Genomic DNA, 57671 nt, shown 5'->3' with positions numbered 1-57671 from the left:
GGCAATTTTCAGAGAAACAAAGTAAAGGAGATATCAATTTGGCAAAGAAATCAAAGATTGTAAAGTATCAAAAACAACAGGCGTTGGTCGCAAAGTACGCCGATTTACGGCGGGAATTGAAGTTAAAGGGCGATTACGCGGCATTGGCAAAGCTACCGAAGGATTCCAATCCAATTCGGATGCGTCGCCGCGATCACATTGATGGTCGTCCACGGGGGTATATGCGCAAGTTCGATATGTCCCGGCTGAACTTTAGAAAGTACGCGCATGCAGGTCAGATTCCTGGCGTGCATAAGGCTAGTTGGTAGTCGAAGCGCTTCTCTTGAGAGGTAGCGGAGCATGGTACTATCGACGGTAAGTTATGACGTCGCTATCGTGGATTCAGAGAAAACAGGTGACAAATTATGGAAAAGCAGTATTTGGCAAGTGCTTATCGACGTTTGAAGAGCCCGAGTATCAAGACCCGCAAACGGGCTTTGAAGATTATTAAGGATTTCAAACGAACCCAAATTAAATAGTTTTACAGCTTATAAGATGAGCGATCCTTGTATTCAAGCGTTAGGGTCGCTCATTTTTTATGTCCCGATTGTTTTCGAAGGTTTACAAGGAGCGAAAAATCCGTTATGATAATAAAAAATACCCATGGGGGTATGCAGGAGGAAATCAACTTGCTATTTGCTAAATTTAAATCAATTTCAACGAATGAATTACAAAATGAACTGGCTAAGAAGCCTACAATTGTCGATGTTCGGGAAGATTTCGAATATCGTGCTGGGCATATTCCAACGGCCGTTAACCTACCGCTCTCAACGCTTGGAAATCAAGTCAGCCGAGTTAAGAAATCTCAGCCATGGTACCTCATTTGTCGTTCCGGTGCGCGCAGTAAACGGGCCGCAATGATGTTAAGCAAGGCTGGTTACGATGTTATCAATGTTAAGGGTGGAATGAATGCTTGGAACGGCCCGGTTCAGGGTTAGTGTTAGTAAGGGTTTATTATTATAAAGAACTATGAGCGACCTGAAAATAAGGAGGAGAAGTGGATGCGAATTGTGATTGTTGGTGGGGTTGCCGGCGGAATGTCGGCCGCAACCAGGTTAAGACGACTGTCTGAAGATACCGAAATCATTGTGTTGGATAAAGGGCCCTACGTTTCGTTTGCGAACTGTGCGCTGCCTTACTATTTGTCGGGAACGATTAAGGATCGTGATCAACTGGTTGTCGAATCCCCAGAACACCTCAAACAGCGGTTTCGGATTGACGTGCGGCCAAATACCCAAGTGACCGCAATTGATCCGGATAAGCATCAGCTGACGGCCGTTGCTGGTGGCGAGGAAGCAACAATTGATTATGATCGGCTGATTTTGGCTCCTGGGTCAACCGCGACGATTCCGGATATTAAGGGGCTCGAAACTGCTGACAACGTATTTACCCTCCGAAACATTCCGGATGTCGATCGGATTATGGCATCACTCAATCACGACGCGAAAACCACCGCGGTGGTTGGTGCTGGATCAGTTGGGATTGAAGCGGTTGAAAATCTCACGAAGCGGGGCATTGAGACTACTCTTATTGAAGCCGGCGATCACATTCTTCCCTTTATGGACGAAGAAATGGCCGCCCTCGTTTCACGTGAAACAACCCAACACGGTGTTACCTTGAAATTAAATACCCGCGTTGACGAAATCGCCAATCATCAATTAAAGCTGAGTGATGGGACGACGGTTGATGCGGATTTGGTGATTCTTGCCGTTGGGGTTCATCCAAATACGGATACCGCCCAGCAGGCAGGCATTAAGACCGGCCAACGGGGCGGGATTGTTGTAGATGACCAGTATCGCACTTCGGCACCTGATATTTACGCAGTGGGGGATGCTATTTTGGTGAAACAATTAATCACCGGAAAATTGACATCCATTCCGCTGGCATCACCCGCTAATCGCCAGGGACGCCAAGTCGCCGACGTCATCATGGGACTGAATCGCCGCAATCGAGGCGGTATCGGCACCGCAATTGTTCGGTCGTTTGATATGGCGGCCGCTTCAACGGGGCTGAACCGCCGCCAGCTTGACGAAGCTGGTATTGCCTACCAGACAATCCACATTACTGGCCAAAGCCACGCGGCCTATTATCCTGGGGGAACACCACTATCCTTGAAAGTGATGTTCGACGCCAAAACCGGTCAGCTCTACGGTGCTCAAGCGGTCGGCAAGGCAAGTGCGGATAAGCGAATTGACGTTCTCTCAGTCGCAATTAAGGCAAAGATGAGCATTTCCGATTTACCCGAACTTGAGTTGAGTTACGCGCCACCATTTGGTTCAGCTAAAGATCCCGTCAACATGGCGGGATACGCAGGTGAGAATCTCTTGGAGGGACTTTCGGATAATATCCAATTCGATCAGGTTGATGACGCCGTTAGAAATGGGGCTTATCTGATTGATGTGAGATCGCCAAAAGAACTCCAGCGGGATGGTCGTTTACCAGACGCAGTTAATATCCCTCTGGACTCACTGCGGGATCATCTCGATGGGTTGCCAAAAAACAGACCGTTGATTGTGAGTTGTCGGAGTGGTCAACGGAGCTATATTGCCGAACGGATTTTGAAGAATGACGGTTTTGACGTGAAGAATTTGGACGGGGCATTTTTGACATATAGCGCCGCCTATCCGGAACGGATTCAACATTAGGGGGAATGATCATGGCGTGTGATCCAAAAATTGCGAATCGCTTAAAGCGGGCGGAAGGCCAGATTCGCGGGATTTTAAAGATGATGGATGATGACAAATCGTGTCAGGAAATTATGCCACAGCTGATGGCCGTTCGATCCAGCGTTGATAAGGTGATGGGACTGGTAGTCGCTGAAAACTTGAAGCGCTGTTTGGATGAAAGTGGGACGGCTTCTGATGAGAAAATTGATGAAGCTTTAAAGATGATTACGAAACTTTAGATTACGAATAATGACGATTTTAAAGAGGAAACTCTGTGATGTGCCAGTGCACTGGCGCCTAACAGGGGATCCTCTTTTTATGAATTATCGAATTAACCGTTCATTTAACAGGGCTAGCCCATTCATCCCAACGCCGGCCAACAGCACCCACGGAATGTAAAAACTGATCTGATAACGGGCCTGCACTTCGACGGCCATGAAAATTAAGGTGAATCCAACTAGCATTGAAGCGCACAATAGGATCCCGTTTTGGCGTCGTTGCTGCAGCTGGGATGCTTTTTCAGGGATGAGCTGGATCGAAAGGCCAATTAATACGAGAAAGAGGATGTTCAGCTGAACCGCCGTTGAGATGGTGGTGACTGATGGCACTAAACTCTTTGCGATTAAGGAACGACTGCTGATGGGCTGGTTTGTGTTCATATCCAGTAGAACGATTCCGTAATTAGGATCCATTAGTTCTTCATTTTTAGTGGTGATGACTTGTGAAGTCTGATGATGGGCGATTAAGCTGTGCCGATTGGTTAATAATTTCCGTGATAGAATTTGATCAAACTCGGCAAACCTTTGCTGGTCGGTTAACTTGTGATTGTGGTTGGGCTTTTCCAGCTGGCTGATAAGCTGTGGCGAGTACATCCCGTGGGTTTTAGGATCCGTGCCAACCGCGAGCGTATATTTCAGGCCAATCGATGAATTTGCAATGGGCACCTGGTAAATTGATCGATCAATGGTGGTGCTAACCTGATTCAAACCAAAGAAAAGCCCAAAAATCAATAGAATCGCCAGCCGGGGCTTCCAGAAATATTGGCGAGTGTGGGTTTGACTTGGCGTTAGTCCACCGGTGAATTCCGGGATGATGGGCACTTTGAACATCCCCAGGATAACCACTGCGATGACGATAATTAACGTAAGTGGGCGCAATTCTTTGGCCACAAATAAGCAGATGACGGCCAAAATGAGCACGCCCCAAAACCGCAGACTTGTCCATTGCCAATCGTTGGTGAGAATTCGGATAATAAAGTACAGTCCCAGCAATTGAAACAAAAGCCAGACCGGTTCCACACCAATGAGGGAGCTGTAAAGGTACCAATTTGGCATGAGTAAAAAAATGATTGCTGAAAAGAAGCCAACCGTTCTGGTAAAAAACCGTTGCGCCAGACTGACGATGAGCATCGCACATAAAATGACACAGATAATATTAAAACCTTCCGTTATCAAAGGCGTGGTGGTCGTTAATTTAAAAAGGAAGCCGTCAAAGGTTGCAATATGGAGCACGTGCGGTGAAATACTATCCAAATCAAGAATGCCGACATGATTCATCCACTGCCAGGAATCACCCGATGCCCAGGATGTTGCCAAGACATTGTACGAATACATGTCCGAGACCGGGTGAATCGGTAGTCGGATCGCCAGGATCACTTTTGGAATGGAAATAAGGATGCTAAAAAGAAGGAACCAACCACCATAGTGGCGCGCGAAGAATCGACTCAGGGCCCAAATTACCAGCATGCATCCAGACGCAAGAAAGGTCGTTAGGATGAGCGCGTTTTGATCTGGGAAATCGGTGATGAGGCGATTGTGAAGATAACCAGTTATGGTGCCAGTTAGCTGCCAAATAATGGCTAGAATGGCGATGATGGTAACGACTATGTAACTGACGGTGATGATGGGGGATTGCTTGAAACGCAATTGGGGGACCAGCTTTCTTAGCTTTGGGAGTTATTTGGGCGTTGTTCACTTTGCATTGCGTGGGCCGTCTTTGCCCAAGTCGTTTGATTGGTCATCAAGTGTATGAGGGCGATGTAGGCAACCGGCACCAGCTGCCAAATATATATCAAATTACCGACGGTCATGAGGCCAGCCTGTTTGACGCTAAACAGGCACTTTGTATGATGAAGTGAGTGATCAGTCATGGCAATCATTGCCGCCGTGATGAACGTGCTGATCAAAAAAATCGTGGTGCCGATGAGGATAGATGAGGCCGGCCAAATAAATAGGTGGGCGATCAAAACGCCAAATGAGATGATTGAGCTGATTGAAAAGATGATTGATAGAAATGGGAGCCCCATGAAAATCAGAATCTCAGTTTTGAGTTTAGATGGGATCCGTTTGGAAAAGAAGAGGGTCTTCCCATATTTAAACAAACACTGCATACCGCCCTGGCACCACCGGACGCGCTGCTTTACGAGTGGCCGGTAAGTGAGAACCCCTTCCTGGGGCATGAACGTGTCCGCTAAAAAACCGCCGCGGTAACCCTTGAGAAGGCCGTTAATGCTGAACTCCAAGTCGTCGAGCAAGGCGTTGTGCCATTTGACGTCGGCAGCCATCTGAAGCGTCATAAACTGGCCGTTTCCGGAGGCAATCGCGCTGCCCCATTCCGTTCGAATGACCTGCTGCAGTAAGTTGGGATAGTCAAATTCGAACGCCTGCATGAGGGTGAGAAAGTTGGTGACGTTGTTAATGGCGATGGCGGTTTGGATTAAATCATAGTTTGAGTGAATGAAGGCCTGACAGATTCGCTCCATGACTTGGCGGGTTGGCTTAGCATCGCTATCAATGACGCCGACAATGGTGTTTTTTGGATGATGCGACTGACTTTCAATCCACCGCAGGCCGGCATTGAGAGCCAGCCCCTTTCCTTGACGCGCATTGGGAAGTTCACGGGTAATCACGTGAATGAAGGGGTCGCCGGAAAATTGTTTCAACTTTTCCCCGGTACCATCGTCTGACCCGTCGTTAATGATGACGAGTGAAGTGGTAATTGGGAGATGGTGGACAACGCGGTGCATTAAGTTAATGGTATTAACAATCTGGCCAGCCTCATTTAACGCCGGGATCAAAATATACATATGGTTGAAGTGGCGCTGAATATTTGGTTTGTATGCCGCTTGATAATTTTTTCTTCGGAAAATTGCGAATACGTTCCAAATGCCAAATCCGCTGGTACTGACTAGGGAGATCAGAAGAAATCCCCAGATGACTAGTAAGCTCGCCAAAAATAATCACTCCGATCGATCATTCGTTTAATGTGAAGGGCGCATCGCAAACATGTGCCGATATAAGACTAACATAGAATAACTTAATAGCAAAACAGTTAACTAAACTTGAAAAATAGTTAACTGTATATTACGGATGGGGTCATATTTGAGCTGAACGGCTCCTATAAATTGGTGATGATTGGGTGATCGATTTCATGAACGTTAAAAAAGCGACCAATCCCAAGTTGGGAACGATCGCTTAGCTGCAGGAAATCCATGAGTCAAAAGTTGATGGATTCTCAGGATTAATTCAATTCAAACGTCAAAATTTCTGGATTGTGATCGGAGTTTTGGAACCCGAGTGACTTCACCCGCACGTGTTTAATAGCAATGTTGTCCGACACTAGAAACCCATCGATCAGTGACGTATAAGTTTTTCCGGGATGATAGGGGGTGCCGTTTGCCCGCACTGACGGGATTCGAGCTGTTGCTAAGCCTTCTTTGGCCATCCGGAAGCCGGTAGGTAATTGATTGACTGGAAAGGGATGGGTCCAGTTCATTCGTTTATGTGTCGTGTGAAACACTTCGGGGCTGTTTCCCAAAATGTCGTGGTTATAGTCGCCCGCAACCATGACGTAGTTACCGGCCTGACGTTCCGTGGCCATCTTTGAGAATAACTTTTTCAACTGGGCCTTTCGAACCTTTGCATTCTTGGTGAACGCTGATAAATGCAGGTTGATCACGGTGAGGTTTTTACCCCCCGCCACTGGCAGGTGAGTCACTGAAATGGCGCGATCAAGGTCCATGAATTTGTTAAAATCCGTGTCGATTGGCAATGAATAGCGGGTGCTATTGTTGATTTTGCTCTTGGCAAAGGTCACTAATCCGGACTTGGCTTTGCCGATTGGCCGGTTAAACGGGTAGAACAAGTAGGCCGAATCGTAATTTTGGGCGTAAACGTTGGAATAATCGTTGAACTGCTTACGCAGCCATTGAACTTCGTTGACGTGATATGAGCGGTCCCCATCAGTATCAACCTCTTGGAATAATGCGATGGTCGGGTCCTCTTCTTTAACCGCCTTCGAAATTCCAGCAAGATCATTAACTACGCTGATTTTACTGAAAGCCCGGGAATACTTACCGCCGTCCATGAAAAACGAGTAGTTTTCTGGGTAGGCGGCATAGCCAATGTTAAAGGTCATCGCTTTGTAGGGGGTGTTGGTTTTCAACACCTGTGAGGCGTGGTTTTGAACGGTTAGCTTTAGATTGTCCGGTTGGCGGTGGTAACTGAGATACAGGTAGGCGATGTAGCCGCCAGCAATAATTGCCAACCCAGAGATTAGTGACAGGATGAATTTAAAAAATGTCTTCATGGAAAGATCAGTCCTCGTTATGAGATTTTTGCCAAGCCATTTCAATGGCCATTTCACCGGTGACGTTGTCTAAAACTCGGTCAGTTTCGCGAAACCCCTCGTCAAGATAGAACTGGTGAGCGATTGGATTCTTTTCGTACACTGAAAGGGTGAGTTCGGGATACGTGCGTTTGGCTGCACCTAACAGCTGGCGCCCGATTCCTTGGTGCCGGAAGGGCTTATTGACAAATAAGCCGGCAATATACTGACCATCCAACCCGAGGAATCCCTTAATCTCACCGCAATCTTCAAAAATAAATAGTTCGGCATCGGCAATGGCTTTTTGGACTTCCGGGGAGTAATTACGCCAATACTCCGGATCAATGAACCAGTGGGCGTCAAGATTCGCTTCGAGCCAAATGTTGGTAATGGTGCGCAATTGATTCCCGGAAATGCCGGTGGTGTGAATGATCATGGTGAGGCTCCTTTAAGTACGGTGAACAAAGCATTGATTAACCTAAGTTTAAGTGGTGTGGGCAGCAAAGACAAGCCGGAAAATTAGAGTGGCGATGAAAAAATTCTGCAGTCAGAGTGGGTCCAGGCACTCTTGGTTCATCATAAACAAAAATCGGCCGATTATCCGTCTGGGGAAGGTCGGCCGATGTATTGAAGGGTACCGGCAGTCGGTAGCCATTTAACTAATTGCAAAAGAAAGTTTGCGTTATCCTCAATGGCGAGACACTAAAGATAGCAACTTGGTTTGTGATTTTAATATTCTGGTTTCCACTTTGCAGCCCTAATTGCGTCAACCACCGATTCAATTGGCTGTTGATTTAATTTCTGATCAACCGCGCTCTTTGCCACAGCTTCGGCAACGGTTTCCGAGAAGTCATATAACTTTGTGACTGGCGGTAGAACTGCGGCACCAGGTTTAGCGGCATCAACGATCCCGCCAAGGGAGTGGGCAGCAGCTGAAATCATCTTATCGTTTAACACCTTGGCAGTGCTGGCAATCGCGCCCAAACCGAGACCGGGATAAATTAAGGCGTTGTTGGCCTGGCCAATTTCGTAAGTTGTGCCATTATAGTCAACGTTATTAGATGGCACGCCAGTTGCAATCAGCGCTTTACCGTTCGTCCATTTAATGAGGTCGGCGGCGTGGGCTTCGATCAGTTTGGTTGGATTGGAGATTGGGAAGATAATTGGCCGTTCCGTGTGGGCAGCCATTTCCTTGACGACCGCTTCACTGAACGCCCCGGCTTGCGTCGAGGTTCCCACCATGATGGTTGGGTGAACTGCTTTTACGACGCTGAGCAGGTCAGTCAGGTCTTCAGCGTTCGCAAACTCGGTTCGCGAACGCGCAAATGGTTTCTGTTCTGGGGTGAGATTGGGGGTATCGTCAAATAACAGGCCCTGCTTGTCGACCATGTAGAAGTGTTCGCGAGCTTCTTTTGGTGATAACCCCGCGTTCACCATTTCTTCAAAGATTCGTTGGGTGATTCCGGCACCGGCCGTTCCGGCGCCAAAGCACAGGTAGCGCTGGTCAGTTAATTTCTGCTTGGAAATGTTGAGCGCTCCCAAGATTCCGGCAAGGACGATAATGCCGGTTCCCTGAATGTCATCGTTGAAAACTAAGTTGTTGGATTTATAACGGTTGAGAATTGCCGCGGCGTTGTTTCGACCAAAGTCTTCAAAATGCAGATAAACGTGCGGAAAGAGGTTCTCAACGGCTTTGACAAATTGATTCACAAATTGGTAGTATTGGCTGCCCTGAATTCGGGGATGCTGATTACCAAGGTACATGGGATCGTGTAACAATTCCTGATTATTGGTGCCAACGTCTAAAACGACCGGCAATACTTGGCTGGGATCAATTCCGGCAGCGGCAGTGTAGACCATCAGTTTTCCAACGGCAATGTCGACGCCCTGGGTTCCCCAGTCGCCAATCCCCAAAATTCCTTCACCATCGGTCACAACAACCAAACGGATGTTGCGATCACCGGCAGCATTTTTCAGGCTGGCCTGAATGGCGTCCGGGTCATCGATTGAAAGAAAGGCGGCGTTTTGTGGCTGCACATAAAGCTTACTGTAGTTTTCAACGGTTGTCGCAATCGTCGGGTCATACACGATTGGCATGAATTCAGCCACGTGCTGACTGAATACCTGGTAAAAAAGAACCCGGTTTTCGTTGAAGATTTGCATGAGAAATAAGCGCTTTTCCAGCATTCCGGATTTTGACTGGTACTGGGCATAGACCTGTTCAGCCTGCTCGGACAGTGACTGAACCTTTGGTGGCAGCATGCCCACCAATCCTAGAGACTGACGCTCGGCCGTGGTGAATGCCGTGCCCTTGTTCTTAAACGGATCGTTTAAAATTTCGTTTGGTGACATATTAAGACTCCCTTTGTAATTGTTACCGTTAGTGTATTCCAGAAATTTTAGTATAGTCAAACACTTGGCATTCGATTATGATTAATAATAGTAGATTTACACAATCCATTACTATCGGGAGACTTTTAATGAATATTAAAGACATTCAATATTATATTTTGTTATCGGAAACCAAAAACTTTTCCGACGTTGCCAAATACTACCATGTCAGTCAACCCACTATTTCGGCTGCTTTGAAACGGTTAGAAAATGAATTTGGCACCCAGCTGGTGGTTCGCGGGAATCCCCACCAAGCGATTGCCCTGACCCGAACGGGTGAACAGCTGTTAGCTCACGCGCGCGAAATTGCTGACCATTATCAACTGGCTAAAATCGATATTCAAAACAGCCAGAATCATCAATTGGTGGTGGGGATGCCGCCAATTATCGAAACCAACTATTTTCCGCGAATTGCTGAGGAACTCCCTGCCAACGTGTTGATGGCGATTCACACGGTTGAAGAGGGTTCAATTGCGGCCTTGAAGGATTTGAAAAGTGGCCAACTGGACCTCTCATTTTTAGGCTATATTGAAGAAATTACCGATCCGACCATTGACGTTTACCAGATTGATCAGCAGCCGTTTACGATTCTGGTGCCGACGGCCAGTGAGCTGGCTAAGTGGACCAGCGTGTCATTTCAAGAGTTGAAGAGTTATCCTTTTGTGTTATTCAAAGACAGTTTCGTTCATGATCGGGTCTTTTCTCAACTCGCTTCGGCCAGCCATGTGCGGCCAAAGGTGGTCTTTCGAACCAACGCGGCACAAAGCATTCTGAATATGGTGGCCCATGGCGTCGGACTAGGCTTTCTTACCAGCGCAATTGAGGTTTCCGATCCCCGGGTGACCCGGATTCGATTGGCGGACACCGATTTGCCGGCTTTCAAAATCGGCCTGGCATTCCGGCGCCACACGGTATTTGGTGAGCATCTGGAACCAATTGTGAATCAGCTGCGAGAGATTATTCAACGCGACCATAAGCCGGGGCGGATTGGAAATCAATCGAGTCATGGTAGAACCTAATTCGGTAATTAAAAGAGGGTCCCACGCAGTTGCATGGGCCCCTAAAAGGATGATTATTTTTTATTAATTGAACGGTTTGTAATGTGTCGCCACAGGATCACGGCGACGGACCAGGTAAGGGCGAACAAAACCACCAGTAGAATTCCCAGCACCTGAAAATTAAGGGCGGCGCACCACCGGACCAGGTCGGAATTAAAATTGAGTTGGCGACCAAAGGCTTGGATGAACTCCACGCCACCAACGAAGAACGCGGTGATTACGGATAATCCGGTCAACACGATGTTATAGTAAATCTTTTGAAATGGTGACGAGAAGAGCCAACCGTATGCGGTGCTCATGAACAGCCCGTCACAGGTGTCCATGAAGCACATCCCGGCGGTGAACAGTAACGGAAACGCCAAAACGGCAACCCAAGGCACCCCGTTACTGGTGGCGACCGCTGAAGTTGCCAGGACCGAAATTTGGGTGGCCGTGTCGAACCCAAGGCCGAATAAAAACCCGACGATCAGGGTTTGCCAACTGTGGTCGATGAAGTGAAGGGCCCAGTGGAAAACCCGCAGCGTTCGCGAACTCATTTGGTCTGCCGGGGCGCTTTCTTTGCCATGGCGCAGCTGACGAAATTCCCGCCCGGTCTGAATCAGAATGATGAGGTTGAACGTCCCCAGTAGAATCAGGACCGTTCCGGAAACGATCGGGCCAAACGTGGCGCCAATTTGTTGGAGATGCGGAAGTCGCTGTTTTGACCAGCCCACGAAAAAGATGGTGACCGTTGCCATTAAAATCACCACTAATGAGTGGCCAAGCGAAAAGAAGAAGCCGACACCGTGGGTATTTTTGCCGTCATTAATCAGTTTGCGGGTAATGTTATCAATTGTGGTGATGTGATCAATGTCGAAGGCGTGCTGTAAACCAAACGTGAATGACAGAAAAGCCATCGCGAGCAGAGAAGGATAGCGGTTTAGGTAGAGAATCACCAGTAACCAGCCAATCGCAAACAAAGCGAAAATGTAACTGCCATATTGAAAACCATCACGAAGCAGCGTTCGGTGGTTGGCTGTCAGTTTCTCCATTGGCGGATCCTTCCTTCTGGTTAGTTAATTTGGGACTGTAGTTTGGTTAGTTGATCGATGAATCGTTGCTCGTGGTCATCGGCCAAATAGCCCTTGCGCGTGGCGATTGAAATGTTGAAGCGTTCCGGGAGCGGGTTTTCGAGGGTGGTTTGCGATAATTGATCATTTTGGCTCACAGCATCCTTTACCAGTAAACCAATCCTGGCATTCTTCTCGACCAACCGTTTCATGGTCGCAATACTTTCGGTTTCGAAAACAATGTGTGGTTTGAACTGGGCCTGTTGGGAATAGACCTTCAAGACGTTGGCGTGAATAAATTTGCCGTTAAGGGTAATGAACCGTTCGTTTTGCAGGTCGGAAAAGGCAACTTGTTCCTGATTGGCCAGCCAATGGTCCTTTGAAGAAATTACCACGAATTCGCGACTCGTCAGCATGGTCGTTTGAATGGCGGTGTTTTGAATCGGCATTGGACTGCCCAATAACGCAATGTCGATTTTACCGCCCAGCAGGTCCAAAAGGAGTTGCTGGGAGCCATTTTCGTCGACTTCAAGATCATCCAGGAGATGCTCTTCAATAATTTGGTCAATCACCAATGGGAAATAGAGACTGCCGATGATCGGCGGCAGTCCAAATCGAATCTTCTTACTATTGTATTTACTGATTTCTAGGCCGGCCAATTCCGCGTCCCGTAACATGCTGGTTGCGTGGCGGTACAGAATTTCCCCCGCCGGCGTGATCTGAATCACACCCTTAGAGCGGTTCCGAAAGGCCAGTTTCGCGTTTAGAGAAGCCTCAAGGCGTTTAATTGCAAGGGTTACCGTGGGTTGTTCCACGTGAAAATGATTGGCGACGCCGGTGAACGTGCCGACCTGGTACAGGTAGCAAAAGTATTCCAAGTCTCGTAATTTCAATCGTGCCGCCTCCCTTATTTTGAATTGATTGATACGTTTTATTTTAGCTGATCAGCCGATGGGTGTCCAAACGAATCTGGTTCGTGCCGCCATTTGATCGAAACCGGTAGTGAATTGATATGCGGCAAGTTTTTAAATGCATGGCGATCAATGTAGATCACGGCTGGCTGCTTGACGTTACTGGGCTGCTCGACTTGGACGGCCATGGACACTTTCTGGTTGGCAACCCGTACTTCACAAGCATATTGACCGCTTGGCGGCAGCTGTTGCAATCGACTGGACGGATTAACAATGGAAAGGCCGTTGATTCGCGCGTGGATCAGTTTGCCGGTTGTTTCGTACTGGTGTCCCAACAGGCGATTTGCCTCGGCAATCTTTCCGATACTGATCAGATGCCGAATTCTGGTGGAACTGATCTTGGTCTTTTCACTGTCCAGCTCGTGAACGGTAATTGTCTGAACTTCATTTTCACTCAGAGCGGCCATCGACTCAATCGTTGTGGTACCCCCCTGGCCAAAAGTGTAGTCGAAGCCGGCAACTACAATCTTCGCGTTCAATCCCAGGACATATCGGTTAATAAACGTTTTGGGGGGCAGACTGGCAAAATGCTTGTTGAAATCAACCACATAGAGAATATCTGCCTGCAGTTTGGAAATGAGTTCGATCTTTTGCTTTAACGTGGTTAAATACCGAAAGCCTGATGATTCGGAATGGTTAAACACCCGGGATGCGNGCGTGCCGATTAAAGGTCATGACCTTTAATCGGCAGTTCGTCGGGCGGTTCGAATAACTTCCTGGTGGCCGCGGTGAACCCCATCAAAGAACCCAAGCGCTAACACGATTGGTTGTTTTGATACGATGGCTTGATTCTGATGTGTGTGGTTGTTCAAGTAGATGACTTGCATGTGGTTTATTTTCCCCCAAAAATAACATCAGACTAAGTATAACCAAAATAAGTGGGGGAGACAAAAGTTCATTTTGCCCCACCCACTTACTGGTTTACGAATTTTATTGAATAGAAACCGGAATTGAATATGGTTTCCGATTTCAACTCATCTGCCATTCCGGCAGTGCAAGGAGGGTTATTAACCCCGCTGATTCGCTGATGATTTAATTAGTTGGTTTGAAGTTGATGGTTTTGAGCTTCCTTTAAGAAGTAGCTGAATGGCTTCAAATCTTGAGCATCGTACTTCTTAACGAATTCATCGATCTTGGCTTTGTCCTGCCATGATGAGTCCAAGAACATGTGCTGAGTTGTAAATGGCATCTTGTGCGTTAACTTGACGTCAATGACAACCGGTTTGTCGGTCTTCTTGGCATCAGCTAAGGCCTTTTGCATGTCATCCTTGGTCTTAACGGTGTAGGTAACAGCACCCATGCCTTCGCATACTTTAGCCCAGTCGGTTGCTGGTAAATCAACACCCGACAATGGTTGATGCGAATCATCAGTCTGTTCTGCTTCAATGTAGCCAAGGGTTTCATTACTGAAGATGACGTTGACAACGTGCAGGTTGTACTTAACTTGCGTCATGACTTCTTCCATCAACATTGCAAAGCCACCATCACCGCTCAAGCTGTAAACATCACGATCCGGGTATTCCATCTTGGCAGCGATTGAAGCTGGCAGTGCAAAGCCCATGGTTGCGTAAATACCGGAAGTTGCCCACTTCTGATCGTCATGCATATCGATGAGCCGTTCAAAGTTAATGTTGACGTTTCCAACATCGATTGCCCAAACGGCTTTGTTAGAAGCGGTCTTGTTCAAAACATCAAAGATTGGTTCTGGACGAACCGGCATTTCGGTTGAATCGCTAAAGCTTGCCAACCAGTCATTCCAGTTCTTCTTATCAGCCAATGATGCTTGATAGAATGCGGATGGTTCCTTGGCTTCACCAGCGTCAATAATTGCCCGCAAGGCTTTCTTGGAATCTGCCAACATTGAAACGTCATTGTGACGCCGCTTGCCTAATTTTTCGCTTTCAATATCAATTTGGATAACCTTAGCGTTCTTATTAAACAGGAAGATACTGAATGGCACGTTGTTACCAACCCAAAGAATCAAGTCAGTGCTAAAGCCAATTTCAGAACCTGGTTTAGGCGCAACCCGGCCGGTTGATCCCAGGTATGCCGGGTAATCGTCTGGTAAAATGCCCTTGGCTAAAACGGATGAAACCAGTGGCATCTTGAACTTTTCGGAGGCTTCCTTTAATTCGTCGGCTGCATCTTTGGCACCAATCCCAAAGTAGATCATTGGGGACTTGGCATCCTTGATCATTTGAACAGCTTCGTTGACGTCTTCTTTACGTGGTTCTGGATAGAGCGGGGCAACGTGTGACTTAACGTTTGGTTGATAGTTGTCGTTAATTTCAGCCCAGCCAAAGTCCTTAGGAATTGTCAAAACGGCAACCCCATGCTTCATGTAGGCTTTGCGAATGGCTTCATCGGTCATTTCAGGTAAGGATTGCGCGGTCATAGCCGTCCGGTTCCATACAGCAACGTCGTCGAAGATTGGTTCTTCGTCCATTGCCTGGAAGAAGTCCTTGTTCATGTTGCTTGAAGGAACTTGGGCAACGATTGCCAAAACTGGAACCCCGTCACTCTTAGCGTCGTAGAGTCCGTTTAACAAATGAACGGCACCTGGGCCAGCTGAGCCAAAGCAAACCCCGATTTTGCCGGTTAACTTAGCTGAAGCGGAAGCGGCAATTGCGCCGGCCTCTTCATGACGGACTTGGACGAACTTCAATTGATTTTGTTGGTTATGAATTGCATTCATGGTCGAGTCAAATGAGCCACCTGGCAGGCCATAGATGTGGTCAACGCCCCATTGTTCAATTACTTTTAATACAGCATCGGATCCACTAATCTTTTCAACCATAGTAAATTAAACCTCCTAAAATTTTGATGAATTTATTACCCTTCACTTACCCGAGTATAGTATCGAATTTGTGAAATGTAAACGCTTTAATTTAAATTAATTAATTTTTTTAATGCCAAGTTGCAAAAATATTGAAATAAATGTTGGTTGTAAACCCCACTGTGACGGCATTAAGACAGATAGTTAATTTTTTAGTTTTAATATTCAGAAAAATTTACGGTAAAAAAGTTTGTGAAATTTTGCTCATTTTTTAGACGTTTAATTGAAAATTATTTTTGAAAAATCACTCACTAATTCTTGATCATTTTTGAGGGTCAATATCCTTTGGAAAAAGGGGAAATGCCAGGAGACGTTGCCGAATTATCGGCGTTTTCACCGGCAATGATATATAAAAACTATTTATAACCATCTATATGTTTGACTATAATGGTTCATAAATAGTAACATCATCTTGAAGATGATTGAAAGCGTTTTAACTGCGCTGAAAATTTTTTGCGATTATTTGTGATTTTGGTCACAAAAATTGGCGATGAACGCTTCAACATCAGGGTTTCATTTGGTATTCTGATTAATACGATGGTTGTTATGAACATTTAGTGGAGGTAATTTATATGTCAAACAAAGATGTCCGCGTTGAAGAAGATACATTAGGTCCAGTTGAGATTCCAGCTTCAGCATTGTGGGGACCCCAAACAGAAAGAAGCCGAAATAACTTTCCTACCGGCCAATTCATGCCCCTACCAATTATCAAAGCGTTATTGCAAATTAAGAAGGCTGCCGCTCAGGCCAACGCCGAAGAGGGTGCCTTAAGCAACGACAAGAGTCAGTTAATCGTTAAGGCAATTGATTCATTACTGGCCCTTTCTGATGAGGATTTACGAAAAGACTTCCCATTAAAGGTTTATCAAACCGGGTCAGGAACCCAAACTAACATGAACGTCAATGAAGTCGTTGCCCATAAGGCGGCTCAACTTGATGATAGTATTGAAATTTTGCCAAATGACGATGTGAACCATGGCCAAAGTTCAAACGATATTTTCCCAACGGCTATGAATATTACCGCTAGTGAAGCCGTTCAAAATCTTGAAAAATCCGCTCAACATTTAATTGATGAATTAAAAGTTAAACAGGAAACCTACTGGCGAACGGTTAAAATTGGCCGGACCCACTTGCAGGATGCTACGCCATTGACATTTGGCCAAGAAGTCAGCGGCTGGGTCAGCATGGTTGAACATGACCTGTCATATCTCAAGAGTCTGGACCCAACCCTGCTGGAACTCGCAATGGGCGGGACCGCCGTTGGAACCGGCTTAAACGCTGCGCCACACTTTGCCCAAGATATTGCGGATCGCATGAGCAAGGTTTACGGATTGACATTCACGGCGGACACCAACAAGTTTGACGGATTGGCTGCTCACTCTGGCTTAAACGTTGTCCATGGTGCGATGAAGACACTGGCTGCCGACTTGATGAAGATCGCCAACGATGTCCGTTTCTTGGCCAGTGGTCCCCGTGCCGGCTACGACGAATTGAACATTCCGGCTAACGAACCAGGTTCATCAATTATGCCCGGCAAAGTTAACCCAACTCAGGCCGAAGCCGTTACGATGGCTGCTGTTCGTGTAATGGGTAACGATGTGGTGGTTGATTTGGCCGCATCTCAAGGTAACTTTGAAATGAACGTTTATAAACCAGTTCTCATCGACGCCTTCCTGGAATCAGCCGATTTGTTAGCTGGAACAATGACGGGATTTGCTGACAAGATGATTCATGGCTTAACAGTCAATGCCGATCGGATGACCGAATTAGTCGACAACTCATTGATGACCGTTACCGCGTTGTCACCACACATTGGCTACCATGACAGTGCCAAGATTGCGCAAGCAGCTGATAAAGCTGGCAGCACATTGCGTGAAGCTGCGATTAAATCAGGCAAAGTCACCGCGGAACAGTTTGACGAATGGGTCGACCCATTAAAGATGACAAACATCGACAAGTAAGAGGAGAGACAATATGGCAAAATACGTCTTCAAACCGACAGACATTAAAGAACTCAAGGATCAATATGATCTGGTTGTGATTGGCTCAGGGGCAACCGGGTTGGTTGCTTCGCTGCAAGCTCATGAACTGGGGTTAAAGCCCGTTATTTTTGAAAAAATGGATAAGCTGGGCGGCAACACCAACCGGGCATCTTCCGGCATGAATGCCGCGGAAACCAGCGTTCAGTTAAAGCACCACATCGTGGATAGTTATGAAGAATTTTACGAAGATACCTATCGCGGCGGCGGTGAGATGAATAACAAAGAAATGCTGCAGTACTTTACAACCCATGGCGCATTAGCCATTGATTGGCTGGCAGATCACGGCATTCATTTGGATGACCTGACGATCACCGGCGGCATGAAAATTAAGCGGACCCACCGCCCAGCCAGTCTCGCTCCAATCGGCGGGTTTCTGGTTACCGAATTACTGAAATTAGTTGAAAAGCAACAAATTCCGGTGTTTACTGACGTTCACGTTGACAAACTCAACCAAACTGGGAACGTCGTTGACGGGGTAACGGCAACTCTTGGTGACGGTTCGCAAACCGAAATTAAAGCCGATGCCGTTGTCCTGGCAACCGGTGGATTTGGTGCCAGCAAGGACATCATCAAGAAATACCGTCCCGACCTGGTTGACTACAACACGACCAACCAACCCGGTGCTACCGGTGATGGTATTAAGCTTGCCCAACAAGTGGGGGCTGGATTAGTTGATATGGATCAAATTCAGGTTCACCCAACCGTCCAGCAGGACACCGACCACGCTTTTCTGATTGGTGAAGCCACCCGAGGTGAGGGCGCTATCTTAGTTAATGGTGAAGGTAAACGATTTGTGAACGAACTTGATACCCGAAAGAACGTCACCAACGCCATTAATGGGCTGCCTGAAAAGAGTGCCTATCTGATTCTGGATTCAGGTATCCGTGAACATGTGAAGGCTCTGGACTTCTATGATCATGTTGGCTTGGTCGTTCACGGTGAGTCGATTGCGGACTTGGCAACTAACATTAAGGTGGATTCCGGTAACCTGGAAAAGACGGTTTCCGATTGGAACACGGCGGTTGCCGATCAAAACGATTCCCAATTTGGGCGATCAACCGGGATGGAACGCGATATTTCGCATGGCCCATTCTTCGCCATCCACATCGCCCCAGCGGTTCACTACACAATGGGCGGCGTCAAGATTAACCGTAAAGCCCAAGTGCTCGCTGACGACGGTAACCCAATTAAAGGCTTGTTTGCCGGTGGTGAAGTTGCCGGTGGTCTGCACGGAAATAACCGAATCGGCGGCAATTCAATTGCTGAAACGGTCATCTTTGGTCGTCAAGCTGGCGAACAGTCATTTAAGTACATTCAGGACACAAAGAATTAGTAAAAATTTTTACGACAATCAAATCAATTAATGGTAGGCTGGAAACAAAACAAATCGTTTTGTCCCAGCCTTTTGTCGAACTTAATGGTTTGCCGTTTTTAATTTAAAGTTGAACAGGAAAGGACCCAAAACGTCATGAAAGTACGCGTACCCTATGGTGAAAAGGATGCCTTTAACATTGAAATTGCCGATAATCAGCTTGTCGGCGTTTATAATCCCAACCCAGTGACCAAACCTGACGCTGATCAGGTGATCAGTGAGGCCCTGGCGCATCCGATTGATTCGCCGTCTTTCGACGAATTCATTAATACTGATAAGAAAATTGTCTTTATCGTAAATGACGGAACTCGGCCAACGCCGACCGCCAAGATTTTGAAACTCATTTATCCAAAAATTAAGGATAAAAACATTTCGTTCATCGTGGCAACGGGCGTTCACCGGGCACCAACCGAAGCGGAATACCGCTTTATTTTTGGATCTGATATATACGAAGATCTGAAGGCACGTGGCTTGATTCACAGCCATGACAGTAAGAATGATCCGATGGACTACTTGGGGAAATCGAAAAACGGCACTGAAATGTACATCAATAAGATCGTTGCCGAAGCTGATCGGGTGGTTCCGATCAGTTCCATTGAGCCCCACTACTTTGCGGGATACACCGGCGGCCGGAAATCATTTCTGCCTGGTGTCGCCTCGTACAAGACAATCTCGGAAAATCATCACTTGGCCCTAATGGATTCTGCCCGGGCGATGAATTTAAAGGGCAATCCGGTTCATGAAGACATGATGGACGCCATGAAGGTATTGAAGGACCTGAACATCTTTGCCATCGAAACCGTTCTGGATAGCGACCACGATGTATACGCGGTCACAACCGGCGACTTAAACGGATCCTTTTACGCGGGGATTGATAAGGCTAAGGAAGTCTTTGGCGTCAAAATTCCGCATAAGGCTGATATCGTCATTTCGGCGGCACCCTATCCCATGGACGTTGACCTGTATCAGTCACAGAAGGCCCTGGACAATGGTAAATTGGCGTTAAATAAGGACGGTATTTTGATTTTGGTGGCGACTTGCCGGACCGGAATTGGGCCGAAACCGTTTTATAACCTCCTTAGTTCTGAAAAAACTGCTGCGGGGGTTCTTAAAAAAATCGACGAGAGCTGGCATTTGGGCTACCACAAGGCGGCAAAAATGGCGCAAATCGACACGTGGGCTTCAACTTGGGCAGTCACTGAGTTGACCGACGAAGAGATGCGCAACGTGCATTTCAAGCCGTTTCATGATTTAAAGGTTGCCTATGCCGAAGCACTGGCCCAAAAAGGACCGGATGCTTCCGTGATTGTGCTGCCTGCCGGTTCCTTAACGGTTCCGGAAGCCCCGAATGCAAATTAAAGATTCACTTATTGAGTTCGCAGTTTTAAAATAATAATAACTTACGACCGATAGTTGAATGAGCAAAGGAAGTGTGGCTGTGGCAAGCGAAATTAAGGACATTTTGAACAAGCTGGCGCGCAATCAAATTGATGTGGATCAGGCGGCGGAATTGTTGTCACAAAAAACGGTTTCCGATTTAGATTTTTCCAAAGTTGACCTGGAACGCCAGAAGCGCACCGGTTATCCGGAAGTCATTTATGGCGAGGGCAAAACGGTTGATCAAATTGTTGCCATCATGAGTGCCCTGCACACCAATCACCAAAATATTTTGGCGACCCGGATTTCACCTGAGCAGGCTGCAGGAATTCAAAAGGCGTTGCCCAACGTCACCTATCACGAGACCGCCCGCTGTATGACGGAAGTTGCAACTCGGCAACCGGAAACCAAGTCGTTCATTGCCGTTGTCACAGCTGGGACAACCGATATTCCGGTTGCCGAAGAGGCCGCCGTGACTGCGGAGTTATATGGAAACCGAGTTCAGAAGGTTTATGATGTTGGGGTGGCCGGTTTGCAGCGGTTGCTGATGCATATCGATACGATTCGTCAGGCTAAGGTTGTGATTGTCGTTGCCGGTATGGAGGGCGCGTTAGTCAGTGTTGTCGGCGGATTAGTGGACGTGCCCGTGATTGCCGTTCCCACCAGCGTTGGCTATGGGGCCAGCTTTAAGGGCATGACCGCTTTGATGGCGATGCTGAATAGCTGCGCTTCCGGCGTGACGGTGGTAAATATCGACAATGGTTTTGGTGCCGCGTATTCGGCTAGTATGATCAATCATTTAGGAGGCACGGATGACTAAACTATATTTAGATGCGTTTTCGGGAATTAGTGGCGACATGTTTATCGGCGCGCTCTTGGATCTGGGAATTGATTTTAAGGCGTTTAAGGATCAGTTGGCCCGCTTACACGTTTCCGGCTATGAATTGACCGCTGAACGGGTTGCCCACAGTAGTATTTACGGGACTAACTTTGATACGGTACTGGCTGTTGCCGGCAAGGACGACGCTCCGGTTTCAGCTGAAGAAGCTCATGCCCATCACCATCATGGACCGCATCGTCATCTCAAGGACATTACGGAGTTGATCGATAAGAGCGATTTGTCTGCCGCCGTGAAGCGCCATTCAATTGCGGTGTTTACGGACATTGCCCAAGCCGAAGCCAAAGTCCATCATATGCCCCTCGATGACGTTCACTTTCATGAAGTGGGGGCCCTGGATTCGATCGTCGACATTGTCGGGGCGTTTGTGGCCTTGGAACTTCTCGATGTTGACGAGGTTCATTGCTCGCAAATTGCTGATGGCTCCGGGTTCATCAAGGTTGCCCACGGTGTCATGCCGGTCCCGGTTCCCGCGGTGATGCAAATGCGGGTAGGAACCAGTATTCCCGTTCGGCAGGAAACCAACGTGCGAACCGAGCTGGTAACGCCAACCGGTATGGGGATCGTTAAAGAGATTGTCAGTGAATTTGGCACGGTTCCTGAAGACTGGGAAATCCAGGGTGTCGGTTATGGATTTGGTAACCGCAAGATTCCCCAGTTTAATGCTTTACGGGTGCTGAAATGTAAAAAAAAAATTTAAGTGACCACGTCGTCAAGCACGACAAGGACCAGATTACGCTGATTGACGCCAATATTGATGATCAATCACCGGAAACCCTGGCGCCGGTTATCGATCAACTGATGGATGCCGGGGCGCTGGACGCCTACTTTACGCCGATCCAGATGAAAAAGAATCGGCCGGCAACCCAATTTAGTGTGTTGGTTCAACCAGCTGATCGGGACCGGTTAGCCGAGTTGGTTTTACGACTGACAACCACGATCGGGGTGCGGTATCAAACCTTGAACCGCACGGTGATGAATCGCGATTTTGAAACGGTTCAGACGCAATTCGGTGCGATCCGGGTTAAAGTGGCCACATTTAAAGATATTGCAAAACGCACACCGGAATTTGAAGATTGTCTAGCGGCGGCTAAGCACTACCACGTCGCGCTTCAGGACGTCTATCAAGCGGTGTATCGGAAACTTGATTAATTTGACAAGATGAAGGGATGGATGGCTTATGACAGAATTAGATCAAAAACAACGTAAACTTGAATCAATCATTAAGCAGTATTCACGAGTAGTTGTTGCCTTTTCCGGCGGGATTGACAGTACGCTTGTCCTGGCTGAAGCTTTAAAAGTTCTGGGACGGGATAACGTCCTTGCGGTGGTAGCTAACTCGGAATTGTTCACCAACGAGGAATATGACAAGGCAATCGCGCTTGCAAAGGACTTGAAGGCAACCGTTCGTGGTGTCAATATTGATTATTTATCTAACGCCCACATTGTCGCAAACGAACCGGAAACTTGGTATTTCAGCAAGAAACTTTTCTATAATCGAATGACTGAAATTGCCACGGAAGGCCACTACGACGCCGTTTTTGATGGAATGATTATGGACGACCTGAGTGATTTCCGGCCCGGGTTAATCGCTCGAAATGAGGCTGGAGCAGTCAGCGTGCTTGAAAAGGCTGGGTTCTACAAGAAAGATGTCCGCGAACTTGCTAAGAAACTCGGGCTGAATAATTGGAACAAAGTTGCCAGTTGCTCGATTTCGTCGCGGTTCCCATACTATACCAAGTTAACTACTGAACGAATTAGTCGGGTGATGAAGTCAGAGAAGTTTCTCCGGGATCTTGGCTTCCCGATCGTCCGGGTTCGATTCCACAATGAAATTGCCCGAATTGAAGTTCCCGCTGACCGGCTCAATGATTTGATTAGTCAGCATGATCGGGTTCAAGATGCGTTGACGTCGTACGGATTCAAGTACGTGACCGTTGATATGGCTGGCTTTAAGAGCGGCCGAATGAACGACGATCTGTCACAGGCGACAAAGGCAAAATTAACCGCAACCGAAAAATAATTTTGATAATCATTTTGAACTACGGAGACGCGAACTTGGCGCCTCTTTTTTTGGCGCAGTGAGCGGGTTGGATTGGTTATTTTTTGCGTGAAAGCGGATACAGCACTATAATTAATTTAGTAAGTTCCAAAGCTTATGATATTAAGGAGATGGCAATTATGGATGCAATTAGATATTATTCACGAACGGGGAACACCGAAAAGCTGGCAAATATGCTGGCAGATCAGTTGAACGTTAAGGCTGAAACCATTGATACGCCGATCACGGATACCGTTGATCGATTATTTCTGGGCGGTGGCGTTTATAATATGAGCGCTGATAAGCACCTCAAAGAATATGCTAAGGATTTAGATCCCACGAAGGTTAAGGAAGTTTATTTATTTGGCACTTCTGGAAGCGTATTCACGATTGAAAAGCAAATTTCGAAGATTTTGGATAAAAAGAAGATTCCGATTGCCGATCAACACCTATTTCTTCACGGCGTTATGCCAAAGATGGGGAATATCAGCAGTCATCAGCAAAAAGAAGTTACCGATTTTGTAAAGGGTGCCGTTACCCAGTAAATTGGATTGTTGGAAAGTATGGATTGCCAGTTCAATCAATTACGATTGATTATCATCATTACTAATCTTGTGGATGTGTTGAGATTGGATCTACAACCCAATTTGAAGATTAAGTAAGGGATGATTTTATGATTAAGTGGTTACGAGATACAAAAAGTGGCATGTGGATAATGACCGTTCTGCGGTTATACATTGGTTTTGAGTGGTTAATGGATGGTTTTGAGAAACTCACAAAGGGGTTTGATGCCAAAGGCTTTGTCATGGGGGCAATTAAGAATCCCGTCATGGCACCAACCGGTCAGCCGGCGTATGGTTGGTACGGTTCGTTTCTAAAGAGTTTTGTTCTACCGCATATCTCATTCTTTAATTTCTGTGTTTCATGGGGTGAATTACTGGTTGGTCTTGGCCTATTCTTCGGAACACTGACAACGGCCGCCGCATTCTTTGGGATGCTGATGAACTTTGCCTATGTGCTAGCAGGAACGGTTTCCGTTAACCCAACATTCATTATCATTGAGTTCTTAATTTTGGCCGCTGGATACAATGCCGGTAAGATTGGCTTGGATCGCTGGATTGTTCCGTTCTTACGGGAAAAGATGCCGTTTTTGCAGCGATCAGTCACTCAGTCAACAAAATAGTCGATTTAATAAATGAATTCAGCGTTTAATGATTGAAATAATTCTTTGGGATTATTTTAGTCAGGAGACGCTGTTTTTGTTATGATTAGGGGTGTTTGAATACTGAGTAGGCCACTTGATTAAGCCTAAATATACTAAACGAGGTGATCACGGTGATTGAATTCTCACACGTGACGAAGCAATATCCCGATCTGGTTGCACTTAAAGACCTGAATCTAACCATCAATGACGGGGAACTATTTGTTCTTGTTGGCCCATCTGGCAGTGGGAAAACGACATTGTTAAAAATGATTAACCGGTTGGTTGTTCCAACGGCGGGATCTGTTAAAATTGATCATCAAGACGTATCGCAAACCAATATTCGCCTGCTACGGCGCGGAATTGGCTATGTTTTGCAAACTGGGGCGCTCTTTCCGAACATGACCGTGGCTGAGAATGCTGCGATTCAGTTAGACAACCTCGGGTGGGATCCCCAGAAAAAGCATGACCGAATCGTTGACTTGATGAACCGCGTCAATTTAGATCCAGATGTATTTTTGGTAAAAATGCCAAGTGAACTATCGGGTGGTGAAGCGCAGCGCGTCGGCATTGTCAGGGCCCTGGCTGGTAGGCCTAAGCTGGTCTTGATGGATGAACCATTTAGTGCGTTAGACCCGGTATCACGGCGGCAGCTTCAGAAAATTATGATTGAACTCCACAAGCAAATTGATACGACGATTGTCTTTGTGACCCACGATATTCATGAGGCGACATTACTCGCCGACAGACTGGCGATTATCCATAATGGTGTTCTGCTGCAGGTGGGTGAACCGGATCACATGATGGCCAATCCAGCCGACGATTTTGTGAAGTATTTTTTTGACGCTGAAGATTCTGGCAGTCGGCTGCTTGAGCAAGTGGTGGCGTCGGGATTAGGGCGGCCGAAAACCGCGGCCGATAACGTGATTGAATTACGCAACGATCAAACCGTGTACGAATGGGCGGGATTACTGGAACGCAATCCAAACGAGCGGGTTTCCGTTGATGGCTTGGTTCTGACCGCCAGTGATTTGATTTCCTACATTGCCGACTTTGCGAAGGGAGGTCAGCGATGACCGATTCAGTTGTTAATTACGTGAATAAAAATTGGACCGCGATTCTTCAGGCTCTCTGGCAGCACATTACCATTTCGGTGATTGCGATGCTGATCACCATTGCAATTGCGATTCCCTTAGCGATTGTCTTGGTTAACCGACCCAAAATTGGTGAGGTGATTTCCCAAATTGCCGGGGTGATTCAAACGATTCCCAGTTTAGCCGTCTTAGGGATCCTGATTCCGTTTGTTGGCATTGGAACGGTGCCCGCAATTATCGCGCTGGTTTTGTACGCAATTATGCCAATTTTTCAAAATACCTATGCCGGCCTGACCCATATTGATCCGGTGCTGATTGAAGCGGCGGACGCGCTTGGGGTTACCCGCCGGTTTAAACTGTTTCGAATTGAACTACCACTGGCGATGCCGATGATTCTCTCCGGGATTCGGATCGCAACCGTTTTGGTAATCGGAACCGCGACGTTAGCGGCTCTAATCGGTGGCGGCGGTCTGGGAACCTATATTCTGCTGGGCATTCAGACCAATAACAATGCCGCCCTAATTGTCGGTGCGGTGCTCTCGGCGATTCTGGCGTTGATTGCGAGTTGGCTGATTAAGGTCTTGGCAAAAGTTTCCTTCAAAAAATTGGGGATCGGTCTGGTCACCCTGCTGGTACTTGGCGGCATTGGCTTTGGCTGGACCCAGCTAACCCGCCCATCGCAAACCATCACCATCGCGGGGAAGATGGGGGGCGAGCCTGAAATTTTAATTAATATGTATAAGGATTTAATCGAGGAAAACCAGCCAAATGTCCACGTGCAGTTAAAACCAAACTTTGGTGGCACGAGTTTCCTATTCAAGGCCTTGCAAAGCGGTAAGGTTGACGTTTATCCGGAATTTACCGGAACGGCGCTTCAATCTCTAGTTAAGAAGCCCAACGGCATTAACCGCAATCCTCGAAAAGCTTATCAGGATGCTAAACGCGAACTAAACGCGAAGTTCAAAATGACTTATTTGCAACCAATGGCTTATCAGAATGGCTATGCGATGGCCGTGCGACGATCGACAGCCAAGCGGTACCATTTAAGGACGGTTGCCGATTTAGCAAGGGTGGGCGGTCGCCTTAAAGGGGCGTTTGATCCAGATTTTTATCAGCAGTCTGACGGTTATCCTGGTTTACAAAAAGCTTACCATCTGAGTTTGAAATCGGTGCGCACCATGGAGCCGTCGTTACGTTATGAAGCTTTGGCAGATGGGCGCGTGGACGTGACCGACGCGTACACCACTGATCCGCAGATTCGCCAGTATCATCTGGTGACACTCGTTGATTCAAAGAAATTCTTCCCGCCGTACCAGGGAGCGCCATTGATGACCAATCAGTTCGCAAAGCGGCATCCGGAAGTGGTGCGCGATTTAAATCGGCTTGCTGGGAAAATTTCAACAACGGATATGCAGGAGATGAACTATCAGGTAACTGTGAAACATCTGAAGGCTGCGGATGTTGCCAGGCATTATCTGATACACCATGATTTGATGAAGTAACGTAAATGGGGTGAAAATAATGAAAGCAATTGTTGTTACGCACGCAGGTGGTCCGGAAGTTTTAGAATATAAGGAGGTTCCAACCCCGAAAGTGAAGCCCGGCTGGACGTTGGTTAAGGTGAAGGGGTTTGGGATTAATCACTCCGAAATCTTTACCCGTCAAGGGTACTCGCCAAGTGTGCATTTCCCACGTATTTTGGGGATTGAAGCGGTTGGCGAAGTTGCCGAGACGTCGACGCCTGATCAGTTTAAAGTTGGCCAACGGGTGATTTCCATTATGGGCGAAATGGGTCGGGCCTTCGATGGGGGGTATGCCGAGTACGTCCTGCTTCCGAACAAGCAGGTTTATCCGGTAAAGACCTCGTTAAGCTGGGAGCAGTTAGCAACCATTCCCGAGACCTACTACACCGCGTTTGGCATTCTCAAAAGTTTGCGATTATCGAAAACCGATCGGGTTCTAGTTCGCGCGGCAACCAGCGGGGTTGGCCTTGCCAGCATGAAACTAATCAAGGGCTTTTCACCACAAATAACGGTTGCTGGGACATCACGATCCACCGCTAAATTAGACCAGTTGCGTCAGGCAGGGTTTGACGAAGCATTTGTTGCCAACGAGACGCTTCCAACTGACCAGAAGCCCTTCGATAAGATCATTGATTTGGTTGGCCCAACAACGCTTTTAGATTCATTGAAACACCTAACGGAATTTGGGATTGTGAATATGACCGGGGAGCTTGGCGGCAAGTGGACAATTCCGGAATTTGAACCGATTTCGGCGATTCCCAATAATCGCTATTTGACCACCTTTTCTTCCGGGGAAAGGGTGTCCTTCGCAGCGGTTCAGGAAATGGTTAGTTTTGTCGAAGAGCACCATGTCGATGCCACTCCAGCGAAGGTTTTCAGTTTACCGGAAACCCGGTTAGCTCACGAATATCTTGAGAGCCATGATAGTTTTGGAAAAGTCATTGTGATGGTGTAATGTTGATCATTAACTAAAAGCCGTGGTGACCCAAAGTAGGGCCATCACGGCTTTTGAATACCAGAGATCAAACATCATTCAAATAATTGCGGGTTACTCACGAAACCGTCGGGTGATGTATTCCAACATTTCGATAATAATCAGGAGAACGCCAACACCAAGCATACCGATTCCAAAATCAAACATGTATTGCTGCCATGGATAAGTACCGGTGTAAGAAAGGTCAAAAATTCCTTTGACAATGAAGAGGACTGTCGCAAGTGAAATAGCGGACAATGCCAGAGCATCAATGATTTTTGGAATGACTTGTTTTAACATTGGCAGGACCTCCTGATAATTTTTTGGCATAATTATATTTTACACAACCTAAAAGCTGTTAAAGATACTATAATGGAAATACGAGGCCAACACAAGGTTAATTATTTTACAGTTTCAATTTTTTTGTAACATTTCGTAACGTTGATATCACGGCCTCTAGAATCGGTATTTTCCATATTAATATATTAGAATGATTCTAAGTTAGGTGGTATTTCTACTTTAGAATTGTTATAATGTAGGCACAGTATAAATGGAGGAGGAATTTATTGTGAAAGTTATTGTTGTTGGTTCATCTCATGGTGGCTTTGAAGCAGTTCGTGAATTATTGGCAACGCAGCCGGATGCAGAAATTCAATGGTACGAAAAGGGTGACTTTGTGTCCTTTCTTTCTTGCGGGATGCAGCTCTATCTTGAAGGCGTCGTAAAAGATGTGAACAATGTCCGTTACGCAACGGCTGAAGGAATGCGGGCCAAGGGCGTGCATGTCTTCGTTCGTCAAGAAGTTGCCAGCATTTCACCAGACAAACATGAAGTTCACGTGAAGAACCTGGCTGATGGGACTGAACGTGATGAAAGTTACGATAAATTAATCCTGAGTGCTGGTGCCGTGCCGGTTGAATTGCCGGTTCCAGGTAACGATTTAGATAACGTTTATTATATGCGGGGCCGTGATTGGGCAATGAAGCTTAAGCGTGCCACCGTTGAACCAACCATTAAGAACGTCGTGGTTATCGGTTCTGGTTACATTGGGATTGAAGCCGCTGAAGTCTTCGCGAAGGCCGGCAAGAACGTCACGGTGATTGATATTTTGCCGCGCTTGCTCAGTGTCTATCTGGACAAAGAGTTTACCAGTGTTCTTACGAAGGAAATGGCTGAGAACGGGGTTCACGCCGCATCCGGTGAAACGGTTAAAGAAATCGTTGGCAAGGACGGTAAAGTTGCCAAGGTTGTGACCGATCAGGCTGAATATCCCGCAGAATTAGTGGTTGAAGCCGTTAGTGTCAGACCAAATACCAAGTGGCTTGCCGATACATTGGAACTGAACAGTAACGGTACCATTAAAACCGACGAGTATCAGCGCACGAGTCAACCAGATATCTTCGCGGTTGGCGATGCGACTAAGATTAAGTTTGCGCCAACTGACAAACCAGCTCAGATTGCGTTGGCTACCAATGGCCGGCGTCAGGGGCGGTATGCCGTTAAGAACTTAACGGACGCTAAGTATCCAACCCCGGCGGTTTCCGGTTCATCGGCATTGAGTGTGTTTGATTACCACTTTGCTTCAACTGGAATTAAGGAAGGCACTGCCGATAAGTTTGGCATGACCACCCAATCCGTCTACGTTGAAGATACCTACCGACCACCATTTGTACCAGCAGATCAGAATCCAAAGGTTCAGTTCAAACTCACCTTTGACCCAACCGATGGCAGAATCTTAGGCGCCCAAATCATGTCAAAAGCTGACGTTACTGCGAATATTAATGTCATTTCGCTGGCAATCCAACAGAAATTGACCGTTGATGACTTGGCATACGCTGACTTCTTCTTCCAACCAGGATTTGACCGGCCATGGAACATTATTAATGTGGCGGCTCAAAAAGCGCAACGCGAGTTAGCTAAATAACGAGTTCGTTTGAAAAACTGAAACAGGATCGGAAACCTTTGAAAGTGGTTTTCGATCCTGTTTTATGCTTAATGGAAATTATTTTGGAATGGACCCTAATTAGATTCCCAATCGCCAACCTCAACGCAGTAACCGTGATAGCCACAATGCGGACAGGTTAACTTACGAGTCTTCGCCGTATGCCGGGAAAAGAAGAAGCTCTTCATTGGGGGCTGAAATACTGTGTGGCATTGCGGGCAAACGTAACGGACCCGTTGGTAGTAGTAATGAACCGTATAAGTTGCCATGCCAATAATGATAATCAGTCCAATCAATGCTGGGTACCAAATGCCCGTTATGGCCCAGAGAACAATCACTGAAATTTCAATGATGTCCATGATAACTCCCAGCGTCATCATTGTGATATGCACCGTTCGTAATTTTTTGCGGCTTTCCATCATCGTCTCGATGCCAGTGAGTGTATTTGGAGAAATCATTTCCAAGTCACCAATGCTCCGGCGCGCTTGTTCAACTAAGGTGAGGCGCTTTTCTGAGGCCTTAATTTGATCGGTTAACGATCGGGTTTGCTCAACCAGCAATGAATCGAGAACCTGGTTTGCGTTTGGACTTTCCAGAACATCCTTGATGGTGGTTAGTGAAAGGCCCATTGACTTAAGCAGTTGAATAAGTTGCAACTGCTGGAGTTCGTGATCCGTATAGAGCCGGCGACCACCTTCAGACACCGTTGCCGGGTTAAGCAAGTCCTTGCGATCATAGTATTGAATTGTGCGGACGGAAACATTCGCTTTCTTGGCGATTTGACCCGTTGTGTAAGTTGACATCGATTTTCACCTCCAGGTCTATTTGTACAGGGTGACGTAACGTGATGAGCAAGCCTTTTGGCCAATTTCTTGAAATAATGTTTATAGGACTCCAAACAACCACATGCTTAGAAGAGTCAGTGAAATAAGAATTACTGCTAAGACGATAGTCGTTATTGGGACAATGAGGCGACTTTTTGTCGATTGCTGAGCGTTTCGGGGGACTGGCTGGCCCTTTTCGTACGCCAAAATCTCTTCGTAAGTCCTAAGGCGATGATCATATTTCCACCTCTCGATCTTTATTGCGTTAAAGAGCGACCAGCCTGCCGGGATCATAAAAAATAGTAACCCCCAGTTGGCAAAAAAGTAGAGTCCGGGGCCAACCAGGATGCCGGCCAAAAATAAGCCTCCCAGCATGTGCCAAGTTGTTCTGTGTTGCGCTGCAAGTTTGCGGTTCATTGTTTCCACGTCTCCTTTCACCAATTCATCCAGGGAAATGCCAAATTGGTTACTCAACAACAATAAACTGTCGATGTCCGGATAAGTCCGATCGTTTTCCCAGTTAGAAATTGTCTGGCGAGAAACAAAGAGTTTCTCGGCGAGTTCTTCCTGTGATAGACCTTCACGTTCACGATGGGTTTTGATCTGTTTGCTGAGGTTCAATTGGTTCATCTCCCTAATTTAAGTATGGCAAAAGTGCCGAATTTGCGCTATCAAAGTTCTTTTACATGGCTGCCGAACGGCATTGTCACGCGTGATGGTTGCTAATATTGGCCCTAAGTCGAATTACTTGCGAAAAGCCCTTACGAGAATATACTTAATTTGTTCAGAAAGTTATGGCACATTTTAATTGTGCCCGTCGTTTATGTATGAGGAGGAAAAAATATGGTAAAAATTGGGATTAATGGATTTGGCCGTATCGGTCGGTTAGCACTTCGCCGTATTTTGGAAGTTAACGATCCCGACATTGAAGTCACCGCAATTAACGATTTAACAACCCCTTCAATGCTCGCCTACCTGTTTAAATATGATTCAACCCATGGGACCCTGCCATATGATGTGAGTTCAACCGACGATTCAATTATTGTGAATGGTCATGAGTTCCATGTATACGCAGAACGGGATGCCGCAAATATTCCTTGGGCTAAAAACGATGGCGTGGAATTGGTTCTCGAATGTACCGGGTTCTACACTTCAAAAGAAAAATCACAGGCCCATTTGGACGCCGGCGTTAAGAAAGTCTTGATTTCTGCGCCAGCTGGTCCAATTAAGACAATTGTTTACAATGTTAACGATGATACCTTGGATGCAAGTGACCAAATTATCTCCGCAGGATCATGTACTACAAATGCTTTGGCACCAATGGCCGCAGCTTTGAACAAAGAATTTGGCATTGAAGTCGGCACAATGACCGCAATTCACGCCTTTACGAGTTCCCAAATGATTCTCGATGGGCCTAAGGGTAAGAAGAAGCGCCCTAACCGGACTGCTTCGTCCAACACAATCCCTCATTCCACTGGGGCTGCTAAAGCAATTGGCTTGGTTATTCCAGAACTGAATGGTCATTTGAATGGGCATGCCCAACGGGTTGCCGTTATTGACGGATCAGTTTGCGAACTGGTTTCCGTTTTGAAGACCAAGGACGTCACTGCTGATCAAGTCAATGACGCAATCAAGCCTTACACTAAGGATAACCCAGCATTCGGTTGGAATGAAGATGAAATTGTATCTTCTGATATCATTGGCGACACCCACGGGGCCGTTTATGATCCAACCCAAACCGAAGTAACTTCAAATGGTGACTTCCAAGTTGTTAAGACCGCTACCTGGTTTGACAACGAATATGGATTTGTTTCCAACTTTATCCGAACTGCTAAAGCATTCGGTAATAAGTAGTTTCATCAAAATGTGACTCGAACCATCACATGCAAAAGTCTCAAGGTCATTTCCTTGAGGCTTTTTTATTTCGACCGCGTGATATTGGATACGACATATTTTTCTATATGCCGTATATGGGTCATTTGTGTGCCTGCTGGCGAATTCGAATGGCAATGTTGAGGGCTAGAAAAATGATAAAAACGATGCTGGTGACGATGAATGTAAATCGCATGCCGAAGATAAACGCGTTTGGTGCTTGGACCGGATAGTTATTCACGGTGTGACCGAGAACGTGGTTAATGCCGGTGAAAAGTAAAATGCTTGAGAAAATCGTCCCGACTGTCATTCCGGTGTTTCGTGACAGACCTAACAGGCCGCTGGTGACTCCCAGTTGATTTTTCGGAACGGCTTGCATAACCATGACATTATTTGGGGCTTGAAAAACGCCGTTGCCAAGCCCAATTAAGCCTAACCAGCTGCAAAGTAACGGCAGTGACGTGTTGTGGGTTACGGTCGCCAGCCCGATTTGGCCGCCAACCAGAATGCCCATTCCGACAATGTAAACCTGCCAGTCGCCTAAGTGATCGGACAGGGTACCGGCCAGTGGGGCAATCATAATCTGAATCAGTGGAAAGCTCATCATGATGAGACCGGTCACCTCTGGAGAAATGAGGCGGTTAGCCTGAAGATAGAGCGGCTCAATGATGTTGACCACAAAATTGAGGGCGTATACGAGAATGGTTGCCACCAAGTTTAACGTGAAGTTTGCGTTTTTAAAAAGGCTAAAATTAATTGCGGGATTGGGGGCTTTCGATTCAGTTCTGATGAAAATAATGAGTAGAACGATTGTTGCCGCCATGAAGCTCATAAAACCAGCGTTCTTAAAGCCTGCTTCCTGTCCCCATAGGAGGCCGATAAAGAGGGTGCCCATCATGATGCCGAAGGATAATAGTCCGAAGACATCGATTGAATGATTTGAATTTGAGCGGTCCTTTGGCAGCACAAATTGCCCAACGATAATGGCAAAAATCCCCAGTGGCACGTTGATCCAGAAGATGTAAGCCCACGAAAGGTGAGCCAGAATTAAGCCGCCAAGTCCGGGACCGACAATTCCACCCAGCGCAACGACTGACGAAAAGCTGCCAAGCGCCAGGCCCTGTTTCTTAGGTGGAAATATCTCGGTAATGATGCCGGTATTATTGCTAAGAGTCATGCTGGCGCCGATTGCTTGCAGGCCGCGACAGATGAGCAAGAAGCCGAAGCCAAAATCAAGCCCGCACAGAAACGAGCTGATTGTGAAGATGATGGTGCCGATTTTGAAGATCTGAATTTTGCCAAAGAGATCCCCCAATTTACCAAATGGCAGCAGTAACATGCACGTTATGACCAGATAGCTGGAAGCCACCCAGTTAATTTGCGTTGTGGTCACCCGCATCGCCCGACTCATCACCGGCATGGCGATGTTGACAACACTGCTGGTTAAGGTCGACATAAATGAAAAGATGGAGATGGCGGTGAAGATCCACCAGATTTTTAAGGTGGTGACTTTCCCAGGCATGGATATCGCTTCCCTTGAGGTTATACTGAAACATTTTCTTCAGCATACCCCATTCGGATGGCAAAAGAAAAAGATCAGCGTTATTCAACTAAGCGCTCATCTTTAAGGGAATCATCAAAATACAAATTGGTTTTTACGAATGACCTGGATCAACGTGAAGCCAACTAAAATATTGACAACAGAAATAATACTCATCACAATCAGCGTCTCCGGCCAGTTTCCCAGGGTTGTCTTGATAACTCCAAAAATGGTGGGGCCAACGCTGGCAATCAAATAACCGATGGATTGCACGATGCCACCAACCGATCCAGCTTCCTGAGGCGTTTGCGAAATGGTCGTGATCATGGTCAGCGAAAAGGTGAAAACCGATGCCGTGGTGATGCCGAGAACCAGACAAGCCAAAATCAACAACCAAGTTGCGTCGAAGAAAATGAGGATCCCGGTACCCACCAGATAACCAGCCAACAGCGAACCCATGAGGATTTGTAAGTTAGCGACTTTCGTGGTGGCGCGGGGAACCAGGTATGCAAACGGGGCGCCAATAATTTGAAAAATTGAGAACAACCAGCCAGCCGTCGTTGCTGACAGCCCATGGGACGTTAGGACATTGGGCAGCCAGGCTACAATCGTATAGAAGATCATTGATTGTAACCCCATAAACAGTGCCAGCATCCACACGTGGCCCCGTTTCCAAATTGGTGTTTGGGATCCCCCTGCTGGGCGACTTGGGGCGGAACTTTGCCGGCGAGACTTCTTGTTGGGCAAAAGAAGCGTGGCCAGAAACGCAATAATGGCAGGTACGGAAAATAATTGGACGGTAAACTGCCAGCCTAAAGCATTCGCCACGGGTACCGCGATCCCGCCAACAATTGCCGAAATGATGTTAATTGAAGCGGTGTATACGCCGTTCAGCCGGCCAGCATCCTGGGGTTGCCGTTCAACAATGAGGGCCGGTAGGGAAACATTTAACATGGTAATTCCAGCGCCAACAAAGATCGTGCCCGCAAACATGCCCCAACTGACGTAAGTTCGCAGTAAATTGGCAATGGCAAGCATTAACAGCGCAAATTCGATGGTTCGTTTGGTGCCGAGGCGCCGAATAACCGGGGCCGTTAAAACCGATAAAAACCCAAAACAAAGTAAGGGAATGGTTGTTAAGGCACCGGTTAGGGCCGTTGTCAGGTGAAAGAATGCTTGAACTTTACTGACAATTGGTGGGATGCCAATGATTGCCAGGCGCAGGTTTGCGGCCAGAAGGAAAACTTCGAATGTGAAATTGATGCCTTGTTTATTTTGGTTCACGAGATGACCTCCAATTTGGTGAAATGTATGTAGGTGACCAAGGAAGCCCGGTGAATTGCGCTTACTTGGCCAATCGAGCACTGGATCCTAATAATAAAAGAAGCCGTCACTGGCTGACCGCTTCTTCTAACAAACTGATATTTTTCTTTGTCCACTGGATTGCAAGGTGAACATCCTGCTGTTCAATGGCTTTTAAAATGTTTTGATGAATGATGGGCTGATCACTGTGAAATTTAAGCTCGATAAACTGCTTACCGAAGCGATCGTTGAATGACTGCCAAAAGTGTTCGTAAATTGTCGCAATCACACTGTTATGGGCGGCTTCAATAATTGCTTCGTGAAATTTTTCGTCCGCTTGACGATAGGCTTCGATTGAATGACGTTTGGCAGCTGCCGCCCGAATTTCGAGATAATAGCCTAGAGCCTTCAAATCGGTTGCGTTACGGTTAAGGCAGGCAAGGTTAACAATGCTGATTTCCAGCGCTTTTCGCGCTTCATAGGCTTCAATTGCCGGCGCATCGCGTAACGATTTTGAAATGGTTTGGTCGGGTAGGGTGTCATGAATGACGGTGGTTCCTTTACCCTGCATCACTTCAATTAAACCGAGGTTTGCGAGCACTTTGATTGCCTCCCGGATGGTTGAACGGCCAACGTTGTATTGGGCCATCAAGTTTGGTTCGGTGGGGAGACGATCCCCAATTGCCAATTTGTGGTTTAAAATATCGGCTTCAATTTCCTGGGAGACTTTATCTGCTAAACTCTGGGACTTTGACTGATTGTTCTGGATGGTTGGCACTTCCTAACACCTCATTAAAGCTTACTTTTTTCCTCGTCATAACCTTCCAACAAGTTGGCATAACGGGCTAATGCAAATAGATAGTCTGAAAGGCGGTTCAGATACTCGAGAATTTCATCGTTTAACGGCTGGGTCTTATCGTTGAGTTCGACGACTAGTCGTTCGGCCTTCCGAGCTAATGCCCGGGCATACTGGAGGGCGGCACCGGATGGATTACCACCGGGGAGAATGAAGGCTTTGATCACGGGTAATTTGGCCATGATTGCATCGATTTCGGTTTCCAGCTGCTTGGTTTTATCATCGGTAATTTCATGATGCCGTTTAACGGTGATATCAGCCTGCAGTTCGTAAAGGTTATGCTGGATCAAGTTAAGCTTTGGCGCTAATTCCTGAGCTTTTGGCGACAGGATTGAGATCACATAACCCAGCCAAGAATCCAGTTCATCGATGGCCCCAAGTGCCTCAATCTGTAAGTCATACTTTGGGACCATTCGACCGGTGACCTGCTTGGTTTTACCGTGATCACCGACTTTAGTGTAGATTTTTACCATGTGTGTCGCTCCTTTGGATGTAAGGGTCAGTAGATTTATCATAAGCTAATTTTGCGCATTTTGCGATAATTAATTTTGGAAAATGAAAAATTTGTGGTACCTAATGAGGCTGCCGACCGGTAATGATTGCCTGCACAAATGCAGAAAGGCGCTCGTGGCCCAGCATAAATAATTTAAAATGGAGAATCCGCATTTCGCCCTTTTCCCGCCGAATTTCGTGATGGTATTCGCGGTTGATTGATTTAATCCGGCGTTGTTCTTCCTCAGGGGAATTTTGCGGGTCGGGCGTGTACGTGCCAAACACGGATTTATCGATAAAACGAATATTGCGAAGAAACTCCTCGCGCTGTTTTTCCGTCTTCTTGAATGGGTTCAAATGATTACCTCCTCACATAATGGTAATTTAACGCGGCTAATCGCGACCGTCAAGCGCCCAGGACGGGTTTTCGCCAAACAAAAACGGAAACCTTTGGTCAGATTTCCGTTCTTGGATCACCGCCATGAAATGGGTGATTGGATGATTCGAATTTAAAAGATCATTATTACTTAATTGGGCAGGCGCCGCCTTCACAGTCGGTTTGACCGATAATTTCGGCACCCTTTTGATCATGGTTACCGCTTAATTGTTCAAAGGTCCGTTGAACGTCACCATGAATCTGCATAACCTTTTCTTCGTAAACTTTTGGCTCGATTGGTTCCTTAGGAGCTTGCTTGAATTCGTTACCAACGTAAGGCAATAACGACGTTGACTTAGTGGTGAAGCGGTACTGCTTCATCAGTGGGGCAATCTGGTCGCCTTCATCTGGTTGGAATGTAACGGTACAGCTAACCGCGTTATCGGACCAGTAAGTCTGCAGGAATGCCTGGGTGGCAAATTGTTCAGCAATCGAAACGTTCCCAGCTGAAGCAAAGGCTTTGCTGTCAGCGTGAGCAGCGCGGATTGGGAATTCAGCAACCATGGTGTTCTTGGAGTAAACGTCCTTTTCAACGTGGTAGCCGCAAGCTTTCAAAGCTGGCAGCAACGGATCAGAATCTTGGAACCGGATTCGTTGAATCAAGTAAGGGGCGTAGTGGAAGTGCATGCCTTCCGAAACGCCGGCTAATTTAGCAACGGTCCCTGATGGCTTAACGGTTGTGTGCTTGAGGGAGGTGTTGCAGCCCAGTTCATCTGAGTAGTCCTTATCAGCTTTCACAACGGCCTTGTATAAACCATCAACCATTTTAACGGCACGTTTGTCGTAAATCGGCTTCTTGATTGCTTCGCCGGTTTCAGGATCCTTGGCGTCTTCGTAACCAACAACGACCCGGTTACCTAATTCGCTTAAAATCCAGTCCTGAATCCCGGACATTGAGATACCAATCCGGCGATTCTTCTTGATTGCTTTACGAGAAACTTCCCAGTCGTATGGGCTGAAAGTAACCCGCTTGGAGAAACGAGTCCCCAAAGCAAAGGCTTCATCGAGGTCCCAATTTTGCTGGCTGGCAACGTAAGGGAAGACTTCAAAGAGGTTACATGGTTCACCGTTTGAAAGTGAAATTTCACCACATGGGTTAGTCCCCTCAACGTTTGGATCGATGTCCTTTTGCAAGCCATCAATTTTACGGCCGTAGTTCTTGGATAATTCCAAGTTCACGATGCCGGGTTCGCCATTATGTTGAATGGAGTCGGCGATTGGCCCGTAATTGCTGAATTTTGAGTCAACGGCAACACTGTTGTTAGAAGCCCAACGGTGATGCATGAGCTTTTCTTGGTCCTGCTTCATGGTGATGAAATCCTCATCATCGGCGGAGCCCAATGCTAATTCGGCAGAACGGCGAACGTTTCCGGCAACAACGGTCTTACCAATCATGTTGCCAATATCGGTCATGTCAACGGATGACAAGTGACGACGAACGCGGGCGTTCAAAATCTTGTTAATGTCAAATAACATTTCGATGAGCGGCATTGGACCAGAGGCAGTTCCACCAAAGCCCTTGATCTTAGCACCCTTTTCACGGATGTCACTCATATCAAGAACCAGGTTCTTTTGACCCTTTGGATTAGTTGAAGCAAAGTGCAGGTCAATCAGATGCGCGTTTGAAAGAACCCAGCCTTCGCGGGTATCGGGCAGGCGATAGTAAGCTGCATCAGTAATTGAATGCTTCTCAAAGTAGGCGTCCTTGTCAACGGCCCCCATTTTGAGGGAAGCATCGTAGGACTTACTATTCTTGTCAATCACGATGGTCAAGTTGACTTCGTTGTTGACCAACGGAATCTTATGAACGTTTTCTTTAACGACAGAAAAACCGACACCGCCGCCCTTCATTAATTGGTCAAACATGAAGGAGTAGGGCATTGAAACGGCTGGCTGATCCTTCTTCAAATATTCGGGCATAATGTGGCTGTCACCGTATGGTTGTGGGCGAATGCCGATAAACCAACAGTTGTTCAGGGCATCCCCGTTGCGAGCCTCATAAGGGGTTCCTGAGATCCACAGGTTTCGACCTGATGGGGTTGCGGCAAGTCCGTAAATTAACTTGTAAAGTTTCTTGGCTTCGTCGGTTAATTCACTGACTACTTGGGGATCCACATTGTTCTGGTGAAGTCGTGGGTCGAGGTTGATATTGCCCTCAACAACCCGCTTAACGGTTTCGTCCCAGTTCTCTGTCCGCTGCTTCTCTGGGATCCAACGGGCGTAAGTTCTCTTATATGTAACCCAGCCTAATTCGCCCCAGTGCGGTGTGATTTCGCTTTTTACTCGATTTATAAATTCATCAGATAGTGAAACTGATGAAAGTTTCATTGCTTGCATAACGATTCCTCCCGTACTTTTCATAAGTATTTCTTGTACTCATATTGACTTTGTTTCAGTCGTTTTTGATCGATTCGACACTATATATAGTATCTCGATGCGGACTGATAAGCAATATATTGTGCCTAAGAGAAATCGTCAGATGAACCGATGAACCGCGAGGCGACAAGGCTTGGCGTGGATAAAAAATATTTTGGGTTTAAAAATCAAAAAAACAACAATCCGTTATTTTGCCCATTTTACATAAATGTTGTGTTTACAAAGGGTTATGCAATTCACTTAATTTTGCAAATAACGCTCTGTTTGGTCATTTGAACTTTAAAATGGCTTTCAATTGGGCTGATCAGGATTTGATCCTTACTTTTCGGTTTTGGCTTGATAGGCCTGAATACCTTGCTTAAGTCGCTGGAGACCATCTGCCAGCATACTAGCTGGGCAAGCAATATTGATTCTGAGGAATTGATTGCCATTCCCGCCGTAAACGGTACCGGCTGATACATACAACCCGGTTTCCTGACGAATATAGGCTTCCAGATCATCCGAGTTATGAGTGATCTCACCGCAGTCGACCCAGACCAGGTAAGTGGCGTTGGACGAAACGACGTGAATTTGCGGCAGGTTTTGCTTACAAAAATCAGTCAACGTGGCCCGATTTTGGCTGATGTGGGTCTTTAGTTCTGATAACCACTGGTCGCCTTTCGTGTATGCTGCGATGGTGCCCGGAATGGCTAGGAGATTAGGCTCCCCCAGCTCATCGGTGTTAATACCGCGATTGACAATCTGGCGCAAGTTGTCGTTTGGCACGATGACCGTTGCGGCATGTAACGCCGCCACATTGAACGTTTTGCTTGGTGAAACGCAGACGATGGTTTGCTGAATAAGGTCCTCGGGAAGCGAAAAGATTGGCGTGTATTGCGGATCGCCAACGACTAAATCACCGTGAATCTCGTCACTTAACAGGGTCACGTGATGCTTGATGCATAGCTTGCTAATTCGAATGAGGTCATCGCGGGACCATACTTTTCCCACGGGATTGTGGGGGTTACAAAGAATCATCATCGTGCTTAGCGGTTCAGCTAATTTTGCCTCAAGATCCTCCCAATCAACGCTGTATTGATGAGTGTGCGCATCGTAGACTAAATCGCTTGAGAGGACGTGGCGGCCGTTATTGACGATTGAATTGTAAAAAATATTATAGACCGGGGCTGAGACGACGACGTTATCGCCCACGTGACTGACCCGCCGAACCGCTGAGGAAATCGCGGGCACGACGCCGGTACAAAAAAGCATCCAGGCTGTCTTGGGACGGGCATGGTGTTGACGCTGGTACCAATCGGCAACCGCGTTAAACAAGTTCTCATGAGGTTCTTCATAACCAAAGACGCCGAAGGCAACCTTCTTTTGCATGGCCGCAATAATCTCTGGAGCAGTCTTAAAGTCCATGTCGGCCACCCACATTGGTAATTCATTGTCCTTAACGTCCCATTTAACAGAATCCGTATTGCGACGGGGAATAATTGAATTAAAATCAGCCATTATGCAGACTCCCTTTTCGTGATTTTGGTATCGGTTGTGATAGTGGTTTGACTAGGATCAATCTTTGATGGGTCCATGATTAAGTCACCAATTGATTTCGCGTGAATTTTGCCGCTGGTTGGATTCTTGACGCTGACAATGTTGGAAGTGATATCCGCGTCGATATTAGAACAGTATTCAAACGCGAGGTCGGTTTCCAGTAGTTTGCAGTTGCGCATCGTGAGGTGGTCGATGTAACACAACCCCTGATCGCTCTCAATCGTGCAGTTAACAAGGGTTAAGTTTTTCGTGTTCCAAGCCAGGTATTCCCCATTAATCACCGAATCGTAAACGGCCACGTTTTCGCAATTCCAAAAGGCGTCCTTTGAGACCAATGTTGAGTGATGAACCTCGACGTTTTTGGCACCATCAAAACAATAGTTTCCAATGAGATCTAAATGATCCGCGTAAATGTTTTCGCTGTTCATCCCAAAATACTTGCCGTTTGCCTGAACATGTTCCAAGCGAACGTGCTGGCAGGTCCATAGGGTTTCGCCAGCGTTAGATAGGTGGACATTCACCAATTTAATATGACTGCTACGGCGAAATGTCTTGCTAGCCTGAATGGAACAGTCATTCATCGTAATGTCATCGGTGTACCAAATGCCGGCATGGGCAACCGTTTCAAGAATCGTTCGGCCAACCGTTACATGTTTGCTGTACCATAACGGGTACTTCCATTTAAAGATGGAATCCTTCATGGTGATGTTACTGCTGTGCTTGAGCGGTGACTCGCCCTCACCAAAGGTCGTATTGACGATATTGGCGTCATGTTCGCCAAATAGTGCGCGTTCACCCTCAAAAAATTGATCCTGGTATTCTTTCATCTTACTGGTTCCTTTCTAATGACCAACTGATTTAAAGCCGGTTGATTGGTCGTACATATATTTATGGTAACGCTGATTACGGGTTGCGACTATCAATGGTTGAAATTAACTGAAAATTTTCAGTTCATGAATATTCAGGCCGGAAATTGAGCTCAAATAAGCGGATTGGTAAAATTAAAGTTCCGGTTTTATCGATTAATCTGGATATTTAGGTTCAAATGAGATATTATAAGAATTAAACACGAACGAAACAAATAGTAAATACATAATTATTCGTATCAGGAGGATGAATGGCATGCATTGGATAGCCGATCTACTCGCCGCAATCGGCGTGGTTTTGAACGGGATTCCCCAGGGGATTATGGCGATGGGATTAGGGTTTGCGGTTTTCCCCACCACCTTTTCCTTTGTGTTAGCGTCGGCGGTCAACGGCGCTTTCGGCTCAGTTGCCCCGATTTCATTTCAAGCGGAGTCACTGGCCCTTACTGGAAACTTAGGTGAAACGACTCGGGAACGGACGTCGATTATTTTTGGCGGGTCGATCATCATGGCCATCATCGGCGTCAGCGGGACCCTGACTAAGATTGTCGCGGTCCTTGGAAATTCCATTATGGCTGGGATGATGGCTGGCGTTGGCATCATGTTGGCTAAGATTGCGGTCAATATGGCGCGAAAAGAGCGAACTGCCGGAATTTCATCGGTTGCCATTGCGATTATTACTTACTTACTGACAAAGGATCTGGTCTGGACGATCGCCTTATCAGTCATTGGTTCCAGTTTAATTGCGGTTTTTGCGACCCACTACGAGGCTGAATTACCAGCGCACGTGGTTGAACGCCGATTTCATTTTTTAAAGCCAATTTTCAATGTGCGGGTTGTTCGTGGCGCATTGAGCTTAGCCTGTCTGAACATCGGTGCCAACATTTCTTACGGGCTGATTACCGGCCAAATGACCGGAATTAAACCCAACCCGGTGAACCTGAATCTGTTGACCGGTACCCAGGCGTTTGCTGATATGGGTACTAGTTTGCTGGGCGGGGCACCGGTCGAAACCATCATTTCCGCGACTGCCAGCGCGCCAGAACCGGTCATTGCCGGAATCATGATGATGCTGATCATGGCGGTCATTCTGTTTGCCGGATGGCTGCCGAAGATCGGCAAGTATGTGCCGTCTGCATCAATTGCCGGTTTTCTATTAATTTTAGGCGCCGTGGTGATTTTTCCGGAAAACGCGGCCACGGCAATGCAGGGATCTAATAGTGTGATTGCGGCTTTGACGTTAGTTGTGACCGCGATCGTTGATCCGTTTGCCGGCCTGTTAACCGGCGCTGCTTTGAAATTCATTCTGCCGCTTGTCGGCTTGGGGGTCTAACCATGAAACAAACATACGAACTCAAAATTGGTCCATTAACACGCACGTTACCAATTATTCCGATTAACGACACGACGGCGATTGCCTCGTTTGTCCTGCTGGGTGATTCGCAACTCGCTCATCAGGCGGCCGAGCAGCTTTCCACCAAAATCACCGTCGACTTTGATTACATTGTGACCCTTGAAAGTAAGGGGATCCCGTTGGCTGAAGAAATGAGCCGGGTTACCAACCATCCGACGTTCGTGGTTCTCCGCAAGAGCGTCAAGGCCTATATGACCGATCCTCTGGAAGTGGCCGTTAATTCTATCACAACCACGGATGAACAAAAGCTTGTGCTGGATGGTCACGATGCCCAACAACTTGCCGGTAAGCGGGTTATTTTGGTAGATGATGTTATCTCTACCGGCGGGTCTTTGGAAGCAGCTGAGCGGCTTTTAAAGAAGGCCCACGCAAAAACGGTTGCTAAGTGCGCAATTTTAGCGGAAGGTGACGCGGCAAAGCGAACGGATATTATTTACCTGGAAAAATTACCGTTGTTTTCAACTAAACCGATTAAGTGATCGGTTGTCATTATCATTCAATAATCTAAAAAAGCCTGCTGAAATCAATCAGCAGACTTTGAGCATTGTTAAATTAATGGGTTCCCAACAGTTACCCGAGTGGTGACATTGGCAGAAGCGAGACTAGTGCTGCTCTTGCTGTAGGGCAAGTCGTTTCACAGAAAGCGAGTCCCGAATACACAGAACAAGCGAAATTGTTACCAAAACGATTGCCGGACTAGCAGCGGGCTGAACGTCGAGCTTGAGAAGCACCACCATCGCCATTATATAAATGACCGTGATAATCCAGCCCAACCCAGAGATAATGTGGCTTCCCGGTTTTTCTTCGGGATGCCGGCTGAAGTACGGCCGTTGAACGAATAAGTAGTAAGGCAGCCAAAGAACCGCCAGAACAGCCAGCGAGATGGCGAGTTGATCCCACCCCGGGGGGCTGGCACCCTTGAATAACCAATAGATGACCCCGAACACAATAAGCGGCATGTTATTAATGAGGCTGTAACGCCATTCAATTTTCATTTTGAGATAAAACTTCTTTCTGAATCCCCGATTAACATAGTTATCGAAAGGATAACACCGTTGTGGTGGCGGATGCAAATGCCATTGGGTTTTCGAAAGATTGGGGGGAGAGTGGCTTGGAAAGCACTGATGGGTCTCTAAAAAGTCTTGACTTTTTGAATTGAGTCGGCTTAAATTAAATTGTAGTCAAATTTAATCTATTTTTGTGGTCTGGGGTGCTTTTAGTTAAGCTGAGAAAAACCCATGGAACCTGATGCAGTTAGTACTGCCGAAGGGAGAACCATTCCAGCAACTCTTTACTTTGGGGAAATGTCTGAAAGTCCACTACGCTGTGTTAACAGAAGGTGGGCTTTTTTTGATGCTTAATTTTTGCGCTGGAGGGCCTAAATAGGGAGGAATTGGCCGCGAAAATGTGGTAAATTGGAAGTTATTAAATTATTTTTAATAAACGGAGGAAATTATGAGAAAACAAATGCATCTCGGCGCACTCCTATTCAGTTCTGGCCATCATGGGGCTGCTTGGCGGCGACCTCATTCAACCATCGATCAAGTTGGCCAAATCGAATACTTTGAAAAATTAGCTCAATTAGCCGAACGCGGAAAGTTTGATACAATCTTCTTTGCGGACGGTCAATCAATCATGGGTGGCTACTATGGCGGGGTTTCCTACTTCCTGGAACCAATTACTGCGGTCACGGCGATGGCAACCAAGACCAGCCATATTGGGTTGGTCCCAACGGTTTCATCTACGCTTTACGATCCATACAATATGGCGCGGCTCATTACCAGTCTGGATCATATTAGCCACGGCCGCGCAGGCGTTAACGTGATTACCTCGATGTTTGACGAGGAGGCCCAAAATCACGGTATGGACGAGTTGCCAAGCCATGCGGAACGATATCTGCGGGCTGACGAATTTATTCACACGATGATTGAACTCTGGGATTCATTTCCGGCTGAGTCAATTATTAATGATGCTGAGCATGACCGGTGGCTTGATCGGTCAAAAATTCATGAAATTAATCATCATGGTGAATTTTTCAACGTTCGGGGGCCTTTAAATATTCCATCTGGTCCCCAGGGAAGACCGGTTTTGTTTCAAGCAGGTCAATCGGCTCAGGGCAAGAACCTCGGGGCAAAGTACGCTGAGGCAATCTACTCAGTGGCTTGGGACATGCAGGAGGCCCAGAATTACTACCAGGACTTAAAGACTAAGGCGGCCAGATACCGGCGGCCAACCGATGTGCCTGCCATTTTGCCGGGACTGGTTCCCTATGTTGGCAGCACGCATGAGGAAGCGGTTCGCAAACAGGCTGCTTTGGATGAATTGTTACCATTGGAAGATTCGGTTGCCCAATTGGGTGATTTCCTGGGTCAGGACGTTAAGCAATGGGACTTAGATGCGCCGGTACCGGAATTACCCGATGTTCGGGAATTTTCTGGGCCAAAGGGACGTTATGAGGTCATCAAACGGATCGTTGATACGGAACATCCAACGGCAAGGCAGCTGTTCCAGCGACTAGCTGCGGGCGGTGGTCATGCAACCGTTGTCGGGGCTCCGGAAGAGGTGGCCGACATGATGCAGAAGTGGTTTGAAAATGGGGCTGCCGATGGGTTTAACATCATGGCGCCAACCTATCCGGAGTCACTGGAAGATATGGTTGACCACGTGGTACCAATTTTGCAGAAGCGGGGATTGTTCAGAAAAGAATACTCCGGAACAACGCTGCGGGACAACTTGGGACTGACAATACCAAATAAGTGATTTCCTTGGAATAATCTTGATTAACGAAAAATGTTCACCACTTAATTGTGATGGGCATTTTTTATGTGAGTGAATCAAGGTATAATTAACCAGTAGGGTATTAAACCATGAAGAAAATGGTGATCATTTGGCTGGTATTAGGAGGATAACGCGTTGAAGAAAATTGGATGGATGGTTGTTGCACTGGGGTTGGCGTGGGTGATGGCCAACGGCTCGGTACAAGCAGCTGACAAATCGCAATCACAAGTGAAAACAGGTGCACAAACAAGTTCACAATCGAGCACGAACGTTGTTTCCAATCAGAATTATGTTTGGACAAAATTTTTGAACCGCAAAGAGGCAGTGGCTTATTACGCGCTGTCAGGCAGTTCCGCATATATGTGGAACGCGACTCATACCAAACCGTTACATAAATTGAAGAATTATCCTAAAACGACATGGTATGTTAAAAACAGCGTTGTAATCAAGCACGGTAATCGCAGCAACGTTTATTACGAACTCTATTCACCATATAGTGCCGTTACGGGCTATGTGTGGCGAGGAGCGCTAACCAAGGGTCTGAATCCCGATTATAAAGGGACCGCGCTTAAGGCAGTGATGCCTTACACGTTGGCAAATAAGCTGGATTTCTTCCGGGATAATTTGAAGACCCTTGCAAACTTGCCGCAATCCCAGTTTGCAAACCTGGTTACCGAACAGGTCACGGGTTACATGCAGGGGAAGGGAACCTATGATCCCAAACTTTCAACAATGGCGAAATTGCTGGCAACTCAGGATATCAGCAACAAAGATGCCGCAACAAAGGCCGGAATTGCCAGTCCAACTGCACTGAGCTTTACCGTTAAGGATGTCGATACCAAAACCATGGGCGGTTACTATGCGTACTGGTTAAAACATAAGGATACCAATGCATTACGGTACTATGCGGTAACCGTTTATTTGCAAGTGAAACGGGTTGCCCAGCAGTCCGGCCAGCAGCACTTTGGGATGTACATTGTTCCGGATCGGTCTGGTACTACCTGGAAGCCGAAGCTAACCATTGTGGCATACTAACGTTTCTTCCCGCAATAATTCTGGATCAATCGCTTGAATGGCCGTGGCCGCGGTCTTTCAAATCGTTAAAACTAAATAGTTGCAATTCAAAAGATCAGGTCTATTATAAAAGTAATTTTTACTTTAAACATTAAAAGTAAAAAATACTTTTATAGAAGGCGATCGTTTTGATAACAAATCATGCACCATCAAACGGAACAATTCTCCAAAAAGCGGTTCGGTGGACGTTTAGTCCCAAACAAATCTTTAACGATGTTTTCCGAATGAGTCGGTCACGAAGTTTGTATTTGCTAATGTTAATTGCCATTCAGTTTGGCTCGTTCTTTCTCTTCTTTTCCCACGGGCGGTTCTCATTGCAGCCGGACACCACGTTAATTGGGTTTATTGGCCTATTTGCCGGGGTGACCGGAATCGTCAGTGTTGTCGTCTGTGCCGATGGCCGCATCACGCAGTACTTCTGGGCAATTTTAAATAATGCCAGTTACATCTACGTTTCGTTCGCCAATCACTTGTACGGTGAGGTTTATCTGAACCTATACTTCTTCATTCTTGAATTTGTCGGGATCTACGAGTGGACGGCGCGCAATGTGGCAACCAACGATGAGTCTGATGTTGTCCAGGTCAAGGAACTGTCGCGATGGGGATGGGTTGGCCTCACCATTCTCGTGCTCCTCGGCTGGCTGGCACTTGGCTGGTTTTTGACCCGAGTACCTTTACTATCAAGCACCCTGGATCCCCATCCCTGGTTGGATGCGCTAAGCGTGGTCGTTCAAGTTTTCGCTCAGCTTCTAATGGTGTTGCGTTACGGCGCGAGTCAGTGGCTGTTGTGGATTTTGGGTAACGTTGCCGAAGTGACGCTTTGGACGATTAACTTCAATCCAATTATCATTGCCCTGTGGTTCGCATATCTGATTAACTCAGTTTACGGGTACTATATGTGGACTTCCAAGTTGCAAAAGGAGTCACCCGCTACGGCTGGAAGTTAAGGTAACGGTCAAGCAGTTAATGAATGCTATTATCGAAAAACAGGGATTCTCACCCGACCAAATAGTCGGCGAGAATCCCTGTTTTTGTTGTCATGTTTTTTTAGAAGAATTGTCTCATGATATCTTTCAATGGTGGCAACTCCGGAATCTTGTGGTGCTTGCCAACGTATTGGAGCCCAAATGACAGGTATCCGGCTGCTTCACTATTGACGATTTTACCTGGAAGCGGAGCGTTATCGGCAACGTAGGTGTTAATGAGAACTGGACGGTCAGTGATCTTATAAGCCCGGTCCAGCGCAGATCGAAATTCGGCATTACTTTTAGCGGTAATCCCAACACCACCGCAAGCGTCGGCGAACTTTGCGTAATCAACATCTTTTAAGTCGATTTGATAATTCAGCTGGCCGGCTTCTTGTTGCTCGTATTCGATAAAGGCGAGCTTCTGGTTATTCAGCACGATGCAGATCAGTGGCATCTTGTATTTAACGGCGGTAACGAAATCTTCCATAACCATTGCAAACGCGCCATCACCATTGATCGCGATGGTTGGTCGATTAGGGTAAGCTGCTTGAGCGGCAATTGCCCCGGGCAATGCGCACCCCATCGTTCCCAAGTTTGCGGAAATGAGAAACTTTTGGTTTTGCTCGATTGGCAGGAACCGCGCGCTCCAAGACGTTGCCGTTCCAACATCAATTGAAAAGACGGTATTTTTAGGGGCGGTTTGGTGAACGTAGTCAAACAAACTTTCTGGCGCTACTGGCTCGCTGTCCAGCGACCGCTTGCCATGCATCCACTTATTCCAGTTGGCCATGTCTTCTTGACAGGCCTTAAGGAATTGGCCGTCACTTGGGCGCAGGCCGCTTGCCAAAATCTGGGAAATGGTCTTGCCGCTGTCAGCATTGATGGCGACATCCGCTGGATAACGGCGGTTTAAATTCAGTGGGTTCATTTCAATCTGAACACACTTTGCCTTACCCGGTTTTGGCAAAAAGTTAACGTACGGATAATTCGTTCCGATCAGAATAAGCATATCCGCTTCCCGCATGGCCTCATAAGCGGGCTTGGTTCCCAACTTGCCAACGTTACCCAGTGAATTTGGATGGTCGTCGGGAATGGTGCCCTTGGCCGGTAATGTTTGAACAAACGGAATGTGATAGGTTTCAACAAATTTCTGAACAGTTGTTGAGGCATCTCGCGCGCCCCGGCCAATTAAGGCAATTGGCTTTTTAGCCGCGTTAAGAAGCTTAACGGCTTCGGTAACCTGGTCATCAGGAGCAGTTGGCTTCGGTAACTGGAAGGACTTGGCAGAGGAGTGATAAGCGGATTTGATGCTGCCCTCTGGAATATCGTCGGGAATTGTCAAAACGGCAACGCCATGGTGGGCATAAGCCTCACGAATGGCTTCATCAACAATCTTGGGAATCTGCTTAACCGACTTAATTTCACGGTTGTAAACGGCCACGTCGTCAAATAATTTGGGCGTATTAACTTCTTGAAAGTAGTCGGTATTTAACAGGTTGGATTTAACCTGACCAAGTAACGCTAAGACCGGCGCGTGGTCCATCTTGGCATCGTACAACCCATTTAGCATGTGAATGGCGCCAGGGCCACCGATTGAAAGGCAAACGCCTAACTTTCCAGTCAGCTTGGCTTCGGATGCCGCGGCCAGCGCCCCAACTTCCTCGTGACGGACCTGAATAAACTTGATATTAGCCTATTTCTTTCGTAATCCATCCACGGTGGTATCAATTGAGTCGCCAGGCAATCCATAAACATGGCTGACGCCCCAGTCTTCCAACACTTGAACTAACTCATCTGCTCCAGTTTGACTCATAAATTGATCACTCCCGGTATTAGATTCTAAACTTATTTTCATTCTAGTTAATCTAATGCCTTTATACAAATAATGTGATTGTGCACAACTAAACAATTAGCCCAATTTTCTTAAGTTAAATCGCCATCATTAACGCAAATACCAGTGGAATGGTCACCAAACTGAGAATGGTTGACAGGCTCATTAGGGCCACCGCTGGGCTGGTATCTCCGTAAGCTTGCAGCGTAAATAGAACCACTAACCCGGCAGCGGGGCAGGCCGCCATTAGGACGGTGGTATAGAGAGCGACACCGGAAACGGTTAGTAATTGAAGGACAATAATGGCGAGAATCGGAAACAAAATGTTCCGGAAAAATAGTGCCAGCCACAGGTGCCAATCCAGTAATTGGCGGCTGATATGGATATTTGCCAGGCTATTGCCAATCACAATCATCGATAATGGCGTGTTGATTGAGCTGACATAATGGACAATTTGGTTAACCGGACCGGGAAGTTGATACGATAGGAGAAAGATAATGAGGCCGACAAAAATGGCAATGATGTTTGGATTCACCATAATTTCCTGGAAATTCTGCCAATGGTCGGTTTCGTGGCTGGACGTTTTGAAAAGTGACACCCCGTGCGTCCAGCTGAAAATGTTAAATCCAGCTAGTGAAGCGACCGCGAAGAAGACCCCGGTGTTGCCAAATAGGGCGCTGGTCAGTGGCACCCCCATGAAACCGGCGTTTGAATAAATACTGCCGTACTTGGTGATTCGGCGCAGGTTAATGTTACTGATTTTGCTGAAGGAAACTTGGGCAACGATTATTTCAATGATATAGAAGATAAAGATTCCCCCGCAAACCAGCAATAACTGTTTCATTCGATCCGCAGAATAGGTTTGTTCGAAGGCGCCGATGATCAAGCAGGGTGAAACAATGTAAAGCAGGATATTTGTGAGGTCGTTAGACGTCTGGGGATGCATGAAACCGAGTTTATTGATGAGTACCCCAATCAGCATTAGAACGAACATTAAAACGATTTGATTGGTAAGCTGGCCAAGTTGCACGTAATCACTCCTATTAAGTCATTGGTTTTCTGAAAACAATTAGTTTTATTATAGCGCGTTTTCATTTAAGAATATGGTTGCTTTGGAATGGACACAAGGGTTTATCGTGGTTTCAGTCAGTTGAAAGGAGCTAAAGTGATGAATAGATCCGTCAAAAGTCGTGGCAAATCTTTTTTGTTATTGTCAGCGGCTTTTTGATGATCGGATTTTCATCGAATGGCAAATGAAATGAGTAAAATGATGAAATTTATTAAGAGATTCTAACAATCCTTGTGATTTGGTTAGCTTTAGTAGTAATTCAATGATTCTTTGTTACTATTAGGGTCGATTTAAATATTGCAAATATATTTCAAACAAATTTCATTTTGGGGGGATTCGCGGATGATACATAAGTTTTGGTTACTTCTAATGCCGTTAATCGTGTTATTGATGGGGTGCAGTATGGCCGCTAAACCGGTGGCAAAGAAAGCGTCGACGGTCAACCGGGGCTTTAATGGCGTCACAATTGACGTTTCCCGGCACCACTATCAAGTTTCAACACTGGTCAAGTTCATTCGATTAGTGAGTGACCACCATGGCAACTTTATTCAGCTGCACCTAAGCGATGACAAAGATTTTGCGATTGAAAACAAGGCGGCGGGGCAAACTACCCGGAGGGCCACTAAAACGGCCGGCGTTTGGCGGAACAAGAAATCTCATCAAGCCTTTTACAGCCGGGGGCAGATTGCTTATTTACTGAAAGATGCCAAGCAGCACCACATCACACTGATTCCCGAGATTGACACGCCGGCCCACGTCACCGGGTTGGTAAAAACACTGAGGGCGTCAGGTCAGGCCAAACTCGCTAAGCAGTTGAGCTGGCAATCTAAAAGTTACGGGGATGAGCTTCATTTGAACGCTGCCAGCATCGCGTTTGTAAAGCGGATGGACCGTGAAATTGCAAGCGAGTTTGCGGATCAGCAAATTAAACGATTTCACTTGGGCGGCGATGAGTTTACTGACAAACTCACAAAGAATACCGCCTACATCAATTACCTGAATGCCACCAGCGAAAACGTTGAAAAGCTTGGATTTACGCCGGAGGCTTGGAACGATGGGTTTTTAACCAACAGTTTAAAGGACATCAATCATGATATTCAGGTTACCTACTGGAATTGGACCGCTGATCAGTCTGGTGAACTTGGCAAGGAACGGAAAAAGGCGTGGGCTTCGATGCCCCGGCTGATTCACAACGGCTTCAAGGTATTTAACTACAACGATTACTATCTGTATTTCAACGTGTCAAAGGCCAATCTCAAGCCAAAGAGCGTTGCCTATATGAGCAAGGACATGAAACAATACTGGACGCCGATGCTTTGGCATACTGACCACCAAACGAAATTAAAGACCCGCCACGGCATTGTTGGCAGTAGCGCGTCAATCTGGTCGGATGCTGCGGGGAGGATATCTGATCAGCAAATTTATCAGGCTAGTACGACGTTTATCGAAGACTTTTTGAAGTTGGCGCGCAAGGCTTAATCCGTTGTTCATGACATTCTAGGGGGGATAACAATGAATACCATTAGCACGTTCGTGATTTTGTATCCGGTGATCGTTTCGATTGTTTGGATTGTGGGTTCAATCTTCTATTCGATTCAAATGCGAACAGTACCGTTACGAAATCTCCATGCCGGTCAACCGGATGATTTGGTTTCCGTTTTGATTCCGGGACATAACGAGCAGGACACGTTGGCGAGCGTTGTCGAATCAGTAAGTCACATAACCTATTCCAACATTGAATTGGTTTTAATTAACGACGGCAGCCAGGACGACACCTTGAGGGTGATGCATGAACTGGCAAATCAATATCAGTCCCAGTTTCCGGTTAAAGTTGTCAATATTGAAGTAAATCGTGGAAAGGCCAACGCCCTGAACGTTGGCGCTCAGGAGGCAGCCGGGACCTTTCTTCTCTGTCTGGACGCGGACTGTTACGTTGACGCGAACGTCATTCAGCCCATGTTGGCGCAGTTTTACAATAATGCCAAGGTGGGCGCGGTCGCTGGCAAACCCATCGTTCGTAATCGGACCAGCATTCTGGGCCGTTTGGAGCTGCTGGAGTACGTTGGGGTGATTGATATTATTAAGCGCGGCCAAGCATTTGTGACGGGCCATATCACCACCGTTTCGGGGGTTGTAGTCGCGTATCGAAAAGCAGCACTTGAAGATGCCGGCTGGTGGAACATTGACGCCATTACGGAAGATATCGACATTACCTGGCGCCTTTACCATCACGGCTGGCAAGTAATTTACTGTCCGCGGGCGGTTGCTTGGATCCTGGTTCCCGAACGAATTCGCGATCTGATCAATCAGCGGCGGCGCTGGGCTCGGGGTGGCTTCGAAGTTCTGTTTCGCAATCGGGAGATGCTGGTAACCGGCCGGCTGAGTGAGCAATGGTTATTGCTGGATATGGTTTTGAGTGATCTTTGGGCCATTAGCTGCTCGTTCGTGACGCTGTTCTACCTGTTCACGGTTGCCTTTACCGGTGACTTGATTATGGATGGCGTGATTTTGTTTCTGTTGCTGTTTATCAGTCTTGTTCAGTTTCTGATTGGTTACGCGGATTCACGAAAGTCGGATTTCATTAGTTGGCAAGACCTGCTACTCTTACCGTTATACGTCATCTTTTACTGGTTCATCAATCTGGTTAGCTGCTTGACGTCATTGGGGTCGTTCTTTCTGGATCCCCGGCATGTTGGCAGTTGGCGCAGTCCGGATCGGGGGCTTTAATGATGAAGAAAGCTTCAGAATGTTCCCGACTAATCATTCGCAAGCGGGCGCCAATTTTGACGATGCTTAGAAGGGCCATTATTTTGATTGCGCTGTGGCTGATTACCGGTTACGTGATTTACATTAACGTTTGCTTCTTATTGAATGCGTATTCCGATACCTTGGTTGCTGATTATTTGCTTTTAAATTTGTCACTTCGGGCCTATCAGATTTTTGCCCTGTTAGTCGTTGTAATCGCAACGTTAATGATTATCTTTGGCTGGTTACGAATTCATCATTTGAAACGGAGGGCAAATCAAGATGACTAAGACGCAGCGTAAATGGATTCTTGTGACGGTAATTACCGTTTTCTTGGCGTTTCTTGCCGTCAGTGTTCACCATAATATTAAGTATCAACTTGGAAATAAACCAGATTTTGAAATTTCGCACCATGATCAGTACGTCAAAAATGGGATAATGGTATTTTGCTATCACCGTATCTTAGCGCCAAATGACATGGTGAAGTTCGATGAACGGGTCTCACCCAACAGTCAGTTTCACGATTTCAACGTCAACCTTCCTGCATTTAAATCCCAAATGAATTATCTGCAAACCCATCACATTAAGGTGATTTCGATGCCCCAAATGATTAAGATGGTTGAAAAGCGCAAACCAATTCACGGCCGTTACGTAACCATTACGTTCGATGATATTGATCGCACCATGATCGATAATGCTTTACCGGTCCTGCTTAAACATCACTACCCGTTCACTGATTCAATCATTACCGGGAACACGGGCTGGTATAAACAGGGAACCAAACTGGCAACCTGGCCGGCAATTTTGAAGATGAAGAAGCGTGCCGGTAAACTAGCAACCTTTGCGGTGCATACCAATCGGATGCATTACCTGGTAGACAATGGCACGCCGGTGTTTAACCTTCCCGGAAATTATATGCGGTTTAAGCGGGATTACGCCACGAGTCAGGATGTTTTGAAAGAAAAAATTGGCTACAAATCACCGATTTTTACGTATCCATACGGAAGCGGCACACCGATGGTCGAAAAGTTTCTGGCTTCCCGCCCCGGCCTCAAAGTGATTTTAACCTTGAATGACGGCATTGTGACGGACCACAGCGATTTAAAGGAAACGCCAAGGGTGATTATTAACCATAATAGCTGGCCAAGTGTCACCAAGTGGATTCGGCAGTGACCCATCACCGGAGTTCAAGAAGTAAATAATGCGGTATTGAAGATAAGCCCCTCACTCGAATGTCCTGATCAGGATGTTGGAATGAAGGGCTTATTTAAGGGTTGTTCGAAACCGTTGGACTCATTTTTAAGAGGAAATTACTTGGAAAGATTAGCGATTAAAAGTTGCGCAACTTTTCGGGCTGAAAAGGGATTTTGACCGGTGATTAACTGACCATCTTGGATGGCAAATTCCCGATAGGCCCGTTTCTTCTTAAAATGAGCACCATGTTTTTGCGCAACTTGTTTGTTAAGAAACGGAACGACGCGTTTTTTTCCGGCGATCACTTCCTCCATGGTTGTAAAACCAGTGATTGATTTGCCGGCAATGAGGTAGTTGCCCTGGTCATCCTTAAGATTCAGTAACCCGGCAACGCCGTGGCAAACCGATGTCACAAAACCATTATTTTGGTAAATGGCTAATGAAATTGATTGCAGCTCACGATTATTTGGGAAATCCCACATAACACCGTGGCCGCCGGTGAAGTAAATGGCTGCATAATCAGCAGGATTCACTTGATCGGGCCGTAACGAGTGGGTGAGGGCCCGTTGCTGAAAGTCGGGGGTCTCATAAAAGGCCATGATTGATTTGTCGGTGTACTTCATGCTGCGGGGATCCAGTGGCACAAAGCCGCCTTTTGGGCTCACGTAGTCAAATGGGATGTTTGCCCGCTGCAGTTCTTCAGCAAATTCAGTTGCTTCTCCTAACCATAAACCGGTGGCGTCATCTGTTCCTTGATAGCGGGTGACATTTGTGAGAACAATCAGGACTTTTTTAGTTGTCATTCGGGATCCTCCGTTGATTGAATAATCGTGCTTACATGGTCTAATAGCGCCTTGAGTTGACCAATTTCCTTAATGTGGTGAGACAGAAAGTAGAAGTTCTTGGTCCCTTCGCTGCGTGATTCAATAAGATGGGCCTGTTTTAAAATTTTTAGATGGTGCGAAACTGCCGGGCGCGAAAGGGCGGTGGCATCCGTTAACTCGGTTACTCGAAGACCGTTACACTGAGGATTTTCCAGTAGCGCGATGATAATTGCCTGTCTTTTTTCATCACCAAGGGCAATGAGAAAATCACTGAGGGCCGCAAATTCGTTTTTTAAAGCTGATAGGTTTTCCATAGATAAACATCCTTTGGTTTATTTATTTAAACTATTAAACCATGAACCCTTTTTGATGTCAACTAAAGTGGCGGACACTGAAATCCTTGACGAATTGAAAAAGGGCCAGTAGAATCTAGTTTGAATTCGTTTAAATATTTAAACGAAAGAACCGATTGAAATTGAAAGTGAGCGCTTATCATGGAAAAAACAATGCGGGCAGCCGTTATTCAGAAGTATCGGCAACGGAATTTAACGTTAACCACTGTCCCGGTCCCGAAAATTCAAGAAACTGACGTATTAGTAAAAATTGTTGCCGCCAGTCTTAACCCGATTGATTTGAAAACCCGAGATGGCAAGTTGCGCTTCCTTCTCCACTACAAAATGCCACTCATTTTAGGCAGTGACTTTGCCGGGATTGTTGAACAAATCGGCAGCCGCGTGACAAACGTTCACGTTGGGGATGCCGTATATGGGCGGGTTCAGAAAAATCGCATTGGCACCTTTGCCGAATACATTGCCGTTGATCAGAATGATATCGCGCCAAAGCCGGGAAATTTAACCTTTGAACAGGCAGCCGCGGTTCCCCTTGTAGGACTCACGAGTTACCAAGCGTTAAGTGACTTGATGCGGATTAAAGCGGGGGATAACGTATTTATTCAAGCTGGATCTGGCGGCATTGGAACGATGGCGATTCAGATTGCCAAGCAAATGGGCGCCTTTGTGGCGACGACAACTAGCGCGAAAAACGCCGAGCTGGTCACTCAGCTTGGCGCGGATCAAGTCATTGATTACCACACTACTGATTTTGATCGGGTCCTTCGAAATTATGACGCCGCGTTCGATACGATGGGGGGAGATCTGTTACAGAAAACCTTTAAAATCGTCAAACCTGGTGGAAAGATTGTTTCGTTGTCCGGCCTTCCCGATGGCCATTTTGCTAAAAGCTATGGGCTTCCATGGTGGAAACAAGCGATGCTTTGGCTTGCCAACGGATCAATTCGCAAACTGGAAAGGGAAACCAAGGTTGCATACCGGTTTTTATTTATGAAGCCAAGTGGGGCCCAATTGCGAATCATCAATCACTTAATCGAAGCCAAAAAAGTCACGCCGATGATTGATCGGGTGGTCCCGTTTTCTCAAATTCAATCCGCAGTCGATTATTTAGAAACCGGCCGCGCCCAGGGAAAGGTGATCGTGCGGATCGCTGACCATTAATTAAAATAACCAAATAAAAAGCCGTTTCAACCTGCCGAAGATCTGAAGTGAACCCTGAAGTGAACCCCCATAGTTGGATGAAAAA

The 57671-nt window shown here is 46.7% G+C and carries 55 protein-coding genes, 2 pseudogenes and 1 riboswitch (1 of these 58 running past the window's edge); of the genes and pseudogenes, 31 read left to right on the top strand and 26 right to left on the bottom strand.

Annotation, left to right across the window (positions count from 1 at the left end):
- From rpmG to FD47_RS00875, 6 genes are all read left to right on the top strand, one after another.
- Window positions 1–25, top strand: partial view of a 50S ribosomal protein L33 gene (gene rpmG / locus FD47_RS00895; RefSeq protein WP_054732243.1) — the final stretch only. It extends 125 nt beyond the left edge of the window; only the last 25 of its 150 coding nucleotides appear in the window; the start codon falls outside the window, past its left edge; it ends in the stop codon at window positions 23–25.
- 13 nt (window positions 26–38) lie between these two features.
- Window positions 39–308 (top strand): 30S ribosomal protein S14, encoded by a 270-nt coding sequence (gene rpsN, locus FD47_RS00890; RefSeq protein ID WP_054732240.1) that lies wholly within the window; start codon window positions 39–41, stop codon window positions 306–308.
- Between the two features lie 96 nt (window positions 309–404).
- Entirely contained in the window at window positions 405–518 is a 114-nt protein-coding gene (locus FD47_RS15315; protein WP_138467110.1) for a putative metal homeostasis protein, read from the top strand.
- Window positions 519–668: 150 nt separating this feature from the next.
- Entirely contained in the window at window positions 669–977 is a 309-nt protein-coding gene (locus FD47_RS00885; protein WP_054732237.1) for a rhodanese-like domain-containing protein, read from the top strand.
- Between the two features lie 63 nt (window positions 978–1040).
- A complete protein-coding gene (locus FD47_RS00880) occupies window positions 1041–2684 on the top strand; it encodes an FAD-dependent oxidoreductase (protein ID WP_054732234.1) in 1644 nt (547 codons plus the stop codon).
- 11 nt (window positions 2685–2695) lie between these two features.
- Window positions 2696–2944 (top strand): metal-sensitive transcriptional regulator, encoded by a 249-nt coding sequence (locus FD47_RS00875; RefSeq protein WP_082402570.1) that lies wholly within the window; start codon window positions 2696–2698, stop codon window positions 2942–2944.
- Between the two features lie 84 nt (window positions 2945–3028).
- On the opposite strand, the gene FD47_RS00870 is transcribed toward FD47_RS00875, so the two are convergent.
- From FD47_RS00870 to FD47_RS00850, 5 genes are all read right to left on the bottom strand, one after another.
- Entirely contained in the window at window positions 3029–4630 is a 1602-nt protein-coding gene (locus FD47_RS00870) for a glycosyltransferase family protein (RefSeq protein WP_056979928.1), read from the bottom strand.
- A gap of 17 nt (window positions 4631–4647) precedes the next feature.
- Window positions 4648–5937: a glycosyltransferase family 2 protein gene (locus FD47_RS00865; protein ID WP_056979927.1), complete on the bottom strand. Its 1290-nt coding sequence runs from the start codon at window positions 5935–5937 to the stop codon at window positions 4648–4650.
- A gap of 287 nt (window positions 5938–6224) precedes the next feature.
- On the bottom strand, window positions 6225–7292 hold the full coding sequence (locus tag FD47_RS00860; RefSeq protein ID WP_054732224.1) for an exonuclease/endonuclease/phosphatase family protein: 1068 nt from the start codon (window positions 7290–7292) through the stop codon (window positions 6225–6227).
- Window positions 7293–7299: 7 nt separating this feature from the next.
- Window positions 7300–7746 (bottom strand): GNAT family N-acetyltransferase, encoded by a 447-nt coding sequence (locus FD47_RS00855; protein ID WP_056979926.1) that lies wholly within the window; start codon window positions 7744–7746, stop codon window positions 7300–7302.
- A 293-nt stretch (window positions 7747–8039) separates the two neighbouring features.
- Window positions 8040–9704 (bottom strand): malolactic enzyme, encoded by a 1665-nt coding sequence (locus FD47_RS00850; RefSeq protein WP_263854571.1) that lies wholly within the window; start codon window positions 9702–9704, stop codon window positions 8040–8042.
- Window positions 9705–9790: 86 nt separating this feature from the next.
- Between FD47_RS00850 and FD47_RS00845 the strand changes: the two genes are divergently transcribed.
- Window positions 9791–10720: a LysR family transcriptional regulator gene (locus FD47_RS00845; protein ID WP_054732222.1), complete on the top strand. Its 930-nt coding sequence runs from the start codon at window positions 9791–9793 to the stop codon at window positions 10718–10720.
- A gap of 53 nt (window positions 10721–10773) precedes the next feature.
- Here FD47_RS00845 and FD47_RS00840 read toward each other — a convergent pair whose 3' ends face one another.
- From FD47_RS00840 to spxB, 5 genes and pseudogenes are all read right to left on the bottom strand, one after another.
- Entirely contained in the window at window positions 10774–11790 is a 1017-nt protein-coding gene (locus tag FD47_RS00840) for a HoxN/HupN/NixA family nickel/cobalt transporter (RefSeq protein WP_054732220.1), read from the bottom strand.
- A gap of 20 nt (window positions 11791–11810) precedes the next feature.
- Window positions 11811–12701 carry a LysR substrate-binding domain-containing protein gene (locus tag FD47_RS00835; protein ID WP_054732218.1) on the bottom strand — a complete coding sequence of 297 codons (891 nt, stop codon included), beginning with the start codon at window positions 12699–12701 and terminating at the stop codon, window positions 11811–11813.
- A gap of 38 nt (window positions 12702–12739) precedes the next feature.
- A pseudogene (locus tag FD47_RS00830) lies at window positions 12740–13433 on the bottom strand (FAD synthetase family protein); the annotation flags it as partial.
- 26 nt (window positions 13434–13459) lie between these two features.
- Window positions 13460–13606 carry a hypothetical protein gene (locus FD47_RS15790; protein ID WP_235806039.1) on the bottom strand — a complete coding sequence of 49 codons (147 nt, stop codon included), beginning with the start codon at window positions 13604–13606 and terminating at the stop codon, window positions 13460–13462.
- A 209-nt stretch (window positions 13607–13815) separates the two neighbouring features.
- Window positions 13816–15576 carry a pyruvate oxidase gene (gene spxB, locus FD47_RS00825; protein WP_056979924.1) on the bottom strand — a complete coding sequence of 587 codons (1761 nt, stop codon included), beginning with the start codon at window positions 15574–15576 and terminating at the stop codon, window positions 13816–13818.
- A gap of 611 nt (window positions 15577–16187) precedes the next feature.
- Here spxB and FD47_RS00820 point away from each other — a divergent pair.
- The 12 genes from FD47_RS00820 (at window position 16188) to FD47_RS00765 (ending at window position 28118) form a co-directional block, all read left to right on the top strand.
- Window positions 16188–17576, top strand: coding sequence for a class II fumarate hydratase (locus FD47_RS00820; RefSeq protein ID WP_056979923.1), 1389 nt, complete (start codon window positions 16188–16190; stop codon window positions 17574–17576).
- 13 nt (window positions 17577–17589) lie between these two features.
- A complete protein-coding gene (locus FD47_RS00815; protein WP_056979922.1) occupies window positions 17590–18990 on the top strand; it encodes a flavocytochrome c in 1401 nt (466 codons plus the stop codon).
- Between the two features lie 135 nt (window positions 18991–19125).
- The gene (locus tag FD47_RS00810; RefSeq protein WP_054732216.1) at window positions 19126–20388 is read left to right on the top strand and encodes a lactate racemase domain-containing protein; all 1263 of its coding nucleotides are present in this window, start codon (window positions 19126–19128) and stop codon (window positions 20386–20388) included.
- 58 nt (window positions 20389–20446) lie between these two features.
- Window positions 20447–21226 carry a nickel pincer cofactor biosynthesis protein LarB gene (larB, locus tag FD47_RS00805; RefSeq protein WP_056979921.1) on the top strand — a complete coding sequence of 260 codons (780 nt, stop codon included), beginning with the start codon at window positions 20447–20449 and terminating at the stop codon, window positions 21224–21226.
- Window positions 21219–22004: a nickel pincer cofactor biosynthesis protein LarC gene (larC, locus tag FD47_RS16055; RefSeq protein WP_056979920.1), complete on the top strand. Its 786-nt coding sequence runs from the start codon at window positions 21219–21221 to the stop codon at window positions 22002–22004. The genes larB and larC overlap by 8 nt, the downstream gene beginning before the upstream one ends.
- 32 nt (window positions 22005–22036) lie before the next feature.
- On the top strand, window positions 22037–22456 hold the full coding sequence (gene larC2, locus FD47_RS16050) for a nickel pincer cofactor biosynthesis protein LarC2 (RefSeq protein WP_225352681.1): 420 nt from the start codon (window positions 22037–22039) through the stop codon (window positions 22454–22456).
- 28 nt (window positions 22457–22484) lie between these two features.
- The gene (gene larE / locus FD47_RS00790) at window positions 22485–23327 is read left to right on the top strand and encodes an ATP-dependent sacrificial sulfur transferase LarE (RefSeq protein ID WP_008210917.1); all 843 of its coding nucleotides are present in this window, start codon (window positions 22485–22487) and stop codon (window positions 23325–23327) included.
- A gap of 158 nt (window positions 23328–23485) precedes the next feature.
- Window positions 23486–23890: a flavodoxin family protein gene (locus FD47_RS00785; RefSeq protein ID WP_169790552.1), complete on the top strand. Its 405-nt coding sequence runs from the start codon at window positions 23486–23488 to the stop codon at window positions 23888–23890.
- 128 nt (window positions 23891–24018) lie between these two features.
- Window positions 24019–24528 (top strand): DoxX family membrane protein, encoded by a 510-nt coding sequence (locus tag FD47_RS00780; protein ID WP_054732212.1) that lies wholly within the window; start codon window positions 24019–24021, stop codon window positions 24526–24528.
- 152 nt (window positions 24529–24680) lie between these two features.
- Window positions 24681–25622, top strand: coding sequence for an ATP-binding cassette domain-containing protein (locus tag FD47_RS00775; RefSeq protein ID WP_054732210.1), 942 nt, complete (start codon window positions 24681–24683; stop codon window positions 25620–25622).
- Window positions 25619–27142, top strand: a complete 1524-nt coding sequence (locus tag FD47_RS00770) for an ABC transporter permease/substrate-binding protein (protein WP_054732209.1) — start codon at window positions 25619–25621, stop codon at window positions 27140–27142. The genes FD47_RS00775 and FD47_RS00770 overlap by 4 nt, the downstream gene beginning before the upstream one ends.
- Before the next feature lie 19 nt (window positions 27143–27161).
- The gene (locus FD47_RS00765; protein WP_054732206.1) at window positions 27162–28118 is read left to right on the top strand and encodes a zinc-binding alcohol dehydrogenase family protein; all 957 of its coding nucleotides are present in this window, start codon (window positions 27162–27164) and stop codon (window positions 28116–28118) included.
- A 93-nt stretch (window positions 28119–28211) separates the two neighbouring features.
- Here the strand turns inward: FD47_RS00765 and FD47_RS00760 are convergent, their stop codons facing one another.
- Window positions 28212–28436 (bottom strand): hypothetical protein, encoded by a 225-nt coding sequence (locus FD47_RS00760; RefSeq protein WP_040537526.1) that lies wholly within the window; start codon window positions 28434–28436, stop codon window positions 28212–28214.
- A 268-nt stretch (window positions 28437–28704) separates the two neighbouring features.
- On the opposite strand from FD47_RS00760, the gene FD47_RS00755 reads away from it, so the two are divergent.
- A complete protein-coding gene (locus FD47_RS00755) occupies window positions 28705–30060 on the top strand; it encodes an FAD-dependent oxidoreductase (RefSeq protein WP_056979919.1) in 1356 nt (451 codons plus the stop codon).
- A gap of 95 nt (window positions 30061–30155) precedes the next feature.
- Here the strand turns inward: FD47_RS00755 and FD47_RS00750 are convergent, their stop codons facing one another.
- Both FD47_RS00750 and FD47_RS00745 read right to left on the bottom strand, forming a co-directional pair.
- A complete protein-coding gene (locus FD47_RS00750; RefSeq protein ID WP_054732205.1) occupies window positions 30156–30881 on the bottom strand; it encodes a MerR family transcriptional regulator in 726 nt (241 codons plus the stop codon).
- Between the two features lie 81 nt (window positions 30882–30962).
- Window positions 30963–31523: a helix-turn-helix domain-containing protein gene (locus FD47_RS00745; RefSeq protein WP_054732203.1), complete on the bottom strand. Its 561-nt coding sequence runs from the start codon at window positions 31521–31523 to the stop codon at window positions 30963–30965.
- A gap of 222 nt (window positions 31524–31745) precedes the next feature.
- On the opposite strand from FD47_RS00745, the gene gap reads away from it, so the two are divergent.
- Complete coding sequence (gene gap, locus FD47_RS00740; RefSeq protein WP_054732201.1) at window positions 31746–32756, top strand: type I glyceraldehyde-3-phosphate dehydrogenase; 1011 nt, start codon at window positions 31746–31748, stop codon at window positions 32754–32756.
- A gap of 121 nt (window positions 32757–32877) precedes the next feature.
- On the opposite strand, the gene FD47_RS00735 is transcribed toward gap, so the two are convergent.
- The 8 genes from FD47_RS00735 to FD47_RS00700 all read right to left on the bottom strand — a co-directional run bounded on the left by FD47_RS00735 (window position 32878) and on the right by FD47_RS00700 (window position 42139).
- Window positions 32878–34296, bottom strand: coding sequence for an MFS transporter (locus FD47_RS00735; RefSeq protein WP_056979918.1), 1419 nt, complete (start codon window positions 34294–34296; stop codon window positions 32878–32880).
- 114 nt (window positions 34297–34410) lie between these two features.
- Window positions 34411–35598, bottom strand: a complete 1188-nt coding sequence (locus FD47_RS00730) for an MFS transporter (RefSeq protein ID WP_054732199.1) — start codon at window positions 35596–35598, stop codon at window positions 34411–34413.
- A gap of 106 nt (window positions 35599–35704) precedes the next feature.
- Window positions 35705–36394, bottom strand: coding sequence for a FadR/GntR family transcriptional regulator (locus FD47_RS00725; protein ID WP_054732197.1), 690 nt, complete (start codon window positions 36392–36394; stop codon window positions 35705–35707).
- Between the two features lie 14 nt (window positions 36395–36408).
- A complete protein-coding gene (locus FD47_RS00720; RefSeq protein WP_054732195.1) occupies window positions 36409–36945 on the bottom strand; it encodes a cob(I)yrinic acid a,c-diamide adenosyltransferase in 537 nt (178 codons plus the stop codon).
- Window positions 36946–37045: 100 nt separating this feature from the next.
- On the bottom strand, window positions 37046–37321 hold the full coding sequence (locus tag FD47_RS00715) for a hypothetical protein (protein WP_056979917.1): 276 nt from the start codon (window positions 37319–37321) through the stop codon (window positions 37046–37048).
- Window positions 37322–37487: 166 nt separating this feature from the next.
- Entirely contained in the window at window positions 37488–39737 is a 2250-nt protein-coding gene (gene nrdJ / locus FD47_RS00710) for a ribonucleoside-triphosphate reductase, adenosylcobalamin-dependent (protein WP_040537491.1), read from the bottom strand.
- A 357-nt stretch (window positions 39738–40094) separates the two neighbouring features.
- Window positions 40095–41273, bottom strand: a complete 1179-nt coding sequence (locus tag FD47_RS00705; protein WP_054732192.1) for a MalY/PatB family protein — start codon at window positions 41271–41273, stop codon at window positions 40095–40097.
- Complete coding sequence (locus tag FD47_RS00700; protein WP_054732190.1) at window positions 41273–42139, bottom strand: DUF3737 family protein; 867 nt, start codon at window positions 42137–42139, stop codon at window positions 41273–41275. Before FD47_RS00700 ends, FD47_RS00705 begins: the two co-directional genes overlap by 1 nt.
- Before the next feature lie 295 nt (window positions 42140–42434).
- On the opposite strand from FD47_RS00700, the gene FD47_RS00695 reads away from it, so the two are divergent.
- Together FD47_RS00695 and FD47_RS00690 are read left to right on the top strand one after the other, a co-directional pair.
- Window positions 42435–43511: a hypothetical protein gene (locus FD47_RS00695; protein ID WP_056979916.1), complete on the top strand. Its 1077-nt coding sequence runs from the start codon at window positions 42435–42437 to the stop codon at window positions 43509–43511.
- Between the two features lie 2 nt (window positions 43512–43513).
- On the top strand, window positions 43514–44071 hold the full coding sequence (locus FD47_RS00690; RefSeq protein WP_054732188.1) for a phosphoribosyltransferase family protein: 558 nt from the start codon (window positions 43514–43516) through the stop codon (window positions 44069–44071).
- Between the two features lie 123 nt (window positions 44072–44194).
- Here FD47_RS00690 and FD47_RS00685 read toward each other — a convergent pair whose 3' ends face one another.
- Window positions 44195–44587, bottom strand: coding sequence for a hypothetical protein (locus FD47_RS00685; RefSeq protein WP_054732185.1), 393 nt, complete (start codon window positions 44585–44587; stop codon window positions 44195–44197).
- A 201-nt stretch (window positions 44588–44788) separates the two neighbouring features.
- Window positions 44789–44882, top strand: a riboswitch (TPP riboswitch).
- Between the two features lie 165 nt (window positions 44883–45047).
- Between FD47_RS00685 and FD47_RS00680 the strand changes: the two genes are divergently transcribed.
- The 3 genes from FD47_RS00680 to pnuC all read left to right on the top strand — a co-directional run bounded on the left by FD47_RS00680 (window position 45048) and on the right by pnuC (window position 48391).
- A complete protein-coding gene (locus tag FD47_RS00680; protein ID WP_054732184.1) occupies window positions 45048–46352 on the top strand; it encodes an LLM class flavin-dependent oxidoreductase in 1305 nt (434 codons plus the stop codon).
- Window positions 46353–46505: 153 nt separating this feature from the next.
- Window positions 46506–47405, top strand: a complete 900-nt coding sequence (locus FD47_RS00675; RefSeq protein WP_225352672.1) for a hypothetical protein — start codon at window positions 46506–46508, stop codon at window positions 47403–47405.
- A gap of 167 nt (window positions 47406–47572) precedes the next feature.
- Window positions 47573–48391, top strand: a complete 819-nt coding sequence (pnuC, locus tag FD47_RS00670; RefSeq protein ID WP_225425005.1) for a nicotinamide riboside transporter PnuC — start codon at window positions 47573–47575, stop codon at window positions 48389–48391.
- A 100-nt stretch (window positions 48392–48491) separates the two neighbouring features.
- Here the strand turns inward: pnuC and FD47_RS00665 are convergent.
- A pseudogene (locus FD47_RS00665) lies at window positions 48492–50225 on the bottom strand (pyruvate oxidase).
- A 115-nt stretch (window positions 50226–50340) separates the two neighbouring features.
- Entirely contained in the window at window positions 50341–51273 is a 933-nt protein-coding gene (locus tag FD47_RS00660; RefSeq protein WP_054732178.1) for an AEC family transporter, read from the bottom strand.
- A gap of 381 nt (window positions 51274–51654) precedes the next feature.
- Between FD47_RS00660 and FD47_RS00655 the strand changes: the two genes are divergently transcribed.
- Genes FD47_RS00655 through FD47_RS00640 form a run of 4 tightly spaced genes read left to right on the top strand, consistent with a single transcriptional unit; the run spans window position 51655 to window position 55230 of the window.
- On the top strand, window positions 51655–52791 hold the full coding sequence (locus FD47_RS00655; protein WP_225352671.1) for a family 20 glycosylhydrolase: 1137 nt from the start codon (window positions 51655–51657) through the stop codon (window positions 52789–52791).
- 33 nt (window positions 52792–52824) lie between these two features.
- Window positions 52825–54039 carry a glycosyltransferase family 2 protein gene (locus FD47_RS00650; protein WP_056979915.1) on the top strand — a complete coding sequence of 405 codons (1215 nt, stop codon included), beginning with the start codon at window positions 52825–52827 and terminating at the stop codon, window positions 54037–54039.
- The gene (locus FD47_RS00645) at window positions 54039–54347 is read left to right on the top strand and encodes a hypothetical protein (protein ID WP_054732176.1); all 309 of its coding nucleotides are present in this window, start codon (window positions 54039–54041) and stop codon (window positions 54345–54347) included. The genes FD47_RS00650 and FD47_RS00645 overlap by 1 nt, the downstream gene beginning before the upstream one ends.
- Window positions 54340–55230, top strand: a complete 891-nt coding sequence (locus FD47_RS00640) for a polysaccharide deacetylase family protein (RefSeq protein ID WP_054732174.1) — start codon at window positions 54340–54342, stop codon at window positions 55228–55230. Before FD47_RS00645 ends, FD47_RS00640 begins: the two co-directional genes overlap by 8 nt.
- A 137-nt stretch (window positions 55231–55367) precedes the next feature.
- Here FD47_RS00640 and FD47_RS00635 read toward each other — a convergent pair whose 3' ends face one another.
- Both FD47_RS00635 and FD47_RS00630 read right to left on the bottom strand, forming a co-directional pair.
- On the bottom strand, window positions 55368–56054 hold the full coding sequence (locus tag FD47_RS00635) for a type 1 glutamine amidotransferase domain-containing protein (RefSeq protein WP_054732172.1): 687 nt from the start codon (window positions 56052–56054) through the stop codon (window positions 55368–55370).
- Window positions 56051–56389 (bottom strand): ArsR/SmtB family transcription factor, encoded by a 339-nt coding sequence (locus tag FD47_RS00630; protein ID WP_054732170.1) that lies wholly within the window; start codon window positions 56387–56389, stop codon window positions 56051–56053. The genes FD47_RS00635 and FD47_RS00630 overlap by 4 nt, the downstream gene beginning before the upstream one ends.
- A gap of 192 nt (window positions 56390–56581) precedes the next feature.
- Here FD47_RS00630 and FD47_RS00625 point away from each other — a divergent pair, with 192 nt between their 5' ends.
- Window positions 56582–57586 carry an NADP-dependent oxidoreductase gene (locus FD47_RS00625; RefSeq protein WP_171034982.1) on the top strand — a complete coding sequence of 335 codons (1005 nt, stop codon included), beginning with the start codon at window positions 56582–56584 and terminating at the stop codon, window positions 57584–57586.
- Window positions 57587–57671: the final 85 nt, after the last annotated feature.

This window comes from Lentilactobacillus parafarraginis DSM 18390 = JCM 14109 (genome assembly GCF_001435895.1).
Classification (GTDB): Bacteria; Bacillota; Bacilli; order Lactobacillales; family Lactobacillaceae; genus Lentilactobacillus; species Lentilactobacillus parafarraginis.
This window is presented reverse-complemented; position numbering and strand designations above follow the sequence as displayed.

What these genes read in the sequence shown, in the direction of transcription:
- FD47_RS00785 (WP_169790552.1), top strand. Translation starts at nt 23,486, where the DNA reads ATGGATGCAATTAGATATTATTCACGAACGGGGAACACCGAAAAGCTG.
- FD47_RS00780 (WP_054732212.1), top strand. Translation starts at nt 24,019, where the DNA reads ATGATTAAGTGGTTACGAGATACAAAAAGTGGCATGTGGATAATGACC.
- FD47_RS00760 (WP_040537526.1), bottom strand. Translation starts at nt 28,436, where the DNA reads ATGTTAAAACAAGTCATTCCAAAAATCATTGATGCTCTGGCATTGTCC.
- FD47_RS00680 (WP_054732184.1), top strand. Translation starts at nt 45,048, where the DNA reads ATGAGAAAACAAATGCATCTCGGCGCACTCCTATTCAGTTCTGGCCAT.
- larE (WP_008210917.1), top strand. Translation starts at nt 22,485, where the DNA reads ATGACAGAATTAGATCAAAAACAACGTAAACTTGAATCAATCATTAAG.
- FD47_RS00690 (WP_054732188.1), top strand. Translation starts at nt 43,514, where the DNA reads ATGAAACAAACATACGAACTCAAAATTGGTCCATTAACACGCACGTTA.
- FD47_RS00640 (WP_054732174.1), top strand. Translation starts at nt 54,340, where the DNA reads ATGACTAAGACGCAGCGTAAATGGATTCTTGTGACGGTAATTACCGTT.
- spxB (WP_056979924.1), bottom strand. Translation starts at nt 15,576, where the DNA reads ATGGTTGAAAAGATTAGTGGATCCGATGCTGTATTAAAAGTAATTGAA.
- FD47_RS00650 (WP_056979915.1), top strand. Translation starts at nt 52,825, where the DNA reads ATGAATACCATTAGCACGTTCGTGATTTTGTATCCGGTGATCGTTTCG.
- FD47_RS00855 (WP_056979926.1), bottom strand. Translation starts at nt 7,746, where the DNA reads ATGATCATTCACACCACCGGCATTTCCGGGAATCAATTGCGCACCATT.
- FD47_RS00625 (WP_171034982.1), top strand. Translation starts at nt 56,582, where the DNA reads ATGCGGGCAGCCGTTATTCAGAAGTATCGGCAACGGAATTTAACGTTA.
- FD47_RS15315 (WP_138467110.1), top strand. Translation starts at nt 405, where the DNA reads ATGGAAAAGCAGTATTTGGCAAGTGCTTATCGACGTTTGAAGAGCCCG.
- FD47_RS00700 (WP_054732190.1), bottom strand. Translation starts at nt 42,139, where the DNA reads ATGAAAGAATACCAGGATCAATTTTTTGAGGGTGAACGCGCACTATTT.
- FD47_RS00645 (WP_054732176.1), top strand. Translation starts at nt 54,039, where the DNA reads ATGATGAAGAAAGCTTCAGAATGTTCCCGACTAATCATTCGCAAGCGG.
- FD47_RS00705 (WP_054732192.1), bottom strand. Translation starts at nt 41,273, where the DNA reads ATGGCTGATTTTAATTCAATTATTCCCCGTCGCAATACGGATTCTGTT.
- FD47_RS00840 (WP_054732220.1), bottom strand. Translation starts at nt 11,790, where the DNA reads ATGGAGAAACTGACAGCCAACCACCGAACGCTGCTTCGTGATGGTTTT.
- larB (WP_056979921.1), top strand. Translation starts at nt 20,447, where the DNA reads ATGAGCAAAGGAAGTGTGGCTGTGGCAAGCGAAATTAAGGACATTTTG.
- FD47_RS00735 (WP_056979918.1), bottom strand. Translation starts at nt 34,296, where the DNA reads ATGCCTGGGAAAGTCACCACCTTAAAAATCTGGTGGATCTTCACCGCC.
- FD47_RS00635 (WP_054732172.1), bottom strand. Translation starts at nt 56,054, where the DNA reads ATGACAACTAAAAAAGTCCTGATTGTTCTCACAAATGTCACCCGCTAT.
- FD47_RS00820 (WP_056979923.1), top strand. Translation starts at nt 16,188, where the DNA reads ATGTCAAACAAAGATGTCCGCGTTGAAGAAGATACATTAGGTCCAGTT.
- FD47_RS00810 (WP_054732216.1), top strand. Translation starts at nt 19,126, where the DNA reads ATGAAAGTACGCGTACCCTATGGTGAAAAGGATGCCTTTAACATTGAA.
- FD47_RS00750 (WP_054732205.1), bottom strand. Translation starts at nt 30,881, where the DNA reads ATGTCAACTTACACAACGGGTCAAATCGCCAAGAAAGCGAATGTTTCC.
- FD47_RS00720 (WP_054732195.1), bottom strand. Translation starts at nt 36,945, where the DNA reads ATGGTAAAAATCTACACTAAAGTCGGTGATCACGGTAAAACCAAGCAG.
- FD47_RS00770 (WP_054732209.1), top strand. Translation starts at nt 25,619, where the DNA reads ATGACCGATTCAGTTGTTAATTACGTGAATAAAAATTGGACCGCGATT.
- larC (WP_056979920.1), top strand. Translation starts at nt 21,219, where the DNA reads ATGACTAAACTATATTTAGATGCGTTTTCGGGAATTAGTGGCGACATG.
- FD47_RS00880 (WP_054732234.1), top strand. Translation starts at nt 1,041, where the DNA reads ATGCGAATTGTGATTGTTGGTGGGGTTGCCGGCGGAATGTCGGCCGCA.
- gap (WP_054732201.1), top strand. Translation starts at nt 31,746, where the DNA reads ATGGTAAAAATTGGGATTAATGGATTTGGCCGTATCGGTCGGTTAGCA.
- FD47_RS00695 (WP_056979916.1), top strand. Translation starts at nt 42,435, where the DNA reads ATGCATTGGATAGCCGATCTACTCGCCGCAATCGGCGTGGTTTTGAAC.
- FD47_RS00860 (WP_054732224.1), bottom strand. Translation starts at nt 7,292, where the DNA reads ATGAAGACATTTTTTAAATTCATCCTGTCACTAATCTCTGGGTTGGCA.
- FD47_RS00875 (WP_082402570.1), top strand. Translation starts at nt 2,696, where the DNA reads ATGGCGTGTGATCCAAAAATTGCGAATCGCTTAAAGCGGGCGGAAGGC.
- FD47_RS00630 (WP_054732170.1), bottom strand. Translation starts at nt 56,389, where the DNA reads ATGGAAAACCTATCAGCTTTAAAAAACGAATTTGCGGCCCTCAGTGAT.
- FD47_RS00765 (WP_054732206.1), top strand. Translation starts at nt 27,162, where the DNA reads ATGAAAGCAATTGTTGTTACGCACGCAGGTGGTCCGGAAGTTTTAGAA.
- nrdJ (WP_040537491.1), bottom strand. Translation starts at nt 39,737, where the DNA reads ATGCAAGCAATGAAACTTTCATCAGTTTCACTATCTGATGAATTTATA.
- FD47_RS00845 (WP_054732222.1), top strand. Translation starts at nt 9,791, where the DNA reads ATGAATATTAAAGACATTCAATATTATATTTTGTTATCGGAAACCAAA.
- FD47_RS00655 (WP_225352671.1), top strand. Translation starts at nt 51,655, where the DNA reads ATGATACATAAGTTTTGGTTACTTCTAATGCCGTTAATCGTGTTATTG.
- FD47_RS00685 (WP_054732185.1), bottom strand. Translation starts at nt 44,587, where the DNA reads ATGAAAATTGAATGGCGTTACAGCCTCATTAATAACATGCCGCTTATT.
- FD47_RS00815 (WP_056979922.1), top strand. Translation starts at nt 17,590, where the DNA reads ATGGCAAAATACGTCTTCAAACCGACAGACATTAAAGAACTCAAGGAT.
- FD47_RS15790 (WP_235806039.1), bottom strand. Translation starts at nt 13,606, where the DNA reads ATGCAAGTCATCTACTTGAACAACCACACACATCAGAATCAAGCCATC.